Consider the following 57671-nt stretch of genomic DNA (forward strand, 5'->3'; position numbering starts at 1 on the left):
GAGATACCTGTCTGTCTGGAAATTCTTCGTTGGGATTCTCCTTCCTGGTAGTATTTTAAAATGAGTTCCTGTTTCTGAAACAAGTTAATCATAACCCCTATTTACCTCACTTCCGTAGTGACCCACTTTAGTGAGTTTATCTTGAGATGGGGTACTTTTCAATGACTACGGTGGCATACTATTAGGCTATCATAGACAAAACACACCTCTCCGGGGCATTACCTATCGAACCATATTTGCCCTGCTGTACGGTCTTGGCCTCACGGTTGGAGAGGTTTCTCGGCTTTGTTTTGGTGATCTGGACATCGAGCGATCACTATTGATTATTCGGCAAACCAAGTTTTACAAGAGCCGCCTCGTTCCCTTTGGTCCCCGAATGAAAGAGCTTCTTCAGGAGTATCTGGAAATGCAGTTTAAAAAACACGGACCACCTCTACCGGAGGATTTCTTGTTTACCTTTTTCGGGGTCCGTCCCATAAATCGCCACACGATTGGTATGACATTTTAGTCTCTGATTCCCCAGCTTGGATTGCGAGTGCCAGAGGGGGTTTCTCTTCCCCGCCTGCATGATCTGAGACACTCATTTGCTGTCAGTACCTTGCTCCGTTGGTACCTCGCCGGTATTGACCCGGGAACCAGACTTTTTCACCTATCAACCTTCATGGGGCATGTCCATCCTACATCTACAGCAGTCTATCTGACTATTACACCTGATTTACTGCAAGAGGCCAATTTACGTTTTGCGAGGTTTGCGGCAACCGCCATCAAGGAGGCAGAATTAAAGTTCACCGAGTTCAAGGATAAATGGCAGAAAAAGTATCCCCTTGTTAGCAAGTCTCGGGAGAATAATTGGAAATAGGGCGGGTACTTTAATACAACTTTATGGTTATTATGTTCATCAAAGGGAGTGGGTACGGCGATGGTATGGCGATGTTCGTCTGAACTGGTTAAGTGCAATTTAAATAACCGTGCCGGAACTACGGAAGGCCTTGTTTAGCAATTGGATAAGACCTCCCGCCAGGATCCGGCCCATCAGAAAAACCGGTAAGGTGAAGAAGATCTCCCAGAAGTAGTGCCGGTGCGCCCAGATAGACATCTATGGAGGCAGCGCGGTGGACGTACCATAGCGAGCCTGAACTACCGCCAGACTAATGGCTGCAAACTTTTTTGCGCATCCAACGGCTGGACGCGCGGTAATAAATTCTTTTTTGCTTAGAACGACCGGCAGGAATCCTGGGCCATCCTGGCGAAATTTACCGTATGAGTGCGAGGCCATTGGTTGCGGTTACCTTGGCTTATATGGCCGGTCTCCTCCTGGCGCGGCTGGTGTCTGCCGGGGCGGGAGGGGTAACGGGAACAGGTCCGGTGGGGTTAGCGGCGGCAGGTGCCGGGATATTGATCTGGTCTCTGGTCCTGGCCTTGGTCTTCTGGGCTCTGGCTTACCTGTTCTGGCGCCCGCCGCAGCGGGCGGCCTGGCAGGTCTTTTTATTGGCCGGTTTTGTGGCCCTGGGGGTTTTTATTTACAGCTGGGATAGCAGCATGAACCAGAGCCGGCTGGCCGGCGACCGGGATACCTTTCTGGACCTCACCGGGGTAGTGATCGAGGAACCCCGGGTCTACCCCAACCGGGTCGTTTACACCCTGCTGGCTAGGGAGATAGGGCAGGGAGATTATTGCCAGCAGGTTAAGGAAAAGGTCCAGGTGGTACTTTACCGCCCGGCGGGGGACCGGTCAACCGTGAAGACCAGTAATAAAGGGCCATTCGTAGGGCCTCCTCTTGCGGTTGACCCCCTTCCCTGGCCCCTCCACGACGGTCCGGCTGTAGGCCGGGATGCCTTCCTTTCGCGGTATCACTATGGCGACCTTCTCCGTGTCCACGGCCAGTTGACGGCCCCGCCGGTGGCCCGTAACCCCGGGGAGTTCGATTATGCTGCCTACCTGGCGCGGCAGTACATTTACAACCGAATGCTCCTCGATAACCCGCAGGCTATCGTCAAACTGGGCACCGAACCCGGTAACCCCCTGGTGCGCCTGGCCCTGGCGGCTAAAACACGGGTAAAAACGGCCATCACAGCCGCCCTGCCGTCCCGCCAGGCGGGCATCATGGCCGCCCTCCTCTTCGGTGATGTTGAGGAATTGACGGAGCAGGACAGCGACACTTTTAAAAACCTGGGGGTTTTCCACTTCTTCGCCGTCAGCGGCTCCAATACCGCCCTGGTGCTGCTAATAATTATGGCCCTGGCCGGTTTGTTGGGGCTTAAACAAGGTACGGCAACGTCCCTGGGGCTGGCCGGCCTCATCTTTTACGCCGCTGTAACCGGTTTTACGCCCTCGGTGAACCGGGCGACCGTCATGGCAGGCGTAGGGCTGGTGGCCTGGTGGCGCCGCGAACGGCGGGACTTCTATACCGCCCTGGCTCTGGCAGCCCTGCTCATCCTGCTGGTCCGCCCCCGTTCCCTTTATGATAGTGGATTCCAACTCTCCTTTGCCGTTACCTGGGGCCTCGTTTATTTCTACCCCTTAATCGATGATCTCCTGGCCCGGTTGCCGCCCTGGCGGCGTTACCTGGTGGTGCCCCTGGCAGCCCAGCTAGCCGCCCTGCCCCTGGTAATCTATTACTTCAACTTTGTTTCCCTCCCAAGCCTGCCGGCCAACCTGGTAACCTTCGGCCTGGTGGAGGCCATTGTCACCCTGGGCCTGGCCGCCTCCTGTCTGGCCCTGGTGAGTATACCCCCGGCGGTAGCCATTTTTGCCGCCCTGGGCCCCTTGATGAACTTGCTGCTGGCCTTCCTCACCTTTCTGGCCGGCCTGCCGGGTATAACCCTGCCCCTGGCCACCCCTACGCCGGCAGCTATTGGCGGTTATTACCTGGCTATGATCCTTTTTCGGGAATTCTGGTTGCGCCGCCGGGAACCCCGTTGGCTGGCCCTGTGGCAGTGGCACCGCCGCGAGCTGGCGGTGGTGGCCGTCCTGGCCCTGGCAACCATGCTGGTTTACTTTTACCACCCGGGACAGCCGGGCGAACTCCAGGTAACCTTTATCGACGTCGGCCAGGGAGATGCCATCTACCTGGCCACCCCTGCCGGCCGCAAGATCCTGGTTGATGGCGGCGGTCGTCCCTTCGACCAGGGTGATTTTGACGTGGGGGAGAGGGTAGTGCTGCCTTTCCTGCAACGCCAGGGGGTAAGGCGCCTGGATGTGGTGGTCAGTACCCATCCGGATGCCGACCATATAGGGGGTCTGGTGACCGTAGTGCGGGAGATGCCGGTTGCCCTGGTCGTCGTCCCGCCCCTGCGGGGCTCCCTGCCGAATGAGTACCGCCCCTTCCTGGCAGAATTAAGGGCGCGGGGGATCCCCTGGCAGGAGGCGGGCCGCGGCTCCACCCTGGCCCTGGACCCGGCCCTGGTAATCAGCATCATGCACCCCGGGCCGGAGATCAGCGGTAGCAACTCCGACAGCAATAACAACTCCCTGGTATTGAAGGTGCTATACCGCCGGTTCAGCTTGCTTTTGAGCGCCGATATCGAAGCCGAGGCCATGACCGACCTGGCGACATCCGGGGTAGACGTGCAGAGTACGGTCTTTAAAGTCCCCCACCACGGCAGCCGTTACGGCCTGGAACCGGAGTTTCTCCGGCGGGTGGCGCCGCAACTGGTGGTGATCCCGGTAGGGGAGAAGAATAATTTCGGCCACCCGGCGCCGGAAATTATTGCTTACTGGCAGAAGCAGGGCGTACCTATCTATCGTACTGACCGGCAGGGGGCCATTACCATTAGCAGCGACGGGGAAAACTGGCGGGTAAAGACGGTTATTCCATAACAGGAGGGGGAGGCTATGGACTGGCAGGAACTAGATCGCGAGTTGGAGCAAGGTCACATCGCTCCGGTTTATCTTTTTTACGGCAGTGAGGGTTACCTGCAGGAGCGGGCTTTAAAATACCTCAAGGAAAGGCTTATTCCCCCGGAAGCAGAGTCTTTCGACTACCAGGAACTAGACGGACGGGAGCTGGCGGGGACGGCCATCGCCATGCTGGCCGTTACCCTGCCGGCCCTGGCTGAACGCCGCCTGGTGGTTATTAAAAATCCTGCCGACGAGACCTGGAAGGATACGAGCCTGCTGGCCTATCTGGCAGGACCGGAACCGTCCACCTGCCTGGTATTCGTTGTCGCCGGCAGTATCGACAAACGCCTGAAGGCAATGAAAGAGATTGCTAATGCCGGCCGGGAGGTGGAGTTTTCACCCCTGCGGGAAGAAGAACTGGCAACCTGGCTGGCACGGGAGGCGCGGCAGGAAGGGTATACCCTGCCCCCGGCCGCGGCGCGGCTTCTGGCCCGGGCCGGCGGCGACCTGCGGCAGGCCCGTAACGAGCTGGCCAAGGCCATGACCTGTACGGGCAGCCCGGGGATCATTACCCCGGCGGTAGTACAGGCCCTGGTACCGGAGGTTGAGGCTGAAAACACTATCTTCCAGCTGGTCGATGGCCTGGGCAACCGCCAGGCCGCCCGGGCCATCGGCCTATTGCGGCGTCTCCTGGCCCGGGGCGAAGCGCCCCTGGGGATTGTCGCCATGCTGGCCCGGCAGCTACGCTTGATCTATCAGGTACACCTGGCAGGGGGTAATAAAAACCTGGCGGCCCAGCTGGGGGTTAAACCCTTTGTAGCCCGGAAGGCGGCGGCCCAGGCCCGGAACTTTTCCCTGGCGGCCGCCGGTCAGGCCTTGGAGGAATTATTAAAAGTAGACACGGGCCTGAAGACCGGCCAGGGCGAGCCCGGCCCCCTGCTGGAGCAAGCCATTTGGACGATAACAGCCAGGGGGGAGCACTGAGGGCTCCCCCCTGGCTGGACTTATTTCTTCGTCGCTTTTTCGCGATTGACTTCGTAACCCGTCTTGACATTGGTGCCAACTTTAGTGCCGGGAGCCGTCACATCGGTGGCGAACTCATAATTGGCCCCGGCAGCGCCCTCGGTACCCAGTTCGGTTTCCCGGCGGCGGGCGGCCTTTTCGGCCGGGCTTTTACCGGTTCCAGGTTTTTCTGCCATAAAGTAAAATCCCCCCCTTCTGCATGGCCTATTTTTATTATGGCAGGATAAGGGGGGGATAATTACATTGGCAAAAAATTTATTGCTTACGGTTCAGGCGCTGGTCTTGTTAAACTGGCGCTGCAGGCCGGACTTTTTCCGGGCCGCGGTGTTGGGATGTAAGACGCCTTTAGTGACGGCTTTATCAATGGCGCTGAGAGCCTGGCGCAGGCTGGCGGCGGTATCACCCTCGCCCTGGTTAAGGCCTGTCTGGAATTTCTTAATGGCCGTCTTGACACTGGATTTAATAGCTTTATTGCGCAGGGTACGAACACGGGTTAATTCCACCCGTTTGATGGCCGATTTAATATTGGGCACCTCATTCACCTCCGGGACTATTTTAACATGGGAACCTGGTAAAAGCAACAAGCTCCCTCGGTTTTAACGGGCCGGGTTTTCCTTGCGGATATCTTTGATCACCTCCGCTACCACCCGGGCGACCAGGCGGGCGGAACGCTCAGCCTCCCCCAGGGTATTGTTGTCGCTGCCAAATTCCAGGAGCAAGGCCCGGGGGAGGAGGTGCTGGTTGTAGCGTCCTTCCTGGACCCGTACCCCTAGGCACAAGCCGGGGTAGAGTTCATCCATTTTTTTGGCCAGCTGCCGGGCAAAGGCCTCGTTCTGGCGCCAGTTGGGGTGTTCCAGCCGGGCGTCACTACCGACGATAATTAAGACCCGGGCTACCTTTTGGTTATCGATTTCCGTGACCGGGGGCTCTGGTATGCCGGCGTCCCGGTGGATATCCAGGGCTACCAGGACGGAGGGATTGGCGGCCAGCATCCGCTTCAGGGTTTTCTCGGAATTGGCATAAGACCGGGTAAAATCGGGATAATCATGAATGGTGGTGGAACGCACCACCGGAATACCATATTCCTTGCTCAGGGTGTCGGCCAGGGTAGCAGCCACCTGGCTGACACCGCCGTTTTTGCCGGGAAATTTGGCGCTCCCTTCACTGGGCTGGTAGGATTCCGCGTTGTGGGTGTTGTATATAGCTACCAGGGGGTTTTTAGCACTGGGGGACTCCATCTCCGCCGGCGGCGGGGGCGGGCTTTCATCCACCGGCGGTTCCGGTAGGACATACTCCTCTTCCGTGGTCAGGAGGCTGGGGGCACCGTCCTGTCCGGGTAAAACCACCAGGGGTGAGGCTAGGACCTGCAGGGCGGTAGATATAGCCGCCCCGGGGGTCTTCTGGAGGGGTTCACCCCCTTGCAGGGCCAGGGAGGGTAACCCCTCCCGCAGCATACCCTCCAGCAGGGGCGTGGGCAACCAGGCGGACGAGCCGGCCAGCACCTGGCGGCCGGCCCGGATCAACTGCCAGGATCCGGCGGCCAGTCCAATAATCATTAATCCGGCCAGGAGTATCCGGCTGAGGAAGGCTCCCAGAGCCCGGGCCTGCCAGCGGGTGATTACCTGGATACGCACTTTAACGCCCCCTCGCTGCTAGCCATTTTATTCCTGAAGAGGACGATTTAGACCTGAGGAGGCATTAGTCGAAATTAGTACCAGGGGCTAGCGGGTACAGGCGGAAGGCGACTTGGTTCGAGGCGTCAGCAAACTCAGCGAAGCCGCAGGGAGGCGACGGTGAACGGGATGGGGATCGTAACGTGGCTTCAGGAGCGAAGAGTTCTGATCCCCGCTGCACTTATTCAAAGAGATACAGCCGAGCCACCCCCGCCGCCGAGCAAGGCTGAGCGCTAAGTTTGCTCGCCGAGAACCACGGAGCCTGGAGCCTGTACCCGCCAGCCCGTTGCGGTTACTGTAAGTTACAGCCTTTTTTGGTAGAACCCTATTTTCGGAGGAATAATCAATGAACGCCGAACAACTCAAGGACCTGCTGCTGGCCTACAAAAACGGCCAGACCGGCCTGGAAACAGTCATCGAGCAGTTGAAAAACCTGGGGGACGAAGACTTGGGCTTTGCCAAGGTAGACCACCACCGCCCCCTGCGGAAGGGCTTCCCGGAGGTCATCTTCGGCCAGGGCAAGACCAGGGAGCAGGTCGTAGCCATCGCCTGCCAGCTGGCGGCTGCAGGCTCTACGGTGCTGGTGACCCGGACGGATCGGGAGACCTACCAGGAGGTGGCTGCCCGCCTGCCGGCAGCTGTTTTTAACGAACTGGCCCGGACCATTGTCGTCGACAGGGGCGAGATCAAACCCACCGGCGGCCGGGTGGCCGTCTTGAGCGCCGGTACTGCCGACCTGCCGGTAGCCGAAGAGGCGGCCGTCACGGCAACGGTGATGGGCAACGAGGTCGAGCGGGTCTACGACGTCGGGGTCGCCGGCATCCACCGCCTTCTGGGCCGGGTGGACCTGGTACGCCGGGCTGATGTGGTGATTGTCGTCGCCGGGATGGAAGGCGCCCTGGCCAGCGTTGTTGCCGGCCTGGTCGACCGGCCGGTCATTGCCGTACCCACCAGTATCGGCTATGGCGCCAGTTTCGGCGGCCTGGCCGCCCTTTTGACCATGCTCAACAGCTGCGCCAGCGGCATCGGCGTTGTCAATATCGATAACGGCTTCGGCGCCGCTGCCCTGGCCACCACCATCACCAGGCTAAAGAGGCTCCGGCCTGAAAAAGATTAACTGGGCGACCAGGAACTGTATAAAACACCTCCTTGCTGGGCAATGCTATAGCCGAATGGAAGGAGGTGAAGAAGATGACCAATTGGGTAGGTGCGGTAGTACGTTTCGTCGTTTCGGCCCTGGTTTTAATGCTGGTAGGCTTCATCCTCCCCGGCATCAGGGTGGCAGGATTTACCGGCGCCCTCATTGCAGCCGTAGTCATTGCTGCTCTGGGCTGGGTAGTTGAAGCCGTCCTCGGTAAAAGGATATCGCCCCACGGTCGCGGCATAGTCGGTTTTATTGTTGCCGCCATTGTCATCTATGTCGCCCAGTTTATTATCCCCGCGTACTTAAGCGTCAATATTCTGGGCGCCCTGCTGGCAGCCCTGGTGATCGGGATAATCGACGCCTTTGTCCCCACCGAATTACGCTAGATAGAGCCAGCCGGCGGGCCGGGCTTTTAGCCCGGCCCGCTTTCTGTTATAATGATGCCAGTTGACGGGGGAGGAACAAGATTACCTGTGGCCCAAAAAAATATCCGTAATTTCAGCATCATCGCCCATATCGACCACGGCAAGTCGACCCTGGCCGACCGCCTCTTGGAGTACACCGGCGCCCTGAGCCAGCGGGAGATGGTCGATCAGGTATTGGATACCATGGACCTGGAACGGGAACGGGGTATTACCATCAAGCTCCAGGCCGTGCGCCTGCGCTATCAGGCCCGGGACGGGCAGGAATACATCTTAAACCTCATTGATACCCCGGGTCACGTCGACTTCACCTACGAGGTCTCCCGCAGCCTGGCTGCCTGCGAAGGCGCCCTGCTGGTAGTCGATGCTGCCCAGGGGATCGAGGCCCAGACCCTGGCCAATGTCTACCTGGCCCTGGAGCATAACCTGGAGATCATCCCGGTGATCAATAAAATCGACCTGCCTAGCGCCGAGCCGGAGCGGGTGCGGCGGGAGATTGAAGAAGTCATCGGCCTGGACGCCAGTGAAGCCATCCTGGCCTCGGCTAAGACCGGCCAGGGGACGGAGGCGATCCTGGAGGCCATTATCCGCCGGATACCGCCGCCCCGGGGCGACGTAGAGGCACCCCTGCAGGCCTTGATCTTTGATTCCATTTTTGATAGTTACCGGGGCGCCATTCCCTATTTCCGGGTGGTCCAGGGCGAGGTCCGTAAGGGGGACCGGATTCGCTTTATGGCTACCGGCGCCGAGTTCGAGGTCAACGAGGTGGGTGTCTTCACCCCGGCACCGCGGCCGGTGGCGTCCCTGGCGGCCGGGGAAGTGGGCTTCCTGGCTGCCAGTATTAAGAACGTCAAGGATACCCGGGTGGGCGACACCATCACCAGCGTTGATCACCCGGCCCGGGAACCCTTGCCTGGCTACCGCCGGGTCATGCCCATGGTTTATTGCGGCCTCTTCCCAGTGGAATCCGAACGCTACGACGACCTCCGGGACGCCCTAGAAAAACTCCAGCTAAACGATGCCTCCCTAACCTTTGAGAAGGAGACCTCGGTAGCCCTGGGCTTCGGCTTTCGCTGCGGCTTTTTAGGCCTGCTGCACATGGAGATCGTCCAGGAACGCCTGGAGCGGGAGTACGGCCTGGAACTCATCACCACCGCCCCCAGCGTGGTCTACCGGGTGGTGGGCACTGACGGCAGCGTAATCATGATCGACAACCCTACAGCCCTGCCGGCGCCGACCCTCATTGACCACATTGAGGAGCCCTTTGTCGAGGCCACCATCATGACGCCCAAAGACTTCGTCGGCCCGGTCATGGAGCTCTGCCAGGAAAAACGGGGCAGCTTTCTCAACCTGGATTACCTCTCCGCAAAGAGGGTGTCCTTGAAATACGACCTGCCCCTGGCGGAGATAATCTACGACTTTTTTGACCAGCTAAAAACCCGGACCCGTGGTTACGCCTCCCTGGATTATGCTTTAAAGGGTTACCTCCCGTCCGACCTGGTCAAGATGGATATCCTGGTCAATAACGAGGTGGTTGACGCCCTGTCCCTCATCATCCACCGTGACCAGGCCTACCAGCGCGGCCGCGCCCTGGCGGAATCCCTGCGCAAGCTGATCCCGCGCCAGCTCTTCGACGTGCCCATCCAGGCCGCCGTCGGCAGCCGCATCATCGCCCGGGAGACCATCCCGGCCCTGCGGAAGAACGTCCTGGCCAAGTGCTACGGCGGCGACGTGACCCGGAAAAGGAAGCTTTTGGAGAAGCAAAAGGAAGGCAAGAAACGCATGAAGCAGGTGGGGACGGTGGATATCCCCCAGGAGGCCTTTATGGCCGTCTTAAAGTCCGGCAAGTAACGGGGGCTTACCCCAGACCTACCTTCTCGGAAGGGGAGGCAGGGGCTGGTGGCTATAGGCGGAAGGCGACTTGGTTCGAGGCGAAAGCAAACTCAGCGAAGCCTTGAGCCGAGGCGGCGGTGAACGGGATGGGGATCGTAACGCAAGTATATAGGGTGAGACAGGTTCCCGGAAGGCGCCTTGGCGCTTAGTTCGATACAAGTATAATGGCGCCACCAGCGCCTGAAGGGAACCTGTCTCACCCTGAGAAGCGTGCTGGCATCAGTAGCCACTTTTGGCAGAACCCTATTTTTGAAGGAATTGGATTAACGCGATGGGGTTAATCGCGTTTGGGGGCTCGCTCATTGGAGCTTTTAACAAAAGCTGGTGTTTCCCTTTATATCCACATCCCCTTCTGCGCCCGTAAGTGTAATTATTGTGACTTTGTTTCCTACCCCGGCCAGCCCCCGGAGGTAGTAGCCGCTTATTGTCGCCACCTGGAGCTGGAAATGGAGCTGGCAGCCAGGACCTGGCAACCCGGGCCGGTGGCGACGGTTTTCCTGGGTGGCGGTACCCCAACCCTCCTGCCGGCCGCCCGGCTGGCGGAAGTCCTGGAGGCTACAGAAAACTATTTCGGCTGGCAACCCGGGGTAGAGGTATCAGTGGAAGCCAACCCGGGCACCATCACCCGGGAACAACTGCGGGTTCTGCGGGCCGCCGGGGTCAACCGCCTCTCCCTGGGGGTCCAATCCTTTGCTGATTACCTCCTGACGGCCATGGGCCGGATCCACCGCCGGCCGGATATTTACCAGGCTTACGATTTGGCCCGAGGAGCCGGTTTTAACAATATCAACCTGGATCTGATCTTCGGCCTGCCGGGCCAGAACCTGGCTGTCTGGCAGGCTACTTTAAAGGAAGCCATTGCTCTCCGGCCCGAGCATATCGCCACCTACGGGTTCCAGATCGAGGAGGGTACGCCCTGGGGGCGCCTGGCGGCCGCCGGCCAGCTCGATCATCCCGGCGAGGACCTGGAGCTGGCCATGTACCAGGAGGCCAGGGAAACCTTAGCGGCCGCCGGTTACCAACAGTATGAGATATCTAACTTTGCCCGGCCGGGGTACGAGTGCCGCCACAACCTCACCTACTGGCAAAACCAGCCCTACTTAGGGCTAGGGGTGGCGGCGGCTTCTTCCTGGCAGGGACAGCGCTGGCAGAATTATCGCGACCTGGAGCAGTACGGCGCAGCCGTAGCCGCCGGCCGGCTGCCCCGGGCGGAGATCGCGACCCTGACCCGGCACCAGCAGATGGGGGAGACCATGTTCCTGGGACTGCGCCTCTTGGAGGGCGTCGACCTGGAAGCCTTCAGGCGGCGCTTTGGGGCCGACCCCCGGCAGGTTTACGCCGGCGAGCTGGCCCCTTTGTACCAGGCCGGGCTGGTGGAGGAAAAAGGCGGCCGCCTGCGGCTGACGGCCAGGGGTTTGCCCCTGGCCAACGAGGTCTTCGTGGCCTTTGTCTAGGGGGCCTTACTTTTCCTTGACAAAACCCGAGGGGGGTGGTATGTTTTAGTTAAAGCACTTAGCACTCGTAACACAGGAGTGCTAACAAGAAGGTGAAAATCATGCGGATGGATGCGCGGAAACAAAAGGTCCTGGCGGCCGTTATCCAGGACTATATTCTGACGGGGGAACCGGTGGGTTCCCGTACCATTGCCCGGCGCTACAACCTGGGCGTCAGTCCGGCCACCATCCGGAATGAGATGGCCGACCTGGAAGAGATGGGCCTGCTGGAACAACCCCATACCTCGGCCGGCCGGGTGCCTTCGGATCACGGTTATCGTTACTATGTCGATTGTCTGCTGCCGCCGGCCAGCTTAACGCCGGAGGAAGAGGAGTATGTCCGCCGGCGCTATAACCAGAAAATGCTGGAGATCGAGCAGGTCCTGGCTGAGACAACCCGGCTCATCTCGGATATGACTTCCTATGCTGCCATTGCCCTGGGACCTGACCAGGGTCGGGCTTCCCTGGAGCAGGTCCAGGTCTTGCCCATCCAGGCGGTCAATAAAGCCCTGCTGGTTGCCATTACCAGTACCGGTGTCATAGAACACCGGGTCTTTACCGTGCCCGGGAATGTAACCCCGGCGGATTTGGAGCGGATCTCGCGGGTTCTCAATGCCCGCCTGCAGGGCTGGGCCCTGGATGACCTGCGCCGGATGGTTCTGGGCGATATCTTTCGCGAACTGGCCCAGCACCGCAACCTGGTCAACCTGGTCAAAGAATTGCTCCAGCAGATTCTATCCCTGGAGGGCGGGGAGAAGGTCTACCGGGATGGGACTCTCAATATCTTAAACCAGCCGGAGTTTAAGGACCTGGACCGGGTGCGGGGGGTGCTATCCCTCCTGGACAAAGATGAAGCCCTGCGGCGGATCTTTATGGCTATGCCGGCCAGTGGCCTCACCATCCGCATCGGCCAGGAAAATAGATTAGAGGGCATTGAAAACTGCAGTGTCGTGACCATTAGCTATGCTGTCGAAGGCAAGATTAAGGGCAAGGTAGGTCTGCTGGGGCCGACGCGGATGCAATATGCCCGGGCCATTTCGGTTCTCCGGTGTGTTGCGGATGCTTTATCCCAGACCCTGGAGCAGCTCTACCGGTAGTGTGAAGGGTCACCTGCAACCGGCCGGTGCCTTGGGGTGCTGGCTTTTTTTGCGAAAGGAGTGAAGGGCTGATTGGATTTAAAATTAACGGATCAGGATCGGCAGGAAATGCAGGCCGAGAAGTCCGGCCCGGAAAAGGGTCCACAGCCAGGCGAACCCGGGGTCACCGTGGAGCAACCCGTACCGCCGACCTCTGAGCTGGAACAGGACGGAAACCAACCGGGATCCGGACCGGAAGGGGCTGCTGCCACACCAGAGGAAGGGGAAGATACGACCGGGGTGGTCAGCAGGGAAGAATTAGACAGCCTGCGGGCGGAAGTGGCCAGCAAAACGGCGGCCCTGGCCGAATTACAGCAACGTTACCTGCGGCTGCAGGCGGATTTCGATAACTTCCGCAAGCGCACCCGCCGGGAACAGGAGGAATTAACCCGGCTGGCTGCCGCCCGCCTAATTAGCGGCCTCCTGCCGGTGGTGGATAACCTGGAACGGGCCCTGGCGACAGCGGCGGATAGTGAAGGTGCCGGGCTGGCCGCGGGGGTAGAATTGATTCAGCGCCAGTTAATGACCCTCCTGGAACAGGAGGGTTTGGCCCCGGTGGCAGCCGTGGGGCAGCCCTTTAACCCAGAATTACATGAGGCTGTAGCCCGCGAGGAAACAGAGGATCCGGAGCAGGCCAACCTGGTAGTGGCCGAATTCCGCCGCGGCTATACATTGCAGGGCAAACTCTTACGGCCGGCTATGGTCAAAGTGGCCGTTGCCGGCCCATCTGGTGAGGAAAACAGACAGGGGGTAGATCACAATGAGTAAAGTAATCGGTATTGACCTGGGGACGACTAACTCCTGCGTGGCTGTGATGGAGGGCGGGGAGGCGGTCGTTATCCCCAACGCCGAGGGTGGCCGGACCACACCGTCGGTAGTCGCCTTTACCAAAGAGGGTGAGCGCATCGTCGGCCAGGTAGCCAAGCGCCAGGCCATTACCAATCCCGACCGGACGGTAATGTCCATTAAGCGTCATATGGGAACCAATTATAAGGTCAAGATCGACAACAAGGAGTACACACCGCCGGAGATTTCGGCCATAATCCTGCAAAAGCTCAAGGCCGACGCCGAAGCCTACCTGGGGGAAAAGGTCACCCAGGCCGTCATCACTGTGCCGGCCTACTTCACCGACAGCCAGCGCCAGGCGACCAAGGACGCCGGCCGCATTGCCGGCCTGGAGGTCCTGCGGATTATTAATGAGCCCACCGCCGCCTCCCTGGCCTACGGCCTGGATAAAGGCGAGGACCAGACCATCCTGGTTTACGACCTGGGCGGGGGCACCTTTGATGTCTCCATCCTGGAACTGGGCGACGGCGTCTTTGAAGTCAAGGCCACCAGCGGTAACAACCGCCTGGGGGGCGACGATTTCGACCAGCGGGTGATGGATTACCTGGTGGATGTCTGCCGGCGGGAGCACGGCGTGGACCTAAGCCAGGATAAAATGGCCATGCAGCGTTTAAAGGAAGCTGCCGAAAAGGCCAAGATTGAGCTTTCCGGGATGACCAGCACCAATATCAACCTGCCCTTTATCTCGGCGACGCCCAACGGCCCCATCCATCTCGATGTCAACCTGACCCGGGCCAAGTTTGAAGAACTCATTGCCGACCTGGTGGAACAGACCGTGGGACCGACCCGCCGCGCCCTGGCCGATGCCGGCCTGGAACCCAAGGATATCGACAAGGTTTTACTGGTGGGCGGTTCGACCCGGGTGCCCCTGGTGCAGGAAACAGTGCGCAAGATCCTGAGCCAGGAACCCCATAAGGGCATCAACCCCGATGAATGTGTCGCCCTGGGGGCGGCCATCCAGGCCGGTGTCCTGGCCGGTGAGGTCAAAGACGTGCTGCTCCTGGACGTGACGCCCCTTTCCCTGGGCATCGAGACCCTGGGCGGCGTTTTTACGAAGCTAATCGAGCGCAATACTACTATTCCAACTTCCAAAAGCCAGATCTTCTCCACCGCCGCCGACAACCAGACCACGGTGGAGATCCACGTCCTCCAGGGCGAGCGGGCCATGGCCGCCGATAACAAGACCCTGGGCCGCTTCCAGCTGACGGGCATCCCACCGGCGCCCCGGGGCATACCGCAGATTGAAGTCAAGTTTGATATCGACGCCAACGGCATTGTCCACGTCTCGGCCAAGGATCTGGGTACCGGTAAACAGCAGGCCATAACCATCACCTCCTCCAGCGGCCTGAGCGAAGAGGAGATCCAGCGGATGGTCAAGGACGCCGAGGCTTCGGCCGAGGCCGACCGCCGCCGCAAGGAAGAAATCGAGACCCGGAACCAGGCCGACTCCCTCATCTACCAGACCGAGCGCACCCTGAAGGATTTTAAAGATAAAGCCGACCAGACTGATGTCGAGCGCATCGAAAAGGCGAAGAAGGAACTCCAGGACGTCCTGGACAGCAAGGATAGCGCCAAAATTAAGGAGAAAATGGAGGCCCTCTCCCAGGCCCTCTATACCCTGACCACTAAAGTTTACCAGCAGACTGGCGCTCAAGCCGGAGCCCAGGATCAGGGGGCAAGCCAGGGTCAGGGTAACGCCGGCGGCGAAACGCCCAAAGACGGTAACGTCTACGACGCCGATTATAAAGTCGTCGACGACGACAAGAAAGAATAGCCGGTGATCTGCCATGGCTAAGCGCGATTACTACGAGGTCCTGGGGGTTTCCCGGGATGCCTCGGAGGCGGAGATCAAAAAGGCTTACCGCCAGCTGGCGCGCCAGTATCACCCGGACATGAACCCCGGGGATAAAGAAGCCGAAGAGAAGTTCAAAGAGGTCCAGGAAGCCTACGAAGTCCTGAGTGACGCCGATAAAAGGGCCCGCTACGACCAGTTCGGCCACGCCGGTACCGAGGCCGGCGGGCCTGGCTTCGGCGGTTTTGACTTTGGCGGCGCCGGGGCCGATTTCGGGGGCTTCGGCGATATCTTTGACATGTTCTTCGGCGGGGGCCTGGGCGGTTCGGCCCGGCGCCAGGGACCCCAGCGCGGCGACGACCTGCGCCTGGATTTGGAAATCTCCTTTGAGGAAGCTGCCTTCGGGGTCGAGAAAGAGGTCGGTATACCGCGCCAGGAAAAATGCCCGGAGTGTAACGGCAGCGGGGCGGCACCCGGCAGCAAGCCCAAAACCTGTCCCACCTGCCATGGTACCGGGCAGATCCGCATCGCCCAGCGGACACCCCTGGGGCAATTCCAGACCATTCGCACCTGCCACCAGTGCCAGGGCCAGGGAACAATCATTGAAACGCCCTGTTCCCGCTGCCACGGCCGCGGGGTCGTCCAGCGGACTCGTAAGATTAAAGTCAAAATCCCGCCGGGGGTGGATACCGGCGCCCGGTTGCGGATGGCCGGCGAGGGCGAGGGTGGCCGTCGCGGTGGCCCGCCCGGGGATCTCTATATCTATATCAACGTCCGGCCCCATAAACTCTTCCAGCGGGACGGCTACGACGTCCTTTGCGAGGTGCCGGTTTCCATGGTTCAGGCTGCCCTGGGCGACAGCATCAGGGTGCCCACCCTGGACGGCAAAGTCGAACTCAACATCCCGCCCGGGACCCAGAGCGGTACCAGTTTCCGCCTGAAGGGCAAAGGCATTCCCCGTTTGAACGGCGTCGGCCGGGGCGACCAGCACGTCCGGGTCCACGTCGAGACGCCGACTAACCTTAACGAGAAACAAAGGGAGATCCTGCGGGAATTCGCCCAGGCCTACGGCACGGAACCCCGGGGGGCCAGGGAACAGGATAAAGGCTTTTTCCGTAAAGTAAAGGACGCCTTCATGGGCTAGTTACAGGGGGTGAGCCGTTTGGCCCACCATTTTTTTCTATCCACAGTGGCGGCTCCCGGAGAGATGGTGCTCCTGGAAGGGGAGAATGCCCACCACGCTGTCCGGGTCCTGCGTCTCCGCCGTGGGGAGAATATCACCCTGGCCGACAGCGGCGGCCGGGGTTATCGGGCCCGGATAGCCTCCGTCAACGGGGACCGGGTCGCCGTAGAAGTAACCGAGCCCCTGGCCAGCACCGAGCCCTCCCTCCGGGTAACCCTCCTCCAGGGCTGGCCCAAGGGGGACAAACTGGATTTAATCATTGAAAAGTGTACAGAATTAGGGGTAGCCAGGATTAGCGTCCTGACCACTGAACGTGCCGTCCCCCGGCCGGATCCGGCTGCCGCTGCCCGGCGCCGGGAACGCTGGCAGCAGAAGGCCCTGGCTGCCGCCCGCCAGAGCGGGCGGCACCGCATCCCGGAGGTCAGCGGGCCCCTGGGGCTGCTCGAGGCCCTGGCCGGCCTGGCACCGGGAAGCCTGCTGCTGGTACCCTGGGAAGAAGAACGTTCCCTGGGACTGAGGGACGTCCTGGCCCGGCTCCCGGCAGTCACGGAAGTCACCCTGCTGGTAGGACCCGAGGGGGGCCTCAGCCCGGCGGAGATCGAACTGATCCGGAACTACGGCGGCCGGCCCGTAACCCTGGGGCCCCGGATCTTGCGGACGGAAACCGCCGGCCTTGCCTGCCTGGCGGCCGTTATGTACGCCCTGGGCGACCTGGGGTAGTTCTCGGAGGAGGCTTGAAACACAGCAGGCCGCCGGGCGGAACTGTAAATAACTCGGGCGGAATTGAAAATAACCGTTGCTATAAGACAGGTACCGGCGGGTACAGGCGAAAGGCGATTTTGGTTTGAGGCGTTAGCAAACTCAGCGAAGCCGAACCGCGGCGGCGGTGAACGGGATGGGGATCGCTGCGTACCTTTAGAGACGAAGAGTAACACGCCCCGATGAGGTTATTTAAAGGGATGAAGCCCAGCCACCCCCGCCGCCGCGGGAGGCTGAGCGCCAAGTTTGCTAGCCGAAAACCACCGGAGCCTGAGCCTGTACCCGCCGGCACTATAGTATAGGATCCGTTCCAGTTTAGTAGACCCCTACTTTCACAGAAGGAAGGTGAATATCCGGTGCCAGCGCCCCGGGTAGCCCTGGCCAGCCTGGGCTGTAAAGTCAACCAGAACGAACTGGAAGCCATCAAGCACCTCTTCCTGGAGGCCGGCTACCAGGTGGTCCCCTTCCCGGAGGCGGCCGACGTATACGTCGTCCACACCTGTACGGTGACCCATATCAGCGACCGTAAATCACGCCAGTTGATCCGCCGGGCTATCCGGGCCAACCCCGGGGCAGTGGTGGCCGTCACGGGATGTTACGCCCAGGTGGCACCAGGGGAGGTTCTCTCCATCCCCGGCGTTGATCTGGTGGTGGGGACCAGGGACCGGCACCGCCTGGTCGAGCTGGTGGCCAAGGCCAGGGAGGCTGCGGCCCCCCTTAACTATGTCAAGCCCCACGCAAAGGGAGAAGCCTTCGAAGAGCTGCCCCTGGTAGAGGTCAGCCGTGCCCGGGCTTTCTTAAAAATCCAGGAAGGCTGCCAGGAATTCTGCACCTATTGCATCGTCCCCTACGCCCGTGGACCTTTACGCAGCCGGGAGCCTGAGGCGATCCTGGCCGAAGTGCAGCGCCTGGTAGCTGCCGGTTACCTGGAGATCGTCCTGACAGGGGTGCATACCGGCGCCTACGGCCGTGACCTGGACGGGGATATAAGCCTGGCCGCCCTCCTACAAAAGCTGGTCCAGGTGCCGGACCTCAGGCGGCTGCGTATCAGCTCCATTGATCCCCTGGACTTCACGCCGGAACTGCGGGCCGTCCTGATAAGGGAAGAGGTTATCTGTCCCCACTTCCACATCCCCCTCCAGAGCGGTGCTGACACCATCCTGGACCGGATGGGCCGGCGCTACACCGGCCGGGATTACCTGGAGCTGATTGCTGACTTGCGCGCCGGCCGGCCCGGGGCGGCCTTTACCAGTGACGTTATGGTCGGCTTTCCCGGGGAAACGGAAGCCATGTTTCAACAGACTATAGCCGTAGTCAAAGCAGCCGCCCTGGCGGGTATCCACGTCTTCCCTTACTCCCCCCGCCGGGGGACCCCGGCGGCGACCATGCCCGATCAGGTGCCGGCAGAGGTAAAGAAAGAGCGGGAAAGGCGCCTGCTGCAAATAGGGCGGTACCTCAGCCGTCAGTATGCCCGCGAGTTCTTAGGCCAAACTCTGGATGTCCTGATGGAACGCCCCCTCCCTGGTTACCCGGGGTACCAGGAGGGCCTGACGGGGAACTACCTGCGGGTAGCCTTTCCGGCGCCGGCGGACCTCACCGGCCGCCTGCTTCCAGTCCGGCTGCAGGAGTTGCGCGGGAGTTTAATTTGGGGCAAATTAGAAAAAGATGTTAGGGAGAGGCAGGAAAATGGCACCGGAGGGAGAAATTAATATACCAGAGCATTTAGGGGGGCGGTGTCCTGGGACAGCCCCGATTAAAGGAAAGGAGCAAAGAGCGCGTGGCTGAAGAGTGCATCTTTTGCCAGATAGCGGCAGGCAAGATCCCGGCGGAGGTGGTTTACCAGGATGACCGGGTGGTCGCCTTTAAAGATATCCATCCGGTAGCCCCGGTGCATATCCTGATTATCCCCCGGAAGCATATCACCGATCTGACGGCCATTACCCCGGAGGATAGCGAGCTCGTCGGTTACCTTCACCTGGTGGCCGTCAAGCTGGCCCGGGAGCTGGGTCTCGCTGACCGGGGTTTCCGGGTAGTTAATAACTGCAAGGAGGAAGGCGGCCAGGCCGTTTTTCACCTTCATTTCCATCTCCTGGGCGGTCGCCAGCTGCGGATTCTGGGTTGACGCTACCAGGAGGATCGACTATAATAAATTTTATGCAAAGCTGTTGGGGGACAGCTAACACCGGGCTGGCGGGGGGAGGGAAACAGTAGTTGAGCGAGGTTAAAATTGGTAAAAACGAAACCCTGGACGCCGCTCTGCGGCGTTTCAAAAGGATTTGCCAGAAATCCGGCGTCCTTTCAGAGGCCCGGCGCCGCGAACATTACGAAAAACCGAGCGTACGGCGTAAAAAGAAATCCGAAGCCGCCCGTAAACGTCGCTGGCACTAAAAAAGCTAAGATCTTTCCCCACCCCCTACAACAAAAAACCCGGTGGTTGCCAAAATTAAGGGGAGAAAAACCCGGTCCTTGGGGACCGGGTTTTTTGCGGTCTTTTTTCGGCCCCCGGCGCATAGAGTAGTGGCAGGAGGGAACAGGATGGCCAAGCATAATTGGCGCCGTCGCCTGGTAGCCAGGGCCAGGCGGGTCGAAAAGACAATCACCGATTTTCTGGAGTTACCTCCAGAGGCGGCCCTGGATTTACCCCGCCTGACCCTGGTGGGTGACAGCCGCCTGTTGCTGGAGAACCATCGGGGTATTGTTACCTACCAGCCCGAACTGGTAAAACTGAAGACTTCTACCGGCGTACTGGCCATTAAAGGCATCGGGCTCCTCCTGCTGGAGATCAAACCCGACGCCATCGCCCTGGAAGGCACTATTCACTCCCTGGAATTCAGCCCCTGGGGGAGGCATGAGGTAACGTGACGATCCGTGACTGGCAGGCCTACCTGGCCGGTTACCTGGTTCTGAGCATTAGCGGTGACGACCCCGCGGCCTTTCTCAACCTGGCCCTGGCCCGTGGTTTGCGCCTCTGGGACATCACCCGCACCGGCAAAGGCCGGATCCAGGTGAAAATGCCAGTTAGCGAGTACCGGGTATTACGTCCCCTGGCCCGGGCGAGCCACTGCCGGGTCCGTATTGTGGACAAGCGGGGCCTACCCTTCTTCAACCGCCGCCTGCACGGCCGGCAGATCCTCCTGGCCGGGGTCTTTTTCTTTATACTGGCTATTTATATCCTTTCGGCCTTTGTCTGGGTAGTCGACGTCCAGCCGGAAAAAGGACCCCTGCGCCAGGTTACGCCGGCCCAGGTCGTCGCTGCCGCCAGGGCCGAGGGCTTAAAGCCCGGCACCCGGAAGGGCGGTATTGATACCCGTACCCTGGAACGGGCCCTGGAGCGCCGCCTGCCCCAGCTGGCCTGGGTGGGCCTCAGCTTCCACGGCACCAGGGCCGAGATCCGGGTAGTCGAAAGGGTGGCTGCTCCGGCGGAAGATGAGTATGAAATGCCGGCCAGCATCATCGCTGCCAAGGACGGCGTAATCAAGCAGATCCTGGTGATGAGCGGTGAGGGGCGGGTGGCAACCGGCGATACCGTACGCCAAGGGGAGATCCTCATCTCTGGACTGATCCTGCCCCCGGAGCCGGAGAAAAAACCGGACGAGCCCCTCCAACAGCAGCAGCCCCGGCCGGAACCACGCCTGGTCCGGGCCCGGGGTATTGTCCGGGCCCGGGTCTGGTACGAAAAGGAGCAAGAGATAGATCGCCGCCAGGTCCGGGAGGAGCCCACCGGCCGGCAGCAGCAGACGATAATCATTAAGACCCCCGGCCGCCAGTACGTACTCCGCGGCCCGGCTGTGCCCCCCTATAGCTATTACCGCCAGGAAAATAGGGTTTACGCCCTACCCTCCTGGAGGAATTTTCCCACGCTCGTCGAACTTATTATCAGTACCTATCGCGAGGTCCGGGTGCAGGAACAGGCACTCGGCTATGACGAGGCGGTCCGGACCGCCGGCCAGCAGGCCCTGGCGGACCTGAAGGCCGGGCTCCCGGCGGGGACCCTCATTACTGGGGAGAAGGTTCTCCCCTTAAGCGATGCCGGAGCAAGGGTGGTCCGGGTACGGGCCTGGGTAGAAACCGAAGAGGATATCGGCCAGGTTGTTCCCCTGCAGGGCCAGCTGACCCCGGGCGGCAGCCCTGCGGTGCCCCATCCCGGGGGTTGACGTCCCGGCTAGCGAACCCTACATCTTTACTATCATAGCAATAAAAGCTATAATAAAGTGCTGAAGCTTTCAATATTAGTGCCCTACCGCGAAGGAGATGATTATCAAACCCTTGCCTGATATCTACGAAGTAAAGTTAACGGCAGGCAATAATGGGGAAGCGGCCAACCTCTTCGGCCGCCAGGATGAAAACCTCAAGTTTATCGAGGAGCATACCACCGCCCGCATCATCGCCCGGGGCAACGAAATCACCCTGAGCGGTGACCGCCGGGAGGTTCAGACCCTGGAAAAGCTCTTCCGGCAGCTCATCAAGCTCTCCCGGACGGGCACGACCATCAACACCGCCACCATCAACTACACCTGGAACCTGATCCGCCGGCAGGACGAAGGCCAGAACCAGCCGGACCTGGCCCGGGCTCTAGGAGAAGTGATCTATGTTACACCCCGGGGTAAACAAATCCGGCCCAAGACCCTGGGGCAATTGCGTTATATCCAGGCCATGCGCCGTTATGATATCGTTTTCGGTATCGGCCCGGCCGGTACCGGTAAAACCTACCTGGCAGTAGTAATGGCCGTCAACGCCCTGAGGGCCCGTAGTGTCGAACGGATTGTCCTGGCCCGGCCGGCAGTGGAGGCGGGCGAAAAACTCGGTTTTCTCCCCGGTGACCTGCAGGAAAAGGTTAATCCCTACCTGCGTCCCCTCTATGACGGCCTTTATGACATTTTAGGGTTGGAAACGGCACAAAAGTATATGGAAAAAAATATTATAGAAGTAGCGCCCCTGGCCTACATGCGGGGCCGGACCCTGGACGACGCCTTTATCATCCTGGACGAGGCCCAGAACACCACCTCCGAGCAGATGAAGATGTTTTTAACCCGCATCGGCTTTGGCTCCCGGGCGGTAATCACCGGCGATATTACCCAGGTCGATTTGCCTCGGGAGACCACCTCCGGCCTGGTGGAGGTCCAGCACATCCTGAAGGGCATCGAGGGCATCGCCATCGAGTACTTGACGGAAGCCGACGTGGTGCGCCATCCCCTGGTCCAGGAGATTATTAAAGCCTACGAAAGAAATAAGACGGAGGAGTGACCGGATGTGCCCTGGCAGCGGTTGGATCAGCTGCTGTACCCGCTGCTGGCCCGGCTCGGCCCCAGGTTTATCACCAGACGGATCACCTGGGGGTTGATCCTTTTTATCATTGCCACAGCTATTATAGCCCTGGACTTCCTGCCCCAGAAGCTCGACCTGGCCGTCGGTCAACCCAGCCCCCGGGATTTTAAAGCTCCCCAGGGCATTGTTTATGAAAGCGAGGTTTTGACCCAGAAGGCCAGGGAAGAAGCAGCCCGGCAGGTAGCCCCGGTTTACCGGGTGGATAATACCGTAGTCAGCGCCCTGACCGGCCAGGCCGATGGTATTTTCCAGTCCATCCGGGAGATAAATAATAGTACCAGCGATACCAACGAGCGGGTCAACCGTTTAAAAGAACGCCTGAACCAGTTCCAGCTGCCCCCGGCGACCCTGCAGGCCCTGGCGGCAGCCGATACCGCGAGCCTTAACAGCCTGGCTGCCAGTACCAGAAATATTATCAATCAGGTCATGGGTGAGGCTGTCCCCCAGGACGCCCTGAACGCCGCCCGGGACAAGATGCTGGCTGCCGTGGAGACGGCGGGGATTAGCGATCAATACCGGCCCCTCGTTGTCGCCATCCTCAGGCAGCTCAACCTCAAGCCCAACCTGATTTACGACGTTGCTGCTACCATGCAGAAGCAGGACAAGGCCCGGGCCGAGGTAGTCCCGGTACAGGTGACCATTCGCCAGGGGGAGAAGGTCGTCAGCGACGGTGAACTGGTCACGGCGGAGGAGATTGAAGCCCTGCAAAAGCTCGGCCTCCTGCGTACCGGCACCTCCTGGGGTGGCTTTATCGGCCTCTTTATCTTTCAGGCCCTGCTGGTAGCTATCTTACTGCTATTCCTGCGCATTTTTAAGCCGGATATTTACAACAACGGCCAGCTCCTGTTATTGCTGGGCCTCCTGTGGTTGATTTTTCTGGTCTTCTCCCGGGGGGTGGTGGCTATCAGCCTGGGAGGCCGGCCCGAAATGGCCCGGCTGGTGGGTTACCTGATGCCCGTGGCGGCCGGCTCCATGCTGGTGGCCATCCTGGTGGATGCCCAGGTGGCGGTGGTCTTTACCCTTTTCCTGGGCCTGGAGGCCGGCATTTTGGGCGGTAACTACTACCAGTTCACGGCCGCCGGGGTCATCAGCGGCCTGACGGGTATTTACTGCGTCGCCCATCTGAGCCACCGTTCCGACCTGGCCCGGTCCAGCCTCTTTTTGATGCTGGCCAACCTTTTGAGCGTCGTGACCCTGGGGTTGATGCTTAAAGCTACCCTTTTCCAGCTCAGCATCGCCGCCGGCCTGGCCCTGGCCAACGGCCTCCTGTCGGCCGTGCTGACCATCGGCTTCCTGCCGTTCCTGGAGAACAGCTTCGGCATCACTACGGCCGTCAAGCTGCTGGAGCTGTCCGATCCCAACCATCCCCTGTTGAAACGGCTGCTCCTGGAAGCCCCGGGTACCTATCACCACAGCATCCTGGTGGGTAACCTGGCCGAAGCGGCGGCCAACGCCGTAGGGGCGGATTCCCTCCTGGCCCGGGTGGGAGCCTATTACCACGATATCGGCAAGCTCAAGCGGCCGTATTTTTTCATTGAAAACCAGGTGACGGCGGAGAACCCCCACGACCGGCTGGCGCCGACCCTGAGCACCCTGATTATTTCCTGCCACGTCAAGGACGGCCTGGAGATGGCCCGGGAATTTCGCCTGCCCCAGGTCATCCAGGACATCATCGCCCAGCACCACGGGGAGACCTTGATATCCTATTTTTACCACAAGGCCTGTGAGAGTTGCCGGGATGAGAAAGAGGTTACGGCCGACGATTTTCGTTACGAGGGCCCCAAACCCCGGAGCAAGGAGGCAGCCATTGTCATGCTGGCCGATAGCATTGAGGCCGGCATTCGCTCCCTGCCCAAGCCTACCCCCGGCCGGATGGAGGGCTTTATTCGCAAGATTATCCGGGAAAAACTGGAGGATAACCAGCTGGAGGCCAGTGACCTCACCTTCCGGGAACTGGCGGTCATTGCTGAGGCCTTCATGCGGGTCTTAAACGGTATTTTCCACACCCGGGTGGAATACCCGGACGTGATCCTCAAGGAGATGGAAAGGAGAAAGGGCCGTAATGGAGTGCTCCATAAACAATCAGCAGGATGATTACCCCCTGGATGAGGAACTCCTGGCCGCCCTCAGGCGGGTTCTAGCGGCCGCCGCTGCCGCGGCAGGGGTAACGGGGAACACCGAGGTGGCCCTGACCTTGGTGGATGATGCGGCCATCCAGGAACTCAACCGTAACTACCGAGGGGTAGACGCCCCCACGGATGTCCTTTCCTTCGCCCTGGAGGAGGCGGGCGCTGCTGAGCCTGTTTATTACGACCCCGGGGTGGACAGGCTCCTGGGGGACATTGTTATCTCCGTGCCTACCGCCGTCCGCCAGGCCGGAGAATATGGCCATTCCCTGGCCCGGGAACTGGCCTTCCTGGCTGTGCATGGCTTCCTGCATCTTCTGGGCTACGATCACGGGACGGCAGATGCAGCAGCCGCCATGGAAGAGCGCCAGGAGGCCATCCTGGCTGAGGCAGGGCTGAGTCGTTAAAATGCTCAGGAAGTTGGGCGCTGCCCTGGCTGGTATCCATTATTGCCTGCGGACCCAGATCAATATGGTTATCCACCTGCTGGCCATGGCCGCGGTAATCCTGGCCGGCATAATTTTCCGGGTGCAGCCCTGGGAGTGGGTGGCCCTGACCATCACCATCACCATGGTCCTGGCGGCCGAGGCTCTAAATACAGCCGTAGAAGTAACGGTGAATCTCTACATCAAACAGTATCACCCCCTGGCGCGGGTGGCCAAGGATGTGGCCGCCGGGGCTGTTTTAATCACCGCCCTGGGCGCCCTGTTCGTGGCCTATTTTATTTTTGGACCGCGGTTGGGCTTTTAACTATAGTTACCTACGGTTTCGGGTAGCGGTATAGGCTCCAGGCTCCATGGTTCGCGGCTAGCAAACTAGGCGCTGGAGCCTTGCTCGGCGCCGGGGGTGGCTGAACTTTATCCCTTAGAAAACTTTGCTTGTTATCCTGGCTAATGGTAAAATTATAATGGGGTTCACATCATGGCTTATAACCCGCAGGATTTACTGGCCGCGGCGGCGGCCGCGCAGGCTAAGGCCTACGCACCCTATTCCCGGTTCAAAGTCGGCGCGGCCCTGCTGGCGGCCGGGGGCCGGGTCTACAGCGGCGGCAATATTGAAAATGCCTCCTACAGTTTGACCGTTTGCGCCGAGCGGGTGGCCCTCTTCCAGGCCGTAGCCGCCGGGGAAAGGGATTTTATCGCCCTGGCCGTCGTCGGCGGTGACCTGCCCGCCTGTTTTCCTTGCGGTGCCTGCCGCCAGGTCCTGGCCGAGTTTGCCCCGGACCTGGAGGTCCTCACCGGCCAGCCCGGTGGTCCCCTCCAGCGGCGGCTGTTAAAGGAACTGCTGCCGGATACCTTTAAGCTGAATACGAGTGATATATAACGTTAAAAGAGGTGCCTGTTTGGTGTCCGGGGAATTTCGTTCCGGATTTGCCGGGCTGATCGGCCGGCCCAATGCCGGTAAGTCCACCCTCCTCAACCGGCTGGTAGGGCAGAAGGTAGCCATCATGTCCGCTAAGCCCCAAACGACCAGAAATAAGATCCTGGGGGTCCTGACTGGCGCGGCCTACCAGATTGTTTTTCTGGATACTCCGGGCCTCCATAAACCCCACCACCAGCTGGGGGAGTATATGGTCACCGTGGCCCGCAACACCCTGGATGAAGTTGATGTCGTCCTTTACGTTGTCGACGCGGCGGAGGAACCCGGTGCCGGCGAGAAGTATATCATCGCCCAGTTGCAGGCAGTGGCAGTACCGGTAATCCTTGTCCTTAATAAAATGGACCTGGTGGCCGGTCCTACCCTCGTCCAGCGGGAGGAGTTTTTCCGCGCCCGCCTGGACGTGGCGGCCGTACGGGCGGTATCGGCCCTGGACGGTACCAACCTGGACACCTTACCGGAACTTATCGTTAGTTACCTGCCTCCCGGGCCCCAGTACTACCCGCCGGAGATGGTCACCGATCAACCGGAGAAGTTCGTCATGGCCGAGCTCATCCGGGAGAAAGTACTCCAGACCACCAGGGAAGAGGTACCCCATGCTGTAGCCGTGGTGGTGGCAGAGATAGTCGCGCGGCCCAATGGTTACCTGTACGTCGACGCGGTAATCTATGTGGAGCGGGATTCCCAGAAGGGGATTATCATCGGCGCCGGCGGGCAGCGCCTCAAAGAGATCGGCGGCCAGGCCCGCCGGGAGATTGAGTCCCTCCTGGGCAGTAAAATTTTTCTAAATTTACGGGTGCGAGTCAAGAAAAACTGGCGCCGCCAGGAGTTGACCCTGCGCCAGCTGGGTTATGATCGGCGCCTCATCCAGTAGAACACCAGTATAGGGCTTTGCTTTTGGGACCAGTCTATCTAGTGCCCGGCAGGGAGAAACGCGGAAGGGATGACACCCATGGAAATAAGCGAAGCCTGGTGGCATTTATTTATCCTCACGGGAAGCATCGAAGCCTACCTCCTTTACCACGACAGCCTGCAGGGGGGCGGCTTCGCTCCCGTTGAGCTGGTTAATGTCAACGACCAGCCTGGTATCAATGACGAGTAAAACTTATTGCATGGTGGGCGTCCTTCGCCTGCCTGCTGCCCCGGGCCCGTCCGGGTTAAAAAGGCAAGAAGGTGAAGACCTATGCCGGGACTCTTTCAGGCCGAAGGCATTGTGTTGAAGGGTCGCGACTACCAGGAGACGGCCCGGTTGTTAACCATCCTTACTCGCAGCCACGGTAAGATCGAAGCCATCGTGAAGGGGGTGCGTAAACCCCACAGCAGCCTGCGTAGCGGTACCCAGCAGCTTTGCCGGTCCCGCTTTTTATTTTACGCCGGCAAGAACCTGGCCACTGTCACCCAATGCGAGGTCCAGGAGATCTTCGCCCCCCTGCGCCAGGATTTAAAACGTATGGCCCGGGCCTATTACCTGGTGGAGATCGCCGACAACGTCGTCATGCCCGGTCAGGTGAACCAGGCTATGTACCTGCTCCTGCAGCAGGGCCTGGAGAACCTGGGGGAACTGGAGCCGGATTTGGTCTGCCGGGCCTTTGAAGCCCGGACCCTGAAGATCCTGGGGTTGGAGCCGTGTCTGGATGCCTGCGCCGCCTGCCAGGGGACGTTAGCGGGCTGCGGCCGGGTAGCTATCGCTCCGGCCGCCGGCGGTGCCCTCTGCCCTAACTGTCAGGGTCACCAGGGCCGGGAATTCCTGTTATCCCGGGGGAGTCTCAAGACCTGGCAGCAGCTAAGCCGCCTGCACTGGCAGTATTTAAAAAGATTGCAGGTCAGCTCCCCCTTGATGCGGGAACTGGGGGAAGTTATGCCGGCTTTTTTGGAATACTATTTAGACAGGCGACTGCGATCCCGTGCCTTTATCAACGAATTAGGGGGTGATGCCATTGACAGACCTGGAAAAAATTGATCAGCTGCGCCAACGCCTGGGACTGAGCTACCGGGAAGCGAAGGAAACCCTGGATCGGACCGGGGGTGACCTGCTGGCAGCCCTGATCCAGTATGAAGAGGGCGTCCGGGAGGAAACCCAGAGTACCCTGGGAAACTGGAGTACCAAATTCATGGAGCGCCTGCGAGACATCCTGCACCAGGGTAACGTGACCCGCATTAAGGTCAAGAAGGACGGTAAAACCGTGGCCGAGATCCCGGCCACGGCCGGGGCCCTGGGGATCCTGGGGGTCCTGGCCAGCAGCGAGCTGGCCGTCCTGGCTGGCTTGAGTACCGTAGCGGCCCTTTTCAACCGCTATACCCTGGAGGTGGAGAGGCCCGACGGCCGGGTAGAGGAACATGCCCTGGTGCCCGAGGAGGAGCAAGTTGACAAATAGCGCCTCCTTTGCTAAATTATTATCATTGAGGCTGGCCAGGGGCCGGCCGGTATCTTGGTAACGGCGAGCGAGCTCCCGTCCCTGGCAGGGCGGGAGCCTCTTTTATGAGAAGGGAGAAGGAGTACTTGAACTTCCAGGAACTCATCATGACCCTGCAACAGTACTGGGCCGCCCGGGGTTGCGTTATCCAGCAGCCCTATGACCTGGAAAAAGGCGCCGGCACCATGAACCCGGCTACTTTTTTGCGCGCCCTGGGTCCGGAACCCTGGCGGGTAGCCTACGTCGAACCCTCCCGCCGGCCGACGGACGGCCGCTACGGCGAGAACCCCAACCGCCTCCAGCACTACTACCAGTACCAGGTAATCCTGAAACCATCCCCGGACAACGTCCAGGATCTCTACCTCCAGAGCCTGGAGGCCATCGGCATCAATCCCCGGGAACATGACATCCGCTTTGTCGAAGACAACTGGGAGTCCCCCACCCTGGGGGCCTGGGGCCTGGGCTGGGAGGTCTGGCTGGACGGCATGGAGATCACCCAGTTTACCTACTTCCAACAGTGTGGCGGCTTTGACTGCCGTCCCGTCAGCGCTGAGATCACCTACGGCCTGGAACGCCTGGCCATGTATATCCAGCAGGTCAACAGCGTTTACGATATCGAATGGATTGACGGCATCACCTACGGCGACGTCCACCACCAGACGGAGGTCGACTACTCCCACTATAACTTTACCGTGGCCGACACCTCGATGCTGGCCGGCCTCTTTAACGCCTACGAGGCCGAGGCCATGCGGGTGGTAGAAAAGGGGCTGGTCCAGCCGGCCTACGACTATGCCCTCAAGTGTTCCCATACCTTCAACCTCCTGGATGCCCGCGGGGCCATCAGCGTCACCGAGCGGACGGCCTACATCGGCCGGGTGCGCCACCTGGCCCGCCTCTGTGCCGCCGCCTACCTGGAGCAAAGGGAGAAATTGGGCTATCCCCTATTAAAGGATCAACCGGTGCCCAATGGCACCTCTCCAGGCCTCGGACCGGCTGCCAAAACTGGGCCGGCGGCTGTGGTGGCCGGCCGGGAGCGTAAAGACGCCCACGATGTGAAGGAGGGATAGCCATGGCCCGCGATCTGATTTTCGAGATTGGTACCGAAGAGATCCCGGCGCGCTTTATGAACCCGGCCCTGGAGCAAATGGCCGTCGCGGCCGGCCGGCTCCTGCAGGAGAACCGCCTGACCTGCCAGAAAGTGGCCGCCTACGGTACGCCCCGGCGCCTGGCCCTTTATCTAACCGCCCTGGCCGAAGAACAGGAGGAGCTGGTGCAGGAGATCAAGGGGCCACCGGTTAAAGTAGCCTTCACCGGCGACGGCCAGCCGACGAAGGCGGCCCTGGGTTTTGCCCGGAGTGCCGGGGTCGGCGTCGACCAGCTGGTTACCCGCTCGTACAACGGTGGCGAATACGTTTTTGCCGTTAAGCGGGAAGCGGGCCGGCCGGCCCTGGCCGTCCTGCCGGAACTCCTCCTGGCAGTGGTCCTCGCCTTAAATTTCCCTAAACCCATGCGCTGGGGTTCCCTGGAGATGCGCTTCGCCCGGCCCATCCGCTGGCTCCTGGCCCTCTTCGGCAGCCAGGTCATCCCCCTGGAACTGGCCGGCCTGACTGCCGGTAACCGGACCTACGGCCATCGCTTCCTGGCCCCCGGTCCCCACCGGGTGGCGACGGCCGGGGATTACTTCCGGGTTTTAGAAGATAATTACGTCCTGGTGGACCAGCACCGCCGCCGCCAGCTGATCTGGGAACAGGTTACCAGCCTGGCGGCCCGGGAAGGGGGCCGGGTGGAGAGGGATCCCGAGCTCCTGGAGGAGATTACCTACCTGCTGGAGTACCCCACTGCCCTGGCCGGCCACTTTAACCCCGAGTACTTAAAGCTACCGCGGGAGGTAGTGATCACGCCCATGCGCGATCACCAGCGCTACTTCCCCGTCTGGAACGACCAGGGTGAGCTTTTACCCCGGTTTATCACCGTCCACAACGGCACCGCCGACCACCTGGACAACATCAGCCGGGGCAACGAAAGGGTGCTGGCGGCCCGGCTGGCCGACGCCGCCTTCTTCTATCAGGAAGACCGGCAGGAACCCCTAACGTCCCGGGTGGCCAAATTGGAGGAAATCGTCTTCCAGGAGAGCCTGGGCACCATGCTGGCCAAGACCCGGCGCCTGCAACGCCTGGCGGTCACCCTGGCCCGTACCCTGGACCTGCCCGCCGAACTGGCTCCCCTGATTGAGCGTACGGCCGAACTCGCCAAGGCGGACCTGGTTACGGCCATGGTCTATGAGTTCCCTGAACTCCAGGGCATCATGGGTTCTTATTACGCCGCCCATGACGGTGAGAAGGCCGAGATCTGCCAGGGTATTCGCCAGCACTATTGGCCGCGTTTCGCCGGCGACCGGCTGCCGGACTCCCTGACGGGCATGGTCACCGGCCTGGCCGACCGCCTGGACACCCTGGTGGGCTGCTTTGGCGCCGGCCTGATCCCCACGGGTTCCCAGGACCCCTATGCCCTGCGGCGCCAGGCCACCGGGGTGGTGACCATGGCCGTGGAGCTGGATCTGAAATTCTCCCTCGCAGCGGCCATCGCCGCCGCTTATGAAGGCTATACTGCCGGTGGTATTCACCTGGACCAGCCCCTGGCAGCCGTCCAGGAGCAGCTTACTGCCTTTTGCCGGCAGCGGTTGGAGCACCTCCTGACAGAAAAGGGTTACCGCTTTGACGTGATCCAGGCCTGCCTGGCCGCCGGCAGTGACGACCTGGCCGACGCCTACCACCGTACCAGGGATTTAAGTGCCTTCCGGGAAGAGGAGGGTTTTGCCGCCCTGCAGACGGGCTTCACCCGGGCCTTTAACCTGGCCCGCCAGGCCGGGGAACAGTACCAGCTGCGCCTGGAGGCCCTGCAGGAAAAGGCGGAAAGGGATCTCAGCCACGCCCTGGCTGCAGCCCGGCAGCAGGCCGAACCCCGCCTCAGGACGGGGGACTATCTGGGGGCGTTAAAGGCCATGGCCGCCCTGCAGGAACCCATTGATACCTTCTTTGCTAACATCCTGGTCATGGACCCTGATCTGTCTGTACGCCAGAACCGCCTGGCCCTCCTCCAGGAGGTCGTCAACCTGGTTTTCCAGGTGGCTGATTTCTCCCGCCTGGTATCGTAAAAAAAATTTGGTATGCAGGGAGGAAAAAGGCGGCGTATGTGGTATACATTACAAAGTATACATGCAGGGCAGGGGCCCGGGAGGAATTCCTTATGATGCCTGGCTGGGATCAGCTGGCACAAGAAGATGGCGGACGCCGAAGGGTTTTAATCAGGAACTGGCGTAGCCAGTTCCAACCCCGGCGCCCACCCCTCACTTCGCACCTCCAACTTCCATTAATGGGGGAGGAATAGGGGGTGCAGCTTTCCCCGCGACAGGAGCAGATAGTAGCCATTGTTAAGCGTTCCGGGCCCATCACCAGCCAGCAGATTGCGGCAGAACTCAATCTTACCCGCGCTGCCCTGCGCCCTGACCTGACCATCTTGATCATGGCCGGTATCCTGGAGGCCCGCCCCCGGGTAGGGTACTTTTTAAGCAGCAAACCCACCCAGGCCCTGGTGGCCGAAGAGATCAAAAAAATAAGGGTAGGCGACATCAAGGGCCTGCCCCGGGTTATCCGGAGTGAGGCCTCGGTTTATGAGGCCATTGTCTCCATGTTTCTGGAGGACGTGGGTACCCTGATGGTGGTGGACGCGAATGGGCACCTGGAGGGGGTCGTTTCCCGTAAAGACCTCCTCAAAGCGGCCATCGGCGGCGGCGACCTGCAGAAAATGCCGGTTTCGGTTATCATGACCAGGAGGCCCAACATCATCTGCACTACGCCGGAGGAACCGGTCCTGGCCGCAGCTCGCAAGATCATCGAACATGAAGTGGACGCCCTGCCGGTTGTCCGCCCGGTGGCCGGGTCGCCACCGAAGCTGAAGGTCGTCGGCCGCCTGACCAAGACCACCATTACCAGACTCTTTGTCGAACTGGGGGAGGGCAACCACTGATTACCCGTATCACCGCAGGAACCCCTTATGGCAACATAACGCCACTTACATCATATTTTGGAGGGAGGGTTTACCCATCGGCGTAATCTATGTAATCTCAGACTCCCTGGGGGAGACGGCCGAATACGTCGCCCGGGCGGCGGCCAGCCAGTTCGACGGCGGCGGGCTGGATATTCGCCGGGTACCCTACGTTACCGACCCTGATCACCTGGAGGAGATTATCAACGAAGTCGCCCAGGAAAAAGGGATCATCGCCTTTACCCTGGTGCTGCCGGATTTGAAAGCGAAGCTCCTGGAATTGGCGGCAGCCCGGGACCTGGCGGCAGTAGACCTTTTGGGGCCCCTGATGGATGCCATCGCTCGGGTGACGGGGGGCAAGCCCCGGCTGGAGCCGGGCCTCATCCGCCGGACCGACGAAGATTACTTCCATAAGATGGAGGCCATCGATTTCGCCGTTAAATACGACAACGGTAAGGATATCCGGGGCCTGCATCACGCCGACCTGGTCCTTATCGGGGTGTCCCGAACCTCCAAAACGCCGGTGTGTATGTACCTGGCCCACAAGCGCCTGCGGGCGGCCAATCTGGCCCTGGTGCCGGAGGTGCCCCTGCCGGGGGAATTGCTTAACCTGCCGCCGGAAAAGATAATAGGGCTGACCATTGACGCCGGGCAACTCTACCAGATCCGCCAGGAGCGCCTGCGTACTCTGGGCCTGCCGGGACCGGCCGGTTACGCCACCCGGGAGCGCATCGAAGAGGAACTGGCCTACGCCCGCCAGGTTATGGAACGGCTGGAATGCCCGGTTATCGACGTTACCAACAAGGCTGTCGAAGAGACGGCCGGTAAAATACTCCAAATTTACTATCGGAGGGAAAAACATGGCAAGTAAAAAGTACGTCTACCTGTTCAGCGAGGGCCGGGCCGATATGCGCCTGCTCCTCGGCGGCAAAGGGGCCAATCTCGCCGAGATGACCAACATCGGCCTGCCGGTGCCCCAGGGCCTCACCATTACCTGCGAGGCCTGCAATGAATACAACCGCCTGGGCCAGAAATTCCCTGCCGGGCTGGAGGAGGAAGTCGCCGCCCGCCTGCAGGATCTGGAGCGGATTAACGGCAAGAAATTGGGTGACCCCGAGAACCCCCTTCTCGTCTCCGTACGTTCCGGCGCCCCGGTTTCCATGCCCGGCATGATGGACACCATCCTAAACCTGGGCCTGAACGACAACTCCGTTAAAGGCTTGATTGCCCAAACAGGCGACGAGCGTTTCGCCCTGGACTGCTATCGCCGTTTCATCCAGATGTTCGGCAACGTCGTCCTGGGTATCGAACATAACAACTTTGAAGCCGTCCTGGAGAAACATAAGGAGCGCCTGGGGGTAAAGTTTGACCACGAATTAACCCCGGGCGCCCTGCGGGAAGTCATTGCCGAGTATAAAGACGTTGTCAAGAATAAGAGCGGGCGGGATTTCCCCCAGGACCCCCAAGAGCAGATGTACATGGCCATCAGGGCCGTCTTCGGCTCCTGGAACAACCCCCGGGCCATTGTCTACCGCAAGATCAACAAGATCCCCGATGATCTGGGCACCGCCGTCAACGTCCAAACCATGGCCTTCGGCAACATGGGACCCACCAGCGGCACCGGCGTGGCCTTCACCCGCAACCCCTCCACCGGCGCGAAGGGCGTGTACGGCGAATACCTCCTCAACGCCCAGGGTGAAGACGTGGTGGCCGGCATCCGTACCCCCAAGCCCATCAGCAACCTGAAGGAAGAGATGCCGGAGGTCTACCGCCAGTTTGAAAATACCTGCCAGCTGCTGGAGAAACACTACCGCGATATGCAGGATATCGAGTTTACCATCGAAAAAGGCAAGCTCTTTATCCTCCAGACCCGTAACGGCAAACGCACGGCGGCTGCGGCCGTCAAGATCGCCGTGGATATGGTGAACGAAGGCCTCATTACCAAAGAAGAAGCCGTTCTGCGCGTTGACGCCGACCAGCTGGGCCAGCTCATGCACCGCCGTATCGACCCCGGCGCCAAGCTCGAGGTTGTGGCCAAGGGCCTGCCGGCTTCCCCGGGTGCCGCCTCCGGCCAGGTAGTCTTCGACGCCGACCAGGCCGAAAAGATGGGCCTGGACGGGCAGAAGGTCGTCCTGGTACGGACCGAGACCACTCCTGACGATATCCACGGTATTGTCCAGGCCCAGGGCGTCCTCACGGCCCGCGGCGGCATGACCAGCCACGCAGCGGTGGTGGCCCGGGGCATGGGTAAACCGGCCGTGACCGGCTGCGATGCCATTAAAATCGACGTCGAGGGCAAACGTTTCTTTATTGGCGACCTGGTGGTCCAAGAAGGCGACATCATCTCCATCGACGGTGCCACCGGCAACGTCATCCTGGGCGAGGTGCCCCTGATCGATCCCCAGCTCAGCGGCGAGTTCGAAACCATCCTGGCATGGGCCGATTCCTTCCGGCGTCTCAAAGTCCGCGCTAACGCCGATACGCCGGAAGACGCCAGGCGCTCCCGGGAATTCGGCGCCGAAGGTATCGGCCTCACCCGTACAGAGCACATGTTCATGCAGGTCGACCGCCTACCTGTGGTGCAAGAGATGATCCTGGCCAAAACTAAAGAAGAACGCGAAGCGGCCCTGGCTAAGCTCCTGCCCATGCAGCAGGGCGACTTTTACGGGATTTTAAAGGCCATGGCAGGCCTGCCGGTGACCATCCGGCTTCTCGACCCGCCCCTGCACGAGTTCCTGCCTAATATCGAAGAACTCCTGGTGGACGTTACCCGCCTTCAGGCCACCGGCGGTGATGCGAAAGAGCTGGAAGCCAAGCGAGCCCTCCTGCGCGAGGTCCGGGCCCGCCACGAGTTCAACCCCATGCTCGGCCACCGCGGCTGCCGCTTGGGGATTACCTATCCGGAGATTTACGCCATGCAGGTGCGGGCCATCTTTCAGGCCGTGGCCCAGCTGGTTAAAGAGGGTATTAAGGTCCTGCCGGAGGTGGAGATCCCCCTGGTCATCCACGTCAATGAGCTCCAGCGCCTCCATGCCATGGTCGACGAGGTAGCCGCGGCCGTGAAGCAGGAAACCGGCGTCGACTTCAACTACAAAGTCGGCACCATGATCGAGATGCCCCGGGCCTGCGCCACGGCCGACGCGATTGCTAAAGAGGCCGAGTTCTTCTCCTTCGGCACCAACGACCTGACCCAGACCACCTTCGGTTTCAGCCGCGACGACGCCGAGGGCAAATTCCTGCACCAGTACGTGGACGAGAAGATCCTAAAGGACGATCCCTTCATCGTCCTCGACCGCGACGGCGTCGGCAAATTCATGCAGATGGCCGTGGAACTGGGCCGCGGCAGCAACCCGCAGCTGGAAATCGGCATCTGCGGCGAGCACGGCGGCGAACCCAGCTCGGTGGAGTTTTGCCACCAGATCGGCCTCAATTACGTCAGCTGCTCGCCCTTCCGGGTGCCGGTGGCTAGACTCGCCGCCGCCCAGGCCGCTTTGAAGGAAAAGAAAGCCGCCGACGCGCGTAAAGGGGAATAAGCCCCTGGCCCCTAGATCTATGGGCTCCCTTTTGGGCCTGGCCCTCTATTATCAGGGCTGCAGGCAACCTGCCTATAAAGCTGCCACCGGTCCGGTCCTTATGACCGTGCCGGCGGCAGCTTTTTTGTTGGGGCTCCTTCCATAATAAAACCTATTGCACCAACGGGGCGTTATAAGGGGCCGCCTATGAAGTCTAACACCCGCGCCTCCAGCAGCCGGAGGGATATGGCCCGCCTAACCCGGAAAGGATATTCCTTTGTTGGCAGAACTCTATTTACAGAGGATAACTGTACTAGTTGGGCATATATCTTCTCTTCAACGCGGTCATAAATTTTTTTAAAAAAAATTAATCAACCAGCAGGAGATGTGCGATATTTGGCGAATATGTTATAGCACAAGAACAATAACTAACAAAAAGGAACGGTACGGAGGCTTTATGATCTCAGTACAACGGCGCAAGATCATTATCGATAAAATAAGCTCAGGAACACCTTTAAGCGTCACCGACCTCAGCCGGGAACTGGGCGTATCGCCCATGACCATCCGCCGGGATCTCAGCAGCCTGGAAAAGGAGGGCCTCCTCGCCCGCACCCATGGGGGCGCTGTACCTGTAAGTGGGGGCAGTGAAGAAGAACCGTCATTTAACGAAAAAAAGGATAAATTTCCGGCGGAGAAACTGGCCATCGCCCGCAAAGCAGCTGAATTGGTACAAGACGGCGATACCATCCTCCTCAATGCCGGTACTACCGTTACTGCCTTGGCCCAACTCCTTAAAGACCGCCAGCATTTGACGGTCGTCACCAATACCGTCAACATCGCCATGGAACTGGCCCAGAGCGAGGGCATCAACCTGGTCCTCACCGGCGGCAACATGCGTACCCGTTCCTACGCCATGGTCGGTTCCCTCACCGAAAAGGTATTAAGGGAGGTTCATGTTCAGAAGGCTTTTCTGGGCGTCAACGGTATCAGCATCGAACACGGCCTGACGACACCAAATATGACCGAAGCCCATACCAACAGCCTGATGGTCCAGGCTGCCGACGCAATAATCGTCCTGGCCGACCACTCCAAAATCGGCCGGGTGGCTTTATCGCGTTTCGCCTCCATCGGAGACGTAACCACCCTCATTACCGACAGCGCCGCCCCACCGGAATTTATAGAAGAATTAGCGCGCCGGGGAGTAGATGTAATTGTTGTCTGATTGGAGGTAAGCCATGACGCAATACGTTGCTGGGATCGACCTGGGTGGTACCAATATCTCGGCTATCTTCATGGACGCCGAAGGGCAGACCCATGGCTGGGTAACCTGGCCCACGGAAGCAGCCCGGGGGCCGGCAGAAGTTATCAATCGTATTATTTCTTTAACTAAATTCTTAATGGATAAAAATAGCATAACAGCCCAACAGCTCCGCGGCATTGGCCTGGGCGTCCCGGGCCTGGTCAACAGCCGCGAGGGCAGGTCGGTATTTTCGCCCAACCTGCCGGGCTGGCGGGACATCCCCGTAGCCGGGCTGGTAGCCGCGGGAACCGGTGTCCCGGTCTTAATCGATAATGACGTGCGTATGGCCGCCTGGGGGGAAAAACTCCTGGGCGCCGGGAGGGATAGGGAAGACGTAATCTGTTTGACCCTGGGGACGGGCATTGGGGCGGGTATCTTTATCCAGGATAAATTGTACACGGGCCGCGATGAAAGCGCCGGCGAAATAGGTCACGTAACGGTGGAAAAAGACGGCCCCCGCTGCAGCTGCGGTAACTATGGCTGCCTGGAAATGTACGCCTCCGGCCGGGGCATCGCCCGCCGTATGCGGGCGGCCATCGCGGCGGGGGCTGCGAGCCTGGTCCTGGACCTGGCCCATGGCGATGCCGGCAGCATTACCGCTGCCATGGTCTGCCAGGCCGCCGCCCGGGGCGATCAGGCGGCCGAGCAGGTTATCAAAGAAACAGCCGTGTACCTGGGTATCGCCCTGGCCGGCCTGGCCAATATCCTCAACCCCCAGCGCATCGTCCTGGGAGGCGGGGTCATGGGTGCCGGGGAACTCCTACTGGCACCGGTACGGCGGGTAGTCCGGGAGCGGGCCATGCCCCTGAACCGGGAAGTGGAAATCGTAGCAGCGGAACTGGGTGACCTTGCTGGGGCCACCGGCGCCGCGGCCATCGCCAGGAAAGAATTCATGCTGGGAGAGGAAAGAGCAACATGGACCTGGTAAACCCGCGGGCAATGCTGGAACAAGCCCGGCAGGGCGGCTATGCCGTCGGTGCCTTTAACATCCATAACCTGGAGACCCTGCAGGCGGTGGTGGCCGCTGCGGTAGCAGCCGGCGCGCCGGTGATCCTCCAGGCCACCCCGGGGACGGTTAAATATGCAGGAGCCGATTACCTGGTGGCCATGGCCCGGGTGGCCGCCCGGCAGGCGGCCGTACCCGTAGTCCTGCACCTGGATCACGCTATTGATATAGACCTTATCGGCACCTGCCTGGAGGCGGGTTTCACCTCCGTCATGTTCGACGGTTCAACCCTGCCCCTGGAGGAAAATATCACCCGCACCCGCCAGGTGGTCGCCATGGCGCGGGAAAAAGGAGCAGCCGTAGAAGCCGAGCTGGGCCGCCTGGGCGGCCGGGAGGATGAACTGGCCGTCGATGCAGAAGCAGTATATTACACTGATCCGGATGAAGCGGCAACTTTTGCCGCCGCGACCGGTATTGACTCCCTGGCTGTTGCCATCGGCACCGCCCACGGCGTCTACCGGGGCGAGCCGCGCCTGGATTTTGAACGGCTGCAGGAAATAGCCGCCAGGGTAAACCTCCCCCTGGTCCTCCACGGTGCTTCCGGGCTGCCCGATACCGCCGTAGCCCGCTGCATCGCGCTGGGCATCAGCAAGATAAACATCGCTACCGACTTAAAACTGGTGCTGGCCGCGCGTTTACGGGAAACCCTGGCCGCCAATCCGGAAGAAACCGACCCGCGCCGTTATTTTACCCCGGCCCGGGAAGCCGTCAAAGAAACAGCCCTGGCGAAAATGCGCCTCTGCGGCGCCGCCGGTCGGGTACAGACCTGATATCAGGAAACGACGCAGCCCGGTTTCAACAGATAGAGCCACTCGTGCCGACGAATTGCTACCAGTAAACGGGAGATACGATAGTAGGGCAGGCTTTAATCTGAAACTGGCGTAGCCAGTTTTTACAGGCATCTCACATCTAACCTCTCACATCCCACCTCTCACTAAGGAGCGGATTGCCATAATGTACATCGATCTTGATGACCTGCAAGCTTTACAACAACTGGACAGCGCCAGGGCCCTCCCGGATACCGTCGACTACCACCGCCAGTTTGCCGACGGCTGGGAACTGGCCGGGAAATGGCCATCCATCCTGCCGGCCGGGGAGATACGCCACATTATCGTCCTGGCCACCGGGGGCGGCTCGGCAGCCAGCGTCAGCCTTTTACAGTCCTATCTCTTTGACGAATTGCGGGTACCCCTGGTCTTGAACCAGGGCTACACCATCCCGGCCTGGGTTGATGAACATACCCTGGCGATCGTCGTCAGCCACTCGGGTAATACGGAGGAAATTTTAAGCGCCTATGACCTGGCCGCCGCCGTAGGGGCTAAAGCTGTGGTCATAACAGCTGGGGGCAAACTCCTCACCCGGGCCCGGGAGAAGAGCCATCCGGTGCTCATTATCCCCGGCGGCATGATGCCGCGCATCGCCCTGGGCTACATCTTTTTGCCCCTGCTGGGCCTGCTGCAGCAGCTGGGCCTGGTGCCGGATAAAACGGCGGAGGTCAGGGAAACCATCGCCCTGTTAAAAGTCCTGGCCGGCCATTACGGCCCGGCCATACCGGCCAAGAACAACCTGGCCAAAACCATGGCTATGGAGATGGACGGCTATGTACCCATCATTTACGGCTCCCTACCCCTGACCGATGCCATCGCCTGGCGCTGGAAAAACCAGATGGGGGAAAACAGCAAACTGATTGCCATGTACAATGCCATCCCCAACCTGCACCACGACGAAGCCGTCGGCTGGGACGCCCCTAGCGCTTACTTGAAGCGTTTTTACTTCACCTTCCTGCGGGATATTGAAGATAGCGACAAGATCCGGCGGCGCCTGGCCACCTCTCAGGAGATCCTGCACCACCGGGCCGCCGGGGTGAGGGAGGTCAGCTCCCAGGGTGAGTCCCGCCTGGCGCGCCTCTTTTCCCTGGTTTACCTGGGCGACTTCATCACCCTGTACCTGGCCCTGATCCGGGGCGTGGACCCGACGCCGGTGGAAGTCATCGACCTGTTCAAGCGCAAAATGGCCGCCGGGGAGTAACTCTAGATGATTACCACGGTTACCGTCAATGCCGCTATTGATAAGACCTATATAGTGGAAAATTTTAGCCTCAACGGGGTCTTCCGCGTCCAGCGCGTCATGGCCCAGGCCGGCGGGAAGGGACTGAATGTCGCCCGGGTGGTTAAGGCCTTGGGTGAAGAAGTGGTGGCTACCGGTTTCCTGGGCGGCCATAATGGCCGGTTTATTGAGGAAAGCCTGGCAGTAGAAGGGATTAAGGGAGATTTTGTTCATGTAGTCGGTGAATCGCGTATTTGCCTGAATATCTTGGACCCGACCGGCAAAAGCCAGACGGAACTGCTGGAACCGGGGCCGGAAGTAGGCCTTGCCGATAGGGAGAAGTTGAAGGATAAAGTAAGAACCCTGGCCCGCCGCAGTCGGGTGATCACCATGTCGGGCAGCCTGGCGCGGAGATTACCGCCCGGCTTTTACGCCGAGCTGATTGCAGCGGTCAAGCAGGAAGGGACCAGGGTAATCCTGGACACCAGCGGTACTGCCTTAAAAGAAGGGTTAACATCTAGGCCCTTCATGGTCAAACCCAATCTCCAGGAAGCCGGGGCCCTGACCGGGAGGCACCTGGAGGGGGAAACGGCCCGGCGGGATTTCGTCAGGGAACTCCTGGCCACCGGGGTGGAGGTTGTCGCCCTTAGCCTGGGAGCAGAAGGTGCCCTCATAGGGACAGGGGAGAGCTTATTCCAGGTCATCCCGCCGCAGGTCCGGGCGGTGAATACCGTCGGTTGCGGCGACGCCTTCGTGGCGGGCTTCGCCGTCGCCCTGGCGCGAGGTGAAGACGTGGTAGCTGCAGCCAGGCTGGCCACCGCTGCTGCTGCTGCCAGCGCCGCCAGTTTGGGGACGGGACAGGTTAAGAACGTGTTGGTAAACGAACTGTTGCAAATGATCATATTTCAGCCGGTTGAGGTGGTGAAGAATAAATGCGGGGATGCAAGCTAGAATTTCAGAATATCTTCAAGAGCTTTCCCGGTGTCAAAGCCCTGGATAATGTTACTTTTACCGTCACACCCGGAGATGTGCACGCCTTAATCGGTGAAAACGGCGCTGGTAAATCGACCCTGCTCAAGATATTAAGCGGTGATTACCTGCCTGATGGCGGCAGTATTCTCCTGGACGGGCAACCCCTGGAACTGACCAGCCCCGCCGATGCCCTGGCGAAGGGCATCAGTGTATTATACCAGGAAAGACAGTCTTTACCCTACCTGAGTGTTGCTGAAAACATCTTTCTGGGAAGGCTCCCTTTAAAAACAGGTCAGCTGGTTGACTGGGGGGAACTGCGGGTCAAAGCGCAGCAGCTTATTGCCGAACTGGCTCTGGACCTCCAACCCGAAACGAGACTGGGTGATCTGAGCGTTGCCCAACAACAAATGGTAGAAATCCTCAAGGCTTACAGCCGAAATGCCCGGGTCATCGCTTTTGATGAACCGACTGCTTCCCTTTCCACTAGAGAAATCGACCCCTTTTTTGCCCTGATCCGCCGGCTCAAGGCTATGGGTATGACCATTATCTACGTATCCCACCGGATGCCAGAAATCTTCCGGATTTGCGACCGTATTACTGTTTTACGGGACGGGAAACACATCAGGACCCTGGCAGTAAACGAAGCTGACGAGCAGGGTCTGGTTAGGATGATGGTCGGCCGCGATTTGAAAGACGTCTTTCAGAAAAAAACATGTTATAAAACAGGGGATAAGCTCCTTGAAGTGCGGGGGTTGTCGCGCCAGGGTATCTTGCAGGATATAAGTTTCGACCTCTACCGGGGCGAGATCTTGGGTATCGCCGGGCTGGTGGGCGCCGGCAGGACGGAGATGGTGCGCTGTCTCTTTGGCGCCGACCCGCGGGATGGCGGTTCTGTCAAATTAAATGGCCAAGAATGGAAATTCTATAGCCCTGAAGATGCTATTAAGACCGGTCTGGGCCTTTGCCCCGAAGACCGGAAAAGCCAGGGATTGATCCTGGGGCTAACAGTACGGGAGAATGTAACCATTACCATCCTTAAAAAGCTTAGCCGCTGGTCCTTTATCAAACGGCTGCAAGAAAACAAAATCACTGAGGACTATATCGCCAGCCTGCGCATCAAAACACCGTCGCGGGAACAAAAGGTTGTCAACCTGAGCGGCGGCAACCAGCAAAAGGTGGTTCTGGCCAAGTGGTTAGCGTCATGGCCCCAGGTCTTAATCCTCGACGAGCCCACCAGGGGTATTGACGTCGGGGCCAAGGCCGAGATCTACGAATTGATAATCAGCCTGGCGGCACAGGGTATAGGTATTATCATGGTTTCCTCCGAGCTTCCCGAGATCTTGGGATTGAGCGATCGGATTCTGGTGCTACGCGCCGGCCGCCTGGTAGGGGAACTTAAAAGGGAAGAAGCCAGTGAAGAAAAGATTCTGGATCTAGCCATGAGAGGATAATTTCATCATTCCAACTGGGAGTGTGATTTTCACCATGCTTGCCATGAACCAGGCCACCGAAGAACGCGATCAAAGCAAAAAACTGCCACCACGTAATCTTGCCAGCAGTCTTCTTAAATTTGAACAAATGGGCATTCTTATAGCTGTAATCCTGTTATGGGTAATCCTGGCCTTTATTGCCCCCCATTTTCTATCCTGGCAGAATATCATCAATATCGGCCTGTCGATTTCTTACGTCGGAGTGGTAGCTGCAGCTCAGACCATAGTTTTGATCGCTGGCGGGTTCGACCTGTCGGTGGGCTCCACCGCGGCCCTGGCCGGCATAGTAGCCGTATTAACGATGAATGCCAGCCATAATATTATAATCGCCATTATAGGTGGCTTGCTGGTGGGGATGGCTGGGGGATTGTTTAATGGATTGAGTATTACCAAGTTGAAGATTAACGCTCTGATTACCACCCTGGCCACCATGTCGGTCTTACGGGGAATTGCCTTCCTGGTAAGTGGCGGTTCGGCTATAGGCGTACTTGATCGTGAGTTCTATGGCCTGGGTATAGGGCAGACTCTGGGTATTCCCAACCCGGTTATAATCCTGGTATTGATTTTTATAGCTTTTCACGTCCTGTTAAACTATACCAGATTTGGTCGTGAACTCTATGTCGTCGGCGGTAACCCGGAAGCAGCCAGGTTGTCAGGTATAAATGTTGATAAGTACCGGGTACGGGTTTTTATTATCAGCGGTGCCATGGCCGCATTGACGGGAATTATCCTCGCCTCCCGTATGACCTCTGGTCAACCGACAAGCGGTCAGGGCCTGGAGATGGATTCCATTACGGCAGCCATCCTGGGTGGTACCGCCCTGGCCGGCGGGCAGGGGCGGATGATCGGTACCGTCTTCGGCATGATCCTCATGGGTACAGTGGATAACGGCCTGAATCTTCTCAATGTGCCGGCCTTTTACCAGTATATAGCCCGGGGTCTGTTATTGCTTTTCGGTGTTGCCATTGACCAGCTGCGGGCCAGGCGCTGATCAATAAAAACCTGTATAGGAGGTGATGTTGAGGCTTGAATAGATGAATGATAGCAAACATGGCGGATACAGTGAGGGCAAAAAGGTAGTAGCGTGAAAGAATGTCATGCATACTTACAAAGGAGGGTTTATGTAACATGCATAAATATTGGAAAATATTTCTGGTAATGCTTTTGGTAGTCGGTATGATGGCTTTAACGGCGGCCTGTGGACAGAAACCCACTTCCCAGGGGGAGAAAAAGGATACTACCGCCCAGAATACTCCCCCGAAAAAAGAAGATATAACCCTGGGATTAATCGTAAAAAACGCGCAGGAGTTTTGGTTCCAAAATGTAATTAAAGGTGCCGAAAACGAAGCTGATAAGTTGGGTATCAAGATGGTTTCCCTGGATGGTCGCGGCGACCCGAGCGTATTCTTAAATGCGGTTGATCAGGCTATCCAGCAAAAAGTGAAGGGTTTGATTGTTGTCGTACCGGATCAGAAGATTAGCCCGGCAGTGGTAGAAAAAGCAAAACAGGCTGGTATTCCTATTATGTCTCAGAGTGACGTGTTAATTGATACCTCAGGGAAGCAACTCGCCCCCCACCTGGGTATCGATGATGAAGAGTACGGTAAAGCCATGGGTGAGTGGTTGGCCAAATATGTACAGAATCAGGGTTGGCTTAATGACCCGAAGAAGGTAGTAAGGGCCGTAGCAATGTCTTATGAACAGGTAAGCGTTCTGAAAAAGAGGACCGATGGTGCGAAGAAGGCATTATTAAACGCCGGGTTTAAAGAAGATATGATCATCAACGCCGCTCTGAAAAAGTATGGTATGCAGGACGCTTATGACGCTATGGCAGCGGTTATTACTGCCCACCCGGAAGTAACCAACTGGGTAGTCTTTGGTTTCAATGATGAAAGTGTTGTCGCCGCGGTAAGGGCCCTGGAAGCAGTTAAAAAAGATAAAGATGCGGTGGCCTGTGGTCTGGACGGAAGTCATGCCAAGGACGAGTTTAGCAAGAGTGAACCAACCGCTTTCAAGGCTACCGTCTATTTAAGCGCCCAGGATTACAGCGCTAAAAGCGTACAATTAATGTACGATAATATTGTTAACAAGAAAGAAATCCCCTGGGTCACCAACTGGCCGCCGACAATAGCGACGCGCGACAACTGGCAACAGGTAGTAAAAGAAAAGTAGACGGGTGCGACAAAAGGAAGGCCCGATCTTTCCATACAGGTCGGGCCTTCTTATAATCCAAGGCAAGGAGGTTTGCAATAAATGACCAGGCGGGAAAGGGTCCTGCAGGCCCTACAGCATAAAGAAACAGATATTGTCCCTTACCAGCTTGATTTAACCAACGACGTATATAAGCGACTAGTAACCTACTATAATGACCCTGACTTTCTGGACAAGGTGGGGAACCACTTAATCGATGCCCGTAATGAGAGTTTTGTCAACGTCGGCCCCAAGCTGGATCAAGATATGTTCGGCGTTGTCTGGGATAAAACCCAGGAAGGAGACTTTGGTATTGTTAGTGATTACCAGTTAAAGGAAGCCAGTCTGAATTGTTATACTTTTCCCGAGCCGGATGAGCCATTAATTCGCGCCAAATGCGAGGAGTTAAGCGCCCACAAAGAGCAGTTCCGCCTTTATACCATTGGTTTTTCCCTTTTTGAACGCGCCTGGACCCTGAGATCTATGCAAGCATTATTGATGGACTTCATTCTTGAACCAGCGTTCGTTAATGAACTCCTGGATAAAATCGTGGAATATAATCTCAAGGTTATCGATATAGCGGCTCAGTACGACATCGATGCTATCTTTTTTGGCGACGACTGGGGCCAGCAGAAGGGTTTAATCATGGGGCCCCAGATTTGGCGTACTTTTATTAAACCCAGGCTGGCCGTGATGTATAGCGCCGTCAAAAAGCATGGCTTATTTGTCGCCCAGCATTCCTGCGGTGATATCCATGAAGTCTTCTCGGATCTCATTGAACTGGGCCTGGATATTTACAACACCTTCCAGCCGGAGATATATGATATCGAGTTTATGAAGAAAGAGTATGGTAAAGATATAACCTTTTACGGCGGTATAAGTACGCAAACACTACTGTCCAGGGAAACTCCAGAAGTTGTCAAGAGCGAAACCAGGAGGCTCATGGATATTCTGGCCAGGGATGGGGGTTATATCTGCGCTCCGACCCATGCCATTCCCAACGATGTGCCGACGGAAAATATCCTGGCCTTCCTGGAGGTTGTTACTAACCAGTGAATATGGAGGAAAAAATTAATGTTTGCTTATGAGCGGGTGTTAACTGCCCTCAAACATAAGGAACCTGATCGTATACCAGTTGATTCCGGTATATGTCTTCCTGCACTCCTGCGGCAGTTTTTATGAATTGATTCCCGATCTCATCGAGGTGGGAGTCGACATCCTCAACCCTATCCAGTTTAAGACGCCCAACATGGATGCGGCCAGGCTGAAGAAAGAATTCGGCGATGCCCTGACCTTCTGGGGCGGCGGCATTGACACCCAGTACACCCTGCCGCGGGGTACACCTGGTGAGGTCCGGGACGAAGTCAAACGCCAGATCGACATCCTGGCCCCCGGCGGCGGCTTTGTCTTCAACACGGTGTACAACATCCAGGCGACGTCCCGCCGGAAAATATCGTCGCCATGCTGGAAACAGTGCTGGAATACGGCATATATTAAAACATGGTGCCCGGGCTTCAGTCATCAAACCCGGGCATTTGCTTTTTTGATGAAGGGCCACAGATGGTCCTAGATTTCTTTTTTTGAACATTCGTCCCTGGTTGCGGACGAAAGATCAAGTTACACTTAATTGTGAAACCGGGTACAAAAGCGGAGAGGAAGCGGCGATGATGTAGAGAATGTAGGGGGTAATGCTGGTTAAGTAAAACTTAACTACGGGATAGAGATTCCTCATTTAATCTTTGCCCTCTGATCTGAACGATGTTTCACAATGCTTTAGAATAAACTTCTATACCGCCGCAAAAGAAAAAATGGTATAATATAACTAACGAGGAGGAGAGGTCGTGACCGGGAAAGTCGAAAAGAAAAAGAAATATGAGCGTCTGAACCCGAAGAATGATTTCCTGTTTAAGAAGCTCTTTTCCAGTCCCGGGAATGAGGACCTGCTTATAGATTTACTCAATACCATCCTGAAACCCGCAGCAGAAAAGAGAATTAACCAAGTTACTGTCCTGAACCCGATAAAGGCCCGGGATCACCAGAAAGATAAAGAAGCCATCATGGATATCCTGGCCCGAGCCAATGACGGTACCCTGATGACCATAGAGATTCAGGTGGCCGATGAACATGATATGCAAAAACGGGCAATCTATTACTGGAGCGTGGTCTTTGCCTCCCAGATGCTCATTGGGATGCAATACTCCGAACTCCAAAAAACGATCAGTATCAACATCTTGGACTACGTCTTTTTGAAGCAAACCCAGAAATACCATACAGTTTTTCACCTGCGGGAAGAGACCGAGGGCTTCCAGCTAACCGATATTGAAGAAATACGCTTTATCGAGCTACCCAAGATGCTGGCCAGATGGAAACGAGGCCAGCTAGAAGAAGAAAGGGACCCGCTGACGAAGTGGTTCCTTTTATTGGAAGCAAATGAAGATCAGGAAATCACCAGGGAATTGGAGGCGAAGGCGATGCGTGATACGGTATTAAGAAAGGCCATCAGGGAGTGGGAGCGCCTGAGCCAGGACCCCCGGACCAGGGCGCAATATCTATCCCGCCTGAAGGGGAAGATGGATCATTTGTCGGCTTTAAAGACCGCCGAGAGCAGGGGTTGGGCAGAAGGCGAGAGGAAAGGCAGAATAGAAGGCGAGAGGAAAGGCAGAATAGAAGGCAAAATAGAGGGTGAGCTTGAAACCCTGCGTAAAGGCATTATAGATATTCTTAGCGAACGGTTTGGTATTTTAAAAACAGATTTAAGCAACAAGCTTAGTGCCATAGATGACCCGGCAGTATTGCGAGCCTTGCTTAAAAAGAGCGTTACCATCGCCAATCTGGAAGAGTTCTCTAAAATAGCTGGTAAAAATGAGCCTTAAGGTCAAATTTTACATCACCCCTGGCAGGAATCCCATGGTCTTTTGGCGAAGTTCCTTGGATAAGCTAAAATCGGAAGAAGGATCCCTTTGGCCGTTGAACAAGTTTCTTCCCTGCTGAAAGCTATACCGGAGACCAGCTACTTGACGGCCCAGAATGTGGGCCGTTATCGCTGTATCATGCGTTTCTTTTACCTCCAGCACCAGCGCCTGCGCTACTGGCTGCGGCCGGAGGATGTCTACCAGAGGGTCAGGGCCATGGGCCTGCTACCGGTCTTACCTTATTGACCTCATCAATAAGGTTCTTAGCCTGCTTGGGCCTGGCTCAACTTAGAACCTGGACCGGTAAGCATAATGCGGCCCAGAGGCAAGCCATCAGCCTCAAGGCGGGATAAATCTATCAGGGTGCTGGCATGGTCAATATCTATGCCTACCAGGCGCCCTTCGGCGTCAAAGTCCAGGATAACGCCCGGGGCAACTTCCACCGAGTCGGCGCTTTCTTTTTCAGTAAGGTCTATATACATGGTGTCAGTATCCGGGTAGTAATGGAATTTCATATTATCACCCCTCGCTTTTGTTTCCTGTGCCTTTGAAATTGCGATCAGGAAAGGCGTTATGGATTGTCTGGCCGTCTTCCAGGGTTACCACGCGCAAATATTTCCCGATCTCTGGGATGAGTATCCAATGCCGTATCCTCCCATCGGGTTGCACTTCCCGATATTTAGGTTCACGTATTGCCTGCGCGCACCACTCCAGCCTGATATATGGGCGCTTGTGCAAGACCTGTTCCTCAAAATAGCGCGTCAATTTCATTGCCTGTTAACCCGCACCTCTCCTGGAAAATATTATACCACAACTTGAGATATTATGGTATAAAAGTGCTTTTACAAATCGGAACTGTACTCCGTACTCAGGTACATGAACCGAGCCTTGGTCCGCTGGGCGAGGCGAAAGTACAAGAGACTCGCCCGACATCAGCGACGAGTGGAGTATTGGCTTGGCAAGATTGCCAGACGAGACCCGAAACTGTTCGTCCATTGCAGCCTGGCTGGAGTGAACTATGGCCTGCCGGATCAAGGGGGGAAGGAGAGTTATGATGGTTACTGGCAATTCCCTTCTCCCCAGGAAGCCGCGGGCTGGGGGATCACCCCGGGCAAGCTCTCCCACGGTAATGCCGTCAGCAGCTACGGCTACGGCCGGCTGAGCTACCGGCATGTCCGGGCCAGGCTCCTGGACGCCCGGGCGATAGCCTTTGACACCCGGCAAGGCTGGAACCCGGTCATCACCGACAAACTCTACCCCTCCGGGGGGGCTGTGGTTTATGCCAATCTGCCCCTGGCCTTTTACAAGCAAATGTCCGAAGGGGTCATAGTAGAACTACTCAATTTTCAGTCATGGTACTTAAAACCGCTAAAAAATCTGCAGGTGAAAGTATTTGAATACCCTTAAATTCCTTAAGAGGCTGTAGATGATGCGTGTCGCCGGTGACTAGATATTTTGCTCCGCCCGCCAGGGCACATTCCAGGAAGCGATTATCAGTCTCGTCATTTTTAATGACTTCAAGCCTGGTGTCAGGGATAATCAGCCTGGCGATGGAGCGTAGTTCATCAAGGGTCAGGCTAATCTGCTCGTCGGTCCAGCCGAATTTCTTTTTCAGTACGTCGGCCACTTCGGCAAGGATGTCTTCGGAAATTAATAATTCGATTTCATTATTCCTGGCTATAGCTATTACCTCTTCCGGCTTGCCACCAAAAAGGAAGGCCGAGATATAAACATTAGTATCGCAAACTACCTTAATCATTGCGGCCTTCCTTTCGCAGGTCGTGAATTATTGCTTCAATATCCTTTTCATTTTTAAGTTGCAACTGCCTGGCGGAGGCCTGGCCCCATTTTCTAATATAGCTCCATCGTTTTTCGCTTTCTATATATCTGGTTATGGCCTCGCGGGCGAATTCAGCTTTGGTTTTGGCTTTTTCTGTGGCCATTTCCTCAAGGTCTTTATAAAGACTTACCGGCAGAGAAATATTCAAGATCCTTCTTTTTATTACTTCACCCATGGCAGATACCTCCGTAACAAAAATGGTTACATATTTATGCTAACTTAAAGGCTTAGGATTGTCAATCGTTAACTTGGGTATTGCAATTCGATTGCGTCTACGAAATAGGCCAAAATGATACATTAAAGCCGCCCCTTCAGGCGGCTTGCTGCTGTTATTCCTTCAATTTCCGGGCTATTGTGGCGATACGCTTGCCCAGGGCCCTGGCGACGGCCAGGTCTTGCTCCGTGGGTGGCTGGTCGTAGTTAGGCCCCGAGGTGGCGGAAGCTCCGTAAGGAGTGCACCAGTTAGCCAGGCTGTAATCTTCGTAAGTCCGGCCGACGATAATCACTTTGCCGACCAGTTGGCCATTGACCCATAAAGGGACGGTGGCGTCAATGAACTGTTTTAGCTGACGACACCATCCACGTCCAGCAGGTCGTCCAGGGTGGCCAGGGGTATGTCTTGCATCTCAGCTTGCGCTTGCTGGTATGCTGCCGACTTTTCCAGCTGCTCTAGGGTTTCGCAGGGCATGGTCTCGGGTACCCGTTTGAGAACGGCGGTGCAATCGGGAACTGTTGTGACTCCGGCCGCCACGGCCCTTGCCAGTTTGGCCGTATTTCCGTAGAGGCTGTAAAAAACGATCAGGATTTTGGCTTCGCCCGCCAAAGAAAAATCACCTCACCCAGGATGGTTTTCTTCCTTATTTAACCCCCATTCGGGGATTTAAACAATATCCCTTTGGGCAACTTTTATCAGGAAATGTTTTTAACTCCTTCAGGCAGGAATATCACTATCCGGTGGCGAAACTTCTTCCAAAGCTCAAAGCTAATTCGCAAGAGTCACCCATCCCAATGCGGAAGAGGGATTTCTTTGGCCGTCGAACAGGTATCCACTCTGCTAAAAGCCATCCCCGAGACCAGCTACTTGACGGCCCAGAATGTGGGCCGTTATCGCTGTATCATGCGTTTCTTTTACCTCCAGCACCAGCGCCTGCGCTACTGGCTGCGGCCGGAGGATGTCTACCAGGGGGTCAGGGCCATGGGCCTGCTGCCGGACTATACCCTGGAGCTGTGCCAGCAGGATCTGAACCAGCTGGTGGAATGGGCTGACCTGGTACCCCGGCACGACGGCGGTCGCGCGTGTACCGTGGAGGAATACCTGCGCAAGCGCTTTCGCTACCAGATGACCCCCTACGCCGTCGAGATCGAGCGTTTGGTTCTGGGCCTGGAAAAGGTCAGGGGTTACGGCGGCTCCCTGGAACCCTCCCTCTTTGAAACCATCGAGGCCGCCCTGCGGGAACTCGAGGAGCGGCAGGGTCTTTTCCCGGCCGGCGAGGCCGGGAGCCTCTGGGAGGAACTCTACGGCACCTTCGTGCGCCTGACAGAAAATGCCTCCGACTATATCGCCAGCCTGCAGAGCGCCAAAGCCGAGGAACTGATGGCCACCGAGGCCTTCTTAGCCTATAAAGACGCTGTGACCGGCTACCTGCAGAGCTTCGTCCAGGGACTACAGCGCCATGCCTTCAAGATTGAAGGTTTAATACCGGCCCTGGCGCCGCAGGTAGTGGCCGCCTTCCTGGACGCGGTGACGGCCGATATCGGCCGGCGGCCCCAGCTGGACGAGCCCTTTGACGCCGTTGCTGTCAGGGAGCGGCTGGAGGCTGAATGGCAGAGCCTGGTGCGCTGGTTTGTCGGCACCCCGACCGAGACCAGCGACGTCCTTTTCCTGGAACAAGCCACTAAGGATACCATTGCCCGGCTGGTGCGGAATGCCCTGCAGATCCAGGAAAAGAGGCGCTCCGGCGTCAGCCGGCGCCGGGAACTGGATTACCTGGGCCACTGGTTTTTCAGCCTGGATACCATTGAAGAAGCCCACTGCCTGGCGGCCTACGCCTTCGGCCTCTATCGCACCCGCCATTTCCAGGGCAGCGACGTCAGTGATACCGACAACCCCGATGTCTCCATGTGGGAGGTAGGGCCTAACCCCCAGCACTTGCGTTCCCGCAGCCGCCGGCGGTTACACGAGGGCGGCCCGGAACCGATTATCTCCCACCGGGCTAAACAGGCGGCCCTGCGCGCCGGCTACCTGGAGGAGCAACGCCGGGAACAGGAGATGCTCCTGGCCTTCCTGCGCCAGGGCGCGGTCACCATCTCCCGCCTGGGAGAAGTGACCCCAGCCCTGCGACAGCAGCTCCTTTACTGGATCAGCCGTTGCCAGGCCAGCCGTAGCCGCAGCATTTTGACCCCTGAGGGCATCCGCATCGCCCTCCACGTGCCGCGTCAAGGCCAGCGGGCCCTCCTGCGGGCGGAGGATGGTACCCTGGACATGCCCGATTATACCTTGCTTTTCACGGCCATCCGGGGGGAAGAGGAAACCCGGCTGCGGCGCGGGGTATTGTAATAGTCATACAAGGAAAGGAGCCCTGTAAGTGGAAAAGAACTCCCCCCGCTGGGAAATAGAGAAGCGGGAGTGCGCCCAGGCCCTCCTGAACCGCCCCTGGGTGACCAAAGAGGCCGACCCCGACCTCTTTCGCGCCATCCGCAGCCACTACGAGGAGTTGCGGGACTGGTTCCGGGAGCACTGCGGCTTTACCCTGCTGGTCACCCGCCACTTCGCCAAGCTGGAAAAGGTCCCCGGCCGGGCGCAGCCGTGGATGGGGTTCAGTGAATTTAACGACCCGCGGGATTACGCCCTCTTTACCTATGGCCTGTGGTTCCTGGAAGGTAAGGGGGAGGGGGAGCAGTTCCTGCTGACGGAGATGGTGATGGCCATCCGGGAACACCTCCTGGGCAGCGGCGTGGAGCTGGACTGGACCCTTTATGACCACCGCTTATCTATGGTCCGCGCTTTGAAACGCCTGCAGGAGATGGGCATCCTCCAGGCGGTGGACGGCGACGAGATGGAGTGGGTGCGTTCCGGAGGCGATCAGAACGTCCTCTACGAGAGTTCGCCCCTGGGGCGTTACGTCCTGCGCCAATTTCCCCGTGATCTGACTACTTATACCCGCATGGAAGAGCTGGGGGAGGGCCTTTACGCTGATACCCCGGAAGGGCAGCTGCTCCGGCGCAAGCATTATATCTACCGCCGCCTCATCCAAGAACCGGTGGTCTACGATCGGGAATGGAGCCCGGAGGAGCTGCACTACGTCCTGACCCAGCGTCGTTCCCTCCTGGAGCAACTGGCAAACATGCTCGGCCTGGAAGGCCGGCGCTACCGGGAGGGCCTGCTCTTTTTTTACCCCGAGGCCACCGGCGAGATGCAGCTCTTTCCCACGGCGCGGACCATTTCCGACATTGCCCTGCTCCTGGCCGGCGAGGCCAGGCGGCGCCTGGGCCAGGAGAACAGCAACCTTTATGTGGACGAACAGGGGCGCCTGCACCTCACCCGCGCCGACCTGGAAGGCCTGGTCCTGGACCTGCGGGAGCGTTATAAAGACTACTGGAGCCAACAGTACCGCCGCACCCGCAGCGGTGAGCTGACGGCAGATTTACTGGCCCACCTGGAAGAATGGGGTCTGGCCGGCCATGGCCCCGGCGACGAACTCTGGTTGGAGCCGGCCCTGGCCCGTTGGAGCGGCAACTATGAAGAGGACCTTCAGGCTGAGCGCCAAGTTTGCTCGCCGAGAACCTCGGAGCCCGGAGACTGTACCCCCGTCCCTGAGCAAATGTAGAATTTGATTTTCCGGAAGGGAGCATACGTATATGTGGCGCCTGGAGAGGGCCGGCATCCTCAATTTCTGGTACTACGACGAAGCCGAGTTTGAACTGGTGGACGGCCGCCTGGTTTTACGCGGCGCCAACGGCTCCGGCAAGTCGGTGACCATGCAGAGCTTTCTGCCCCTGGTGCTGGACGGCGACAAGCGGCCCTGGCGCCTGGACCCCTTCGGCTCCCGCGACCGGCGCATCGAGTATTACCTGCTCCTGGAGCCCGACAGCGGCATCACCGAGCGGACGGCCTACCTGTGGCTGGAGTTCTATCACCCGGAACAGGAGCGTTACCTGACGGTGGGCATCGGCCTGCGGGCGCGGCGCAACCAGAACGGCGTCAATTTCTGGGGCTTCGCCATTACCGACAACCGCCGCCCGGGGCGGGATATCTTCTTCTATAAACAGGATTTCAGCAGCGGCCGGGAGGAACACATCCCCTTGACCCGCACCGAGCTGGAAGAAATCATCGGCGCCGGGGGCGAGGTCGTCCGGGAGCAGGGTGAATATCAACAGCTGGTCAACCGCCTCCTCTTCGGCTACAGCGAGCCCCAGGCCTACCAGGAGCTCCTGGACCTCCTCATTCAACTGCGTAGCCCCAAGCTCTCCAAGGACTTCAAACCCTCGACGGTCTATGAAATCCTCCAGGCGGCCCTGCCGCCCCTGCTGGACGATGAGCTGCGGCCCCTGGCCGAAGTCCTAGAGGAAATGGACGCTATCGGCGACCGCCTGGCCGAACTGGAGATCCACATCCACGAAGTCGAGGCCTTGCAGCGAAGTTACCATAACTACAACGCCCTACGCCTGTATACCGCCTCCCGGGAGCTGGTGGAGGCCCGCCGCCACCAGCAGGAGCAAGCAGAGCTGGTCGAGGCTGAGGAAGAGACCATCGCCGGGCTGGAAAAAGCCTTGGCGGCGGCAGCCGGCGAGCTGCAGGCCAGGGAAGAGGAGCAGCAACAACTCCAGGCCGAGGTTAAAGTCCTGTCCGAACACGAGGCCTGGCAAAAACAGAGCGAATTAAATCGCCTGCGCCAGGAGACCGGGCGGTTGGAGGAGGACTACCGGCGGGCGGTGGCCCGGAGCCAGGAATGGCAGGAGCGGGCCAGCCGGGCGGCAGCGGAAAGGGAGAGACTGGCAGCCGACCAGGAGGCGAACCGGGCCGGCCAGGAGCAACTCCTGGCGGAGATGATCACCCGGGCCGGCGAGGCGGCCTTCACCTACCACCCCATCTATGCCGGCGCCTGGGAGAGCGGCCCGCCGGTCAGCGAGCCTGCCTGGCAGTCGTGGCTGGCCGACCTGCGCCGGCACGAAGAGCACCTGGGCCGGGCCCTGGAACTCGCCCGGCGTCTTACCCAGCTGGGGGAACGGCGCCGCCTGGCCGAGGTAGAGTTGAGCCGGGCCCGGGAGGAGCGGGACGGCTGTGAGGTGGCCGAGCACCGGGCGGAAGCCGCTTACACGGCCACCCTGGAAGCCCTGCAGGAAGCCATCTTTGCCTGGCGGCGGCAGCTCCAGGTCCTCCCTCTGGCGGAAACCGCCCTCCAGGCCGCCCTGGCGGCCTTAAACCGTTACCCGGAGGTCGACTACGAAGCCTGCCGGGCCCCGGTCCAGGAGTGTTACCACCAGGCCCGGGAAGCCCTGATGGCCCGCCGGGTGGAGTGGCAGCGGCAACTGCAGGAACACCAGGGGCAAAAAGAGGCTTTAGAGGCTGAATTAAAGGAATGGCAGACCCGGAAGGAGCCCCAGCCCCCGGCCCGGGAGGCGCGCCAGCGGGCGCGGCAGCACCGCGGCAGCGGCAGCGGGGCGCCCCTCTACGCTGCCTGCGAATTCCGGCCTGAAGTGGAACCGGCCCTCCAGGCGCGGCTGGAGGCCACCCTGGAGGCTGCCGGCCTCCTGGACGCCTGGTTGAGCCCGGCCGGTCTCATTGGCGTGGCCGATGACGAGGAAGAAACCTGGCTGGAAGCCGCCCCCCTGGCCCTGGGGCCCACCCTGGCCGATTTCCTTTACCCGACACCCCCGGCCGGCAGCGGCCTGACGGAGGACCAGGTGGCCGCCGTCCTGGCCACCATCGCCGTCGATACGGATTACGCTACCGGGGGAGCGATCCTCCCGGCAGCCGGACGCTTCCAGCTGGGCCCCCTGGCCGGCCAGGTCCCCGGCAAGCCCCGAGCGGAATACATCGGCCTGGAAACCCGGCGCCAGACCCGCCTGGTGGAAATTACCCGCCTGAAGGGACTGATCCAGGAGGAAGAGGAAGCCCTGGCCCACTGCCGGGAGGAACTCCGGCGCCTGGCTGCAGAAGAGGACTCCCTGCGCCGGGAACTGGCGGCCTTTCCCGGCGGCGAGGAGCTGCGTTACGCCTGGCAGCAGTGGGAGAAGGCGCGCCTGGCCCTGGAGCAGGCCGCAGCCGTAGTGGCGAACTGCAGCACCCGTCTGGGGGAGATTGCCCGGGAGCAGCAGCAGGTAACAGCCGACCTGCACCAGCTGCTGGCCGGCTCCCCCCTGCCGCCCCGGGAGGCCGGCCTGGAGGTAGCCTTGACCGCTTTGCGCCGCTACCGGGAACTGGTCCTGGAATTAAAAGCCGCCTGGCAGCAAGGCCGGAGCTTGCAGGCGGCTATAGAACGGGCAACCCGGGACCTGGAAGAAGCCCGCGCCCGGATGGTCCGGGAAGAAGAGGAAGGAGCCGGTTTGCGCAGCCGCCTGGCCGAGTATCAGGCCCAGGTGGCCGCAGTGGCGAAGCTTCTGGCCGACATGGGCCTGGCGGATATCGACCGGCGCCTGAAGGAATTGACCGCCCGCCTGGAGGATTTGGGCCGCACGTTGAAAACCCTGGCGGAGCAGCACCAGCAGCACCGCACCGACCTGGCCGTGGCCCGGACTCGGCTGGAAGGCCTGACGGCCGAACTGGAACGCCGCCGGGAGGCGACCTGGGTGGCCCGGCAAAACTGGGACGGCGAGTGGCAGCGCCGCTTGCTGGGCGAATGGGCAGAAGTGGCCGACCCGGCCGGGGACGCCGAACTGGAACGGGTCTTACAGCAAATCATCCGGCATTACCGGGAACGTTGGGAGAAGACTACCCTGCAGGCGGTTACCAACAGCCTGGTGGATGCCTTCCACAGCACCCGCCAGGTTCTCCTGGATTATGTGCCGGAGCTGACCAGTGACGCGGAGACGGAACGGTTGCTGGTGATCTTCCGCCGCGACCGGGACCATCCCCTGACCCCGGCCCTGCTCTTAAGAGAGCTGGAACAGGCCCGGGCCGAACAGCAGCTCCTTTTAAGCCAGAAAGACCGCCAGCTCTACGAGGAGATCCTCTTCCACGACGTGGGCAAGACCATCAGCCAGAAGATCAACCGCGCCGAGCGCTGGGTGCGGGAGATGAACCGGCTCATGCAGGCGCGCCAGACCTCCAGCGGCCTGCGTCTGTCCTTGAAATGGGAACCGCGTCCGGCCCAGAACGAGCGGGAGATGGATACGGCGGAACTAATCAAGCTGCTGCGCTTCGACCGCCACCTGCTGCGGGACGAGCAGATTGACCGGGTTATTGAGCACTTCCGTTCCCGCATCAACTGGGCACGCCAGGAGGCGGAGAGCCAGGATACCCTGCGCCAGCGGATCAAGCAGGTCCTGGATTATCGGGAGTGGTTCCGGTTTACCCTGTATTACGAAAAGGGCGACCAGCCGCGGCGGGAGTTGACGGACAGCCGTTTCAACGTCCTGAGCGGCGGGGAGAAGGCCATGGCCATGTACATCCCCCTCTTTGCCGCCACCTATTCCCGCTACAGTGACGCCCGGGCCGATGCCCCGCGGCTGATCTCCCTGGACGAGGCCTTTGCCGGGGTGGATGAGGAAAACCTGCAGGATATGTTCGGCCTCCTGACGGAAATGGGCTTTAACTATATGATGACCAGCCAGGTCCTCTGGGGGTGCTATGCCAGCGTGCCCGGCCTGGCCATCTATGAACTCTACCGGCCCCGGGGCTCCACCTGCGTCACCATCTTTCACTACCGCTGGGACGGTTACCAGCGGCATTTGGTCGCAAAGGGGAACGGCGA

General features: G+C 59.0%; 56 protein-coding genes and 1 pseudogene (1 of these 57 running past the window's edge). 48 read left to right on the forward strand and 9 right to left on the reverse strand.

What is annotated here, in order from left to right:
- Positions 1–244: 244 nt before the first annotated feature.
- From SDD30_RS05210 to holA, 3 genes are all read left to right on the forward strand, one after another.
- Positions 245–508 (forward strand): tyrosine-type recombinase/integrase, encoded by a 264-nt coding sequence (locus SDD30_RS05210; RefSeq protein WP_434074022.1) that lies wholly within the window; start codon positions 245–247, stop codon positions 506–508.
- 767 nt (positions 509–1275) lie between these two features.
- Positions 1276–3819: a DNA internalization-related competence protein ComEC/Rec2 gene (locus SDD30_RS05215; RefSeq protein WP_434073875.1), complete on the forward strand. Its 2544-nt coding sequence runs from the start codon at positions 1276–1278 to the stop codon at positions 3817–3819.
- Between the two features lie 15 nt (positions 3820–3834).
- Entirely contained in the window at positions 3835–4824 is a 990-nt protein-coding gene (gene holA / locus SDD30_RS05220) for a DNA polymerase III subunit delta (protein WP_434073876.1), read from the forward strand.
- Positions 4825–4844: 20 nt separating this feature from the next.
- Here holA and SDD30_RS05225 read toward each other — a convergent pair whose 3' ends face one another.
- From SDD30_RS05225 to spoIIP, 3 genes are all read right to left on the reverse strand, one after another.
- Positions 4845–5039, reverse strand: a complete 195-nt coding sequence (locus tag SDD30_RS05225) for a hypothetical protein (RefSeq protein WP_434073877.1) — start codon at positions 5037–5039, stop codon at positions 4845–4847.
- Between the two features lie 93 nt (positions 5040–5132).
- Positions 5133–5396 (reverse strand): 30S ribosomal protein S20, encoded by a 264-nt coding sequence (gene rpsT / locus SDD30_RS05230; RefSeq protein ID WP_434073878.1) that lies wholly within the window; start codon positions 5394–5396, stop codon positions 5133–5135.
- A gap of 63 nt (positions 5397–5459) precedes the next feature.
- A complete protein-coding gene (spoIIP, locus tag SDD30_RS05235; RefSeq protein ID WP_434073879.1) occupies positions 5460–6497 on the reverse strand; it encodes a stage II sporulation protein P in 1038 nt (345 codons plus the stop codon).
- Between the two features lie 385 nt (positions 6498–6882).
- On the opposite strand from spoIIP, the gene larB reads away from it, so the two are divergent.
- The 40 genes from larB (at position 6883) to SDD30_RS05435 (ending at position 48164) form a co-directional block, all read left to right on the forward strand.
- Positions 6883–7653, forward strand: a complete 771-nt coding sequence (gene larB, locus SDD30_RS05240; protein ID WP_434073880.1) for a nickel pincer cofactor biosynthesis protein LarB — start codon at positions 6883–6885, stop codon at positions 7651–7653.
- 74 nt (positions 7654–7727) lie between these two features.
- Positions 7728–8066, forward strand: a complete 339-nt coding sequence (locus SDD30_RS05245; protein ID WP_434073881.1) for a phage holin family protein — start codon at positions 7728–7730, stop codon at positions 8064–8066.
- Between the two features lie 54 nt (positions 8067–8120).
- Entirely contained in the window at positions 8121–9953 is a 1833-nt protein-coding gene (gene lepA / locus SDD30_RS05250) for a translation elongation factor 4 (RefSeq protein ID WP_434074023.1), read from the forward strand.
- Positions 9954–10297: 344 nt separating this feature from the next.
- A complete protein-coding gene (hemW, locus tag SDD30_RS05255) occupies positions 10298–11449 on the forward strand; it encodes a radical SAM family heme chaperone HemW (RefSeq protein ID WP_434073882.1) in 1152 nt (383 codons plus the stop codon).
- Positions 11450–11550: 101 nt separating this feature from the next.
- Positions 11551–12585: a heat-inducible transcriptional repressor HrcA gene (gene hrcA / locus SDD30_RS05260; protein ID WP_434073883.1), complete on the forward strand. Its 1035-nt coding sequence runs from the start codon at positions 11551–11553 to the stop codon at positions 12583–12585.
- A gap of 72 nt (positions 12586–12657) precedes the next feature.
- A complete protein-coding gene (gene grpE / locus SDD30_RS05265; RefSeq protein ID WP_434073884.1) occupies positions 12658–13392 on the forward strand; it encodes a nucleotide exchange factor GrpE in 735 nt (244 codons plus the stop codon).
- On the forward strand, positions 13385–15244 hold the full coding sequence (dnaK, locus tag SDD30_RS05270) for a molecular chaperone DnaK (RefSeq protein ID WP_434073885.1): 1860 nt from the start codon (positions 13385–13387) through the stop codon (positions 15242–15244). The genes grpE and dnaK overlap by 8 nt, the downstream gene beginning before the upstream one ends.
- Before the next feature lie 13 nt (positions 15245–15257).
- Positions 15258–16406, forward strand: coding sequence for a molecular chaperone DnaJ (dnaJ, locus tag SDD30_RS05275; RefSeq protein WP_434073886.1), 1149 nt, complete (start codon positions 15258–15260; stop codon positions 16404–16406).
- 18 nt (positions 16407–16424) lie between these two features.
- Entirely contained in the window at positions 16425–17165 is a 741-nt protein-coding gene (locus SDD30_RS05280) for a 16S rRNA (uracil(1498)-N(3))-methyltransferase (protein ID WP_434073887.1), read from the forward strand.
- Positions 17166–17560: 395 nt separating this feature from the next.
- The gene (mtaB, locus tag SDD30_RS05285; protein ID WP_434073888.1) at positions 17561–18913 is read left to right on the forward strand and encodes a tRNA (N(6)-L-threonylcarbamoyladenosine(37)-C(2))-methylthiotransferase MtaB; all 1353 of its coding nucleotides are present in this window, start codon (positions 17561–17563) and stop codon (positions 18911–18913) included.
- A 68-nt stretch (positions 18914–18981) separates the two neighbouring features.
- Complete coding sequence (locus tag SDD30_RS05290) at positions 18982–19326, forward strand: histidine triad nucleotide-binding protein (protein ID WP_434073889.1); 345 nt, start codon at positions 18982–18984, stop codon at positions 19324–19326.
- Positions 19327–19415: 89 nt separating this feature from the next.
- Positions 19416–19592: a 30S ribosomal protein S21 gene (gene rpsU / locus SDD30_RS05295; protein WP_434073890.1), complete on the forward strand. Its 177-nt coding sequence runs from the start codon at positions 19416–19418 to the stop codon at positions 19590–19592.
- A 147-nt stretch (positions 19593–19739) separates the two neighbouring features.
- Positions 19740–20066, forward strand: coding sequence for a sporulation protein YqfC (gene yqfC, locus SDD30_RS05300; RefSeq protein WP_434073891.1), 327 nt, complete (start codon positions 19740–19742; stop codon positions 20064–20066).
- Positions 20063–21358 carry a sporulation protein YqfD gene (gene yqfD / locus SDD30_RS05305; protein WP_434073892.1) on the forward strand — a complete coding sequence of 432 codons (1296 nt, stop codon included), beginning with the start codon at positions 20063–20065 and terminating at the stop codon, positions 21356–21358. The genes yqfC and yqfD overlap by 4 nt, the downstream gene beginning before the upstream one ends.
- Positions 21359–21455: 97 nt before the next feature.
- The gene (locus tag SDD30_RS05310) at positions 21456–22448 is read left to right on the forward strand and encodes a PhoH family protein (protein ID WP_434073893.1); all 993 of its coding nucleotides are present in this window, start codon (positions 21456–21458) and stop codon (positions 22446–22448) included.
- Between the two features lie 6 nt (positions 22449–22454).
- Positions 22455–24623, forward strand: a complete 2169-nt coding sequence (locus SDD30_RS05315; protein ID WP_434073894.1) for an HD family phosphohydrolase — start codon at positions 22455–22457, stop codon at positions 24621–24623.
- Positions 24592–25062, forward strand: a complete 471-nt coding sequence (ybeY, locus tag SDD30_RS05320) for an rRNA maturation RNase YbeY (RefSeq protein ID WP_434073895.1) — start codon at positions 24592–24594, stop codon at positions 25060–25062. Before SDD30_RS05315 ends, ybeY begins: the two co-directional genes overlap by 32 nt.
- 1 nt (position 25063) lies before the next feature.
- Positions 25064–25405, forward strand: coding sequence for a diacylglycerol kinase family protein (locus SDD30_RS05325; RefSeq protein WP_434073896.1), 342 nt, complete (start codon positions 25064–25066; stop codon positions 25403–25405).
- A gap of 171 nt (positions 25406–25576) precedes the next feature.
- A complete protein-coding gene (locus tag SDD30_RS05330; RefSeq protein WP_434073897.1) occupies positions 25577–25978 on the forward strand; it encodes a cytidine deaminase in 402 nt (133 codons plus the stop codon).
- A 22-nt stretch (positions 25979–26000) separates the two neighbouring features.
- Positions 26001–26906 carry a GTPase Era gene (gene era / locus SDD30_RS05335; RefSeq protein ID WP_434073898.1) on the forward strand — a complete coding sequence of 302 codons (906 nt, stop codon included), beginning with the start codon at positions 26001–26003 and terminating at the stop codon, positions 26904–26906.
- Between the two features lie 69 nt (positions 26907–26975).
- On the forward strand, positions 26976–27134 hold the full coding sequence (locus SDD30_RS05340) for a hypothetical protein (protein WP_434073899.1): 159 nt from the start codon (positions 26976–26978) through the stop codon (positions 27132–27134).
- 81 nt (positions 27135–27215) lie between these two features.
- Positions 27216–27992 (forward strand): DNA repair protein RecO, encoded by a 777-nt coding sequence (gene recO / locus SDD30_RS05345; protein WP_434073900.1) that lies wholly within the window; start codon positions 27216–27218, stop codon positions 27990–27992.
- On the forward strand, positions 27964–28407 hold the full coding sequence (locus tag SDD30_RS05350; protein ID WP_434073901.1) for a DUF4342 domain-containing protein: 444 nt from the start codon (positions 27964–27966) through the stop codon (positions 28405–28407). The genes recO and SDD30_RS05350 overlap by 29 nt, the downstream gene beginning before the upstream one ends.
- Before the next feature lie 125 nt (positions 28408–28532).
- Positions 28533–29513, forward strand: a complete 981-nt coding sequence (glyQ, locus tag SDD30_RS05355) for a glycine--tRNA ligase subunit alpha (protein ID WP_434074024.1) — start codon at positions 28533–28535, stop codon at positions 29511–29513.
- Between the two features lie 2 nt (positions 29514–29515).
- The gene (gene glyS, locus SDD30_RS05360) at positions 29516–31600 is read left to right on the forward strand and encodes a glycine--tRNA ligase subunit beta (RefSeq protein ID WP_434073902.1); all 2085 of its coding nucleotides are present in this window, start codon (positions 29516–29518) and stop codon (positions 31598–31600) included.
- Between the two features lie 236 nt (positions 31601–31836).
- Positions 31837–32472 (forward strand): transcriptional regulator CcpN, encoded by a 636-nt coding sequence (gene ccpN, locus SDD30_RS05365; RefSeq protein ID WP_434073903.1) that lies wholly within the window; start codon positions 31837–31839, stop codon positions 32470–32472.
- A gap of 49 nt (positions 32473–32521) precedes the next feature.
- Positions 32522–33361, forward strand: a complete 840-nt coding sequence (locus SDD30_RS05370; protein ID WP_434074025.1) for a pyruvate, water dikinase regulatory protein — start codon at positions 32522–32524, stop codon at positions 33359–33361.
- A complete protein-coding gene (gene ppdK, locus SDD30_RS05375) occupies positions 33351–36023 on the forward strand; it encodes a pyruvate, phosphate dikinase (protein WP_434073904.1) in 2673 nt (890 codons plus the stop codon). The genes SDD30_RS05370 and ppdK overlap by 11 nt, the downstream gene beginning before the upstream one ends.
- Positions 36024–36459: 436 nt before the next feature.
- Complete coding sequence (locus SDD30_RS05380; RefSeq protein ID WP_434073905.1) at positions 36460–37224, forward strand: DeoR/GlpR family DNA-binding transcription regulator; 765 nt, start codon at positions 36460–36462, stop codon at positions 37222–37224.
- Between the two features lie 13 nt (positions 37225–37237).
- On the forward strand, positions 37238–38230 hold the full coding sequence (locus tag SDD30_RS05385; protein WP_434073906.1) for an ROK family protein: 993 nt from the start codon (positions 37238–37240) through the stop codon (positions 38228–38230).
- A complete protein-coding gene (locus tag SDD30_RS05390; protein ID WP_434073907.1) occupies positions 38218–39078 on the forward strand; it encodes a class II fructose-bisphosphate aldolase in 861 nt (286 codons plus the stop codon). The genes SDD30_RS05385 and SDD30_RS05390 overlap by 13 nt, the downstream gene beginning before the upstream one ends.
- A gap of 184 nt (positions 39079–39262) precedes the next feature.
- On the forward strand, positions 39263–40336 hold the full coding sequence (locus SDD30_RS05395) for a bifunctional phosphoglucose/phosphomannose isomerase (RefSeq protein WP_434073908.1): 1074 nt from the start codon (positions 39263–39265) through the stop codon (positions 40334–40336).
- Between the two features lie 6 nt (positions 40337–40342).
- A complete protein-coding gene (gene pfkB / locus SDD30_RS05400; protein ID WP_434073909.1) occupies positions 40343–41305 on the forward strand; it encodes a 1-phosphofructokinase in 963 nt (320 codons plus the stop codon).
- Complete coding sequence (locus tag SDD30_RS05405) at positions 41287–42777, forward strand: sugar ABC transporter ATP-binding protein (RefSeq protein WP_434073910.1); 1491 nt, start codon at positions 41287–41289, stop codon at positions 42775–42777. Before pfkB ends, SDD30_RS05405 begins: the two co-directional genes overlap by 19 nt.
- Before the next feature lie 34 nt (positions 42778–42811).
- Positions 42812–43807, forward strand: a complete 996-nt coding sequence (locus tag SDD30_RS05410) for an ABC transporter permease (protein ID WP_434073911.1) — start codon at positions 42812–42814, stop codon at positions 43805–43807.
- A gap of 137 nt (positions 43808–43944) precedes the next feature.
- Positions 43945–44988 (forward strand): substrate-binding domain-containing protein, encoded by a 1044-nt coding sequence (locus SDD30_RS05415; protein WP_434073912.1) that lies wholly within the window; start codon positions 43945–43947, stop codon positions 44986–44988.
- Positions 44989–45069: 81 nt separating this feature from the next.
- Positions 45070–46062 carry a uroporphyrinogen decarboxylase family protein gene (locus SDD30_RS05420; RefSeq protein ID WP_434073913.1) on the forward strand — a complete coding sequence of 331 codons (993 nt, stop codon included), beginning with the start codon at positions 45070–45072 and terminating at the stop codon, positions 46060–46062.
- Between the two features lie 127 nt (positions 46063–46189).
- On the forward strand, positions 46190–46576 hold the full coding sequence (locus SDD30_RS05425) for a hypothetical protein (protein WP_434073914.1): 387 nt from the start codon (positions 46190–46192) through the stop codon (positions 46574–46576).
- Positions 46577–46847: 271 nt separating this feature from the next.
- Positions 46848–47879 carry an Rpn family recombination-promoting nuclease/putative transposase gene (locus tag SDD30_RS05430; RefSeq protein ID WP_434073915.1) on the forward strand — a complete coding sequence of 344 codons (1032 nt, stop codon included), beginning with the start codon at positions 46848–46850 and terminating at the stop codon, positions 47877–47879.
- Between the two features lie 87 nt (positions 47880–47966).
- The gene (locus SDD30_RS05435; protein ID WP_434073916.1) at positions 47967–48164 is read left to right on the forward strand and encodes a DUF2397 family protein; all 198 of its coding nucleotides are present in this window, start codon (positions 47967–47969) and stop codon (positions 48162–48164) included.
- Between the two features lie 17 nt (positions 48165–48181).
- On the opposite strand, the gene SDD30_RS05440 is transcribed toward SDD30_RS05435, so the two are convergent.
- Positions 48182–48433, reverse strand: coding sequence for a DUF2283 domain-containing protein (locus tag SDD30_RS05440; RefSeq protein ID WP_434073917.1), 252 nt, complete (start codon positions 48431–48433; stop codon positions 48182–48184).
- Positions 48434–48437: 4 nt separating this feature from the next.
- Entirely contained in the window at positions 48438–48689 is a 252-nt protein-coding gene (locus SDD30_RS05445; protein ID WP_434073918.1) for a hypothetical protein, read from the reverse strand.
- Positions 48690–48758: 69 nt separating this feature from the next.
- On the opposite strand from SDD30_RS05445, the pseudogene SDD30_RS05450 reads away from it, so the two are divergent.
- Positions 48759–48914, forward strand: a pseudogene (locus tag SDD30_RS05450) (group II intron reverse transcriptase/maturase); the annotation flags it as partial.
- Between the two features lie 15 nt (positions 48915–48929).
- Complete coding sequence (locus SDD30_RS05455; RefSeq protein ID WP_434073919.1) at positions 48930–49325, forward strand: hypothetical protein; 396 nt, start codon at positions 48930–48932, stop codon at positions 49323–49325.
- On the opposite strand, the gene SDD30_RS05460 is transcribed toward SDD30_RS05455, so the two are convergent.
- From SDD30_RS05460 to SDD30_RS05475, 4 genes are all read right to left on the reverse strand, one after another.
- Positions 49258–49677 (reverse strand): putative toxin-antitoxin system toxin component, PIN family, encoded by a 420-nt coding sequence (locus SDD30_RS05460; RefSeq protein WP_434073920.1) that lies wholly within the window; start codon positions 49675–49677, stop codon positions 49258–49260. The two genes, SDD30_RS05455 and SDD30_RS05460, sit on opposite strands and share 68 nt — an antisense overlap.
- Complete coding sequence (locus tag SDD30_RS05465) at positions 49670–49933, reverse strand: hypothetical protein (protein ID WP_434073921.1); 264 nt, start codon at positions 49931–49933, stop codon at positions 49670–49672. Before SDD30_RS05465 ends, SDD30_RS05460 begins: the two co-directional genes overlap by 8 nt.
- A 154-nt stretch (positions 49934–50087) precedes the next feature.
- Entirely contained in the window at positions 50088–50264 is a 177-nt protein-coding gene (locus SDD30_RS05470) for an NADPH-dependent FMN reductase family protein (protein WP_434073922.1), read from the reverse strand.
- Positions 50265–50320: 56 nt separating this feature from the next.
- Positions 50321–50581: an NADPH-dependent FMN reductase family protein gene (locus SDD30_RS05475; protein WP_434073923.1), complete on the reverse strand. Its 261-nt coding sequence runs from the start codon at positions 50579–50581 to the stop codon at positions 50321–50323.
- A gap of 204 nt (positions 50582–50785) precedes the next feature.
- Between SDD30_RS05475 and SDD30_RS05480 the strand changes: the two genes are divergently transcribed.
- The 3 genes in view from SDD30_RS05480 to SDD30_RS05490 are tightly spaced (at most 31 nt apart) and all read left to right on the forward strand, a layout consistent with a single transcriptional unit that may run on beyond the window.
- Complete coding sequence (locus tag SDD30_RS05480) at positions 50786–52315, forward strand: TIGR02677 family protein (RefSeq protein WP_434073924.1); 1530 nt, start codon at positions 50786–50788, stop codon at positions 52313–52315.
- Positions 52316–52343: 28 nt separating this feature from the next.
- Positions 52344–53585, forward strand: a complete 1242-nt coding sequence (locus SDD30_RS05485; protein ID WP_434073925.1) for a TIGR02678 family protein — start codon at positions 52344–52346, stop codon at positions 53583–53585.
- Positions 53586–53616: 31 nt separating this feature from the next.
- Positions 53617–57671, forward strand: the 5' portion of a protein-coding gene (locus SDD30_RS05490) for a TIGR02680 family protein (RefSeq protein WP_434073926.1). It continues 91 nt past the right edge of the window; 4055 of the gene's 4146 nt are visible here — the first part of the coding sequence; it begins with the start codon at positions 53617–53619; its stop codon lies off the right edge, out of view.

Source organism: Moorella naiadis (nom. illeg.), from assembly GCF_051020825.1.
GTDB lineage: Bacteria > Bacillota > DSM-521 > Neomoorellales > Neomoorellaceae > Neomoorella > Neomoorella naiadis.

Bases quoted from the DNA above. Each gene is read 5' to 3' on its own strand.
- dnaJ (WP_434073886.1), top strand. From the start codon at position 15,258: ATGGCTAAGCGCGATTACTACGAGGTCCTGGGGGTTTCCCGGGATGCC.
- SDD30_RS05380 (WP_434073905.1), top strand. From the start codon at position 36,460: ATGATCTCAGTACAACGGCGCAAGATCATTATCGATAAAATAAGCTCA.
- SDD30_RS05395 (WP_434073908.1), top strand. From the start codon at position 39,263: ATGTACATCGATCTTGATGACCTGCAAGCTTTACAACAACTGGACAGC.
- SDD30_RS05390 (WP_434073907.1), top strand. From the start codon at position 38,218: ATGGACCTGGTAAACCCGCGGGCAATGCTGGAACAAGCCCGGCAGGGC.
- dnaK (WP_434073885.1), top strand. From the start codon at position 13,385: ATGAGTAAAGTAATCGGTATTGACCTGGGGACGACTAACTCCTGCGTG.
- SDD30_RS05415 (WP_434073912.1), top strand. From the start codon at position 43,945: ATGCATAAATATTGGAAAATATTTCTGGTAATGCTTTTGGTAGTCGGT.
- larB (WP_434073880.1), top strand. From the start codon at position 6,883: ATGAACGCCGAACAACTCAAGGACCTGCTGCTGGCCTACAAAAACGGC.
- pfkB (WP_434073909.1), top strand. From the start codon at position 40,343: ATGATTACCACGGTTACCGTCAATGCCGCTATTGATAAGACCTATATA.
- SDD30_RS05310 (WP_434073893.1), top strand. From the start codon at position 21,456: ATGATTATCAAACCCTTGCCTGATATCTACGAAGTAAAGTTAACGGCA.
- ppdK (WP_434073904.1), top strand. From the start codon at position 33,351: ATGGCAAGTAAAAAGTACGTCTACCTGTTCAGCGAGGGCCGGGCCGAT.
- SDD30_RS05420 (WP_434073913.1), top strand. From the start codon at position 45,070: ATGACCAGGCGGGAAAGGGTCCTGCAGGCCCTACAGCATAAAGAAACA.
- SDD30_RS05350 (WP_434073901.1), top strand. From the start codon at position 27,964: ATGCCATTGACAGACCTGGAAAAAATTGATCAGCTGCGCCAACGCCTG.
- SDD30_RS05225 (WP_434073877.1), bottom strand. From the start codon at position 5,039: ATGGCAGAAAAACCTGGAACCGGTAAAAGCCCGGCCGAAAAGGCCGCC.
- glyS (WP_434073902.1), top strand. From the start codon at position 29,516: ATGGCCCGCGATCTGATTTTCGAGATTGGTACCGAAGAGATCCCGGCG.
- SDD30_RS05410 (WP_434073911.1), top strand. From the start codon at position 42,812: ATGCTTGCCATGAACCAGGCCACCGAAGAACGCGATCAAAGCAAAAAA.
- SDD30_RS05340 (WP_434073899.1), top strand. From the start codon at position 26,976: ATGACACCCATGGAAATAAGCGAAGCCTGGTGGCATTTATTTATCCTC.
- SDD30_RS05245 (WP_434073881.1), top strand. From the start codon at position 7,728: ATGACCAATTGGGTAGGTGCGGTAGTACGTTTCGTCGTTTCGGCCCTG.
- SDD30_RS05440 (WP_434073917.1), bottom strand. From the start codon at position 48,433: ATGAAATTCCATTACTACCCGGATACTGACACCATGTATATAGACCTT.
- SDD30_RS05445 (WP_434073918.1), bottom strand. From the start codon at position 48,689: ATGAAATTGACGCGCTATTTTGAGGAACAGGTCTTGCACAAGCGCCCA.
- SDD30_RS05385 (WP_434073906.1), top strand. From the start codon at position 37,238: ATGACGCAATACGTTGCTGGGATCGACCTGGGTGGTACCAATATCTCG.
- SDD30_RS05405 (WP_434073910.1), top strand. From the start codon at position 41,287: ATGCGGGGATGCAAGCTAGAATTTCAGAATATCTTCAAGAGCTTTCCC.
- yqfC (WP_434073891.1), top strand. From the start codon at position 19,740: ATGGCCAAGCATAATTGGCGCCGTCGCCTGGTAGCCAGGGCCAGGCGG.
- ybeY (WP_434073895.1), top strand. From the start codon at position 24,592: ATGGAGTGCTCCATAAACAATCAGCAGGATGATTACCCCCTGGATGAG.
- holA (WP_434073876.1), top strand. From the start codon at position 3,835: ATGGACTGGCAGGAACTAGATCGCGAGTTGGAGCAAGGTCACATCGCT.
- SDD30_RS05460 (WP_434073920.1), bottom strand. From the start codon at position 49,677: ATGATTAAGGTAGTTTGCGATACTAATGTTTATATCTCGGCCTTCCTT.
- SDD30_RS05325 (WP_434073896.1), top strand. From the start codon at position 25,064: ATGCTCAGGAAGTTGGGCGCTGCCCTGGCTGGTATCCATTATTGCCTG.
- hrcA (WP_434073883.1), top strand. From the start codon at position 11,551: ATGCGGATGGATGCGCGGAAACAAAAGGTCCTGGCGGCCGTTATCCAG.
- lepA (WP_434074023.1), top strand. From the start codon at position 8,121: ATGCCAGTTGACGGGGGAGGAACAAGATTACCTGTGGCCCAAAAAAAT.
- SDD30_RS05465 (WP_434073921.1), bottom strand. From the start codon at position 49,933: ATGGGTGAAGTAATAAAAAGAAGGATCTTGAATATTTCTCTGCCGGTA.
- SDD30_RS05330 (WP_434073897.1), top strand. From the start codon at position 25,577: ATGGCTTATAACCCGCAGGATTTACTGGCCGCGGCGGCGGCCGCGCAG.
- recO (WP_434073900.1), top strand. From the start codon at position 27,216: ATGCCGGGACTCTTTCAGGCCGAAGGCATTGTGTTGAAGGGTCGCGAC.